The organism is Negativibacillus massiliensis (assembly GCF_900148495.1).
Lineage (GTDB): Bacteria > Bacillota > Clostridia > Oscillospirales > Ruminococcaceae > Negativibacillus > Negativibacillus massiliensis.
On sequence record NZ_FTRU01000007.1, the window covers coordinates 173,014 to 230,684 of the forward strand.

41 protein-coding genes, 1 pseudogene and 1 other annotated feature (1 of these 43 running past the window's edge) are annotated in these 57,671 nt (G+C 47.0%); of the genes and pseudogenes, 20 read left to right on the forward strand and 22 right to left on the reverse strand.

Annotated elements, in window-relative coordinates; translation table 11 throughout:
• The 3 genes and pseudogenes from BQ5375_RS03520 to BQ5375_RS03530 all read left to right on the forward strand — a co-directional run.
• Positions 1-56 carry the 3' end of a response regulator gene (locus BQ5375_RS03520; RefSeq protein ID WP_022131401.1) on the forward strand. 826 nt of this gene lie to the left of the window's left edge, so 56 of the gene's 882 nt are visible here — the last part of the coding sequence; the start codon falls outside the window, past its left edge; its stop codon occupies positions 54-56.
• 192 nt (positions 57-248) lie between these two features.
• Positions 249-683: pseudogene (gene tnpA, locus BQ5375_RS03525) on the forward strand (IS200/IS605 family transposase).
• Between the two features lie 627 nt (positions 684-1,310).
• Positions 1,311-2,369, forward strand: coding sequence for a PTS sugar transporter subunit IIC (locus BQ5375_RS03530; RefSeq protein WP_022132124.1), 1,059 nt, complete (start codon positions 1,311-1,313; stop codon positions 2,367-2,369).
• Positions 2,370-2,472: 103 nt separating this feature from the next.
• On the opposite strand, the gene BQ5375_RS03535 is transcribed toward BQ5375_RS03530, so the two are convergent.
• From BQ5375_RS03535 to BQ5375_RS03545, 3 genes are read right to left on the reverse strand one after another with little or no spacing between them, the layout of a single operon-like run.
• Positions 2,473-3,579, reverse strand: a complete 1,107-nt coding sequence (locus BQ5375_RS03535) for a glycoside hydrolase family 18 protein (RefSeq protein ID WP_022132123.1) — start codon at positions 3,577-3,579, stop codon at positions 2,473-2,475.
• Complete coding sequence (locus tag BQ5375_RS03540; RefSeq protein WP_022132122.1) at positions 3,576-4,493, reverse strand: DNA glycosylase; 918 nt, start codon at positions 4,491-4,493, stop codon at positions 3,576-3,578. The genes BQ5375_RS03535 and BQ5375_RS03540 overlap by 4 nt, the downstream gene beginning before the upstream one ends.
• A 33-nt stretch (positions 4,494-4,526) precedes the next feature.
• On the reverse strand, positions 4,527-6,398 hold the full coding sequence (locus BQ5375_RS03545) for a DEAD/DEAH box helicase (RefSeq protein ID WP_022132121.1): 1,872 nt from the start codon (positions 6,396-6,398) through the stop codon (positions 4,527-4,529).
• Positions 6,399-6,674: 276 nt separating this feature from the next.
• On the opposite strand from BQ5375_RS03545, the gene BQ5375_RS03550 reads away from it, so the two are divergent.
• Entirely contained in the window at positions 6,675-7,061 is a 387-nt protein-coding gene (locus tag BQ5375_RS03550; RefSeq protein WP_022132120.1) for a BlaI/MecI/CopY family transcriptional regulator, read from the forward strand.
• 120 nt (positions 7,062-7,181) lie between these two features.
• Here the strand turns inward: BQ5375_RS03550 and BQ5375_RS03555 are convergent, their stop codons facing one another.
• The 3 genes from BQ5375_RS03555 to BQ5375_RS03565 all read right to left on the reverse strand — a co-directional run bounded on the left by BQ5375_RS03555 (position 7,182) and on the right by BQ5375_RS03565 (position 11,431).
• Positions 7,182-10,130: a hypothetical protein gene (locus BQ5375_RS03555; protein WP_022132119.1), complete on the reverse strand. Its 2,949-nt coding sequence runs from the start codon at positions 10,128-10,130 to the stop codon at positions 7,182-7,184.
• A gap of 36 nt (positions 10,131-10,166) precedes the next feature.
• A complete protein-coding gene (gene rlmB, locus BQ5375_RS03560) occupies positions 10,167-10,949 on the reverse strand; it encodes a 23S rRNA (guanosine(2251)-2'-O)-methyltransferase RlmB (RefSeq protein WP_022132118.1) in 783 nt (260 codons plus the stop codon).
• A gap of 215 nt (positions 10,950-11,164) precedes the next feature.
• A complete protein-coding gene (locus BQ5375_RS03565) occupies positions 11,165-11,431 on the reverse strand; it encodes a hypothetical protein (protein WP_022132117.1) in 267 nt (88 codons plus the stop codon).
• Positions 11,432-12,002: 571 nt separating this feature from the next.
• Between BQ5375_RS03565 and htpG the strand changes: the two genes are divergently transcribed.
• From htpG to BQ5375_RS03595, 5 genes are all read left to right on the forward strand, one after another.
• Positions 12,003-13,901, forward strand: a complete 1,899-nt coding sequence (gene htpG / locus BQ5375_RS03570; protein WP_022132116.1) for a molecular chaperone HtpG — start codon at positions 12,003-12,005, stop codon at positions 13,899-13,901.
• A gap of 656 nt (positions 13,902-14,557) precedes the next feature.
• Complete coding sequence (locus BQ5375_RS03580) at positions 14,558-15,307, forward strand: NAD-dependent protein deacylase (protein WP_022131705.1); 750 nt, start codon at positions 14,558-14,560, stop codon at positions 15,305-15,307.
• 109 nt (positions 15,308-15,416) lie between these two features.
• A complete protein-coding gene (locus BQ5375_RS03585; protein WP_022131706.1) occupies positions 15,417-15,638 on the forward strand; it encodes a hypothetical protein in 222 nt (73 codons plus the stop codon).
• A gap of 321 nt (positions 15,639-15,959) precedes the next feature.
• Positions 15,960-18,707, forward strand: coding sequence for a preprotein translocase subunit SecA (gene secA / locus BQ5375_RS03590; RefSeq protein WP_022131707.1), 2,748 nt, complete (start codon positions 15,960-15,962; stop codon positions 18,705-18,707).
• A 92-nt stretch (positions 18,708-18,799) separates the two neighbouring features.
• Positions 18,800-20,698 (forward strand): fructose-bisphosphatase class III, encoded by a 1,899-nt coding sequence (locus BQ5375_RS03595; RefSeq protein ID WP_022131708.1) that lies wholly within the window; start codon positions 18,800-18,802, stop codon positions 20,696-20,698.
• 681 nt (positions 20,699-21,379) lie between these two features.
• On the opposite strand, the gene nspC is transcribed toward BQ5375_RS03595, so the two are convergent.
• The 9 genes from nspC to BQ5375_RS03640 form a co-directional block, all read right to left on the reverse strand.
• Positions 21,380-22,513, reverse strand: coding sequence for a carboxynorspermidine decarboxylase (nspC, locus tag BQ5375_RS03600; protein ID WP_076917415.1), 1,134 nt, complete (start codon positions 22,511-22,513; stop codon positions 21,380-21,382).
• Complete coding sequence (locus BQ5375_RS03605) at positions 22,513-23,715, reverse strand: saccharopine dehydrogenase family protein (protein WP_022132142.1); 1,203 nt, start codon at positions 23,713-23,715, stop codon at positions 22,513-22,515. Before BQ5375_RS03605 ends, nspC begins: the two co-directional genes overlap by 1 nt.
• A gap of 23 nt (positions 23,716-23,738) precedes the next feature.
• Complete coding sequence (speB, locus tag BQ5375_RS03610) at positions 23,739-24,593, reverse strand: agmatinase (RefSeq protein ID WP_022132143.1); 855 nt, start codon at positions 24,591-24,593, stop codon at positions 23,739-23,741.
• The gene (gene speE, locus BQ5375_RS03615) at positions 24,583-25,434 is read right to left on the reverse strand and encodes a polyamine aminopropyltransferase (RefSeq protein WP_022132144.1); all 852 of its coding nucleotides are present in this window, start codon (positions 25,432-25,434) and stop codon (positions 24,583-24,585) included. Before speE ends, speB begins: the two co-directional genes overlap by 11 nt.
• A 6-nt stretch (positions 25,435-25,440) precedes the next feature.
• Positions 25,441-26,898 (reverse strand): aminotransferase class I/II-fold pyridoxal phosphate-dependent enzyme, encoded by a 1,458-nt coding sequence (locus tag BQ5375_RS03620; RefSeq protein ID WP_076917416.1) that lies wholly within the window; start codon positions 26,896-26,898, stop codon positions 25,441-25,443.
• 613 nt (positions 26,899-27,511) lie between these two features.
• Positions 27,512-28,270, reverse strand: coding sequence for an adenosylmethionine decarboxylase (gene speD, locus BQ5375_RS03625; protein ID WP_022131879.1), 759 nt, complete (start codon positions 28,268-28,270; stop codon positions 27,512-27,514).
• Positions 28,271-28,853: 583 nt separating this feature from the next.
• Entirely contained in the window at positions 28,854-29,315 is a 462-nt protein-coding gene (locus BQ5375_RS03630) for an S-ribosylhomocysteine lyase (RefSeq protein ID WP_022131880.1), read from the reverse strand.
• A gap of 33 nt (positions 29,316-29,348) precedes the next feature.
• Positions 29,349-30,038, reverse strand: coding sequence for a 5'-methylthioadenosine/adenosylhomocysteine nucleosidase (locus tag BQ5375_RS03635; RefSeq protein WP_022131881.1), 690 nt, complete (start codon positions 30,036-30,038; stop codon positions 29,349-29,351).
• A 628-nt stretch (positions 30,039-30,666) separates the two neighbouring features.
• The gene (locus tag BQ5375_RS03640; RefSeq protein ID WP_022131882.1) at positions 30,667-31,554 is read right to left on the reverse strand and encodes a LysR family transcriptional regulator; all 888 of its coding nucleotides are present in this window, start codon (positions 31,552-31,554) and stop codon (positions 30,667-30,669) included.
• A gap of 241 nt (positions 31,555-31,795) precedes the next feature.
• Between BQ5375_RS03640 and BQ5375_RS03645 the strand changes: the two genes are divergently transcribed.
• The 9 genes from BQ5375_RS03645 to BQ5375_RS03685 all read left to right on the forward strand — a co-directional run bounded on the left by BQ5375_RS03645 (position 31,796) and on the right by BQ5375_RS03685 (position 40,807).
• Positions 31,796-32,986 (forward strand): coenzyme F420-0:L-glutamate ligase, encoded by a 1,191-nt coding sequence (locus BQ5375_RS03645; protein WP_022131883.1) that lies wholly within the window; start codon positions 31,796-31,798, stop codon positions 32,984-32,986.
• 113 nt (positions 32,987-33,099) lie between these two features.
• Entirely contained in the window at positions 33,100-33,657 is a 558-nt protein-coding gene (locus BQ5375_RS03650; protein ID WP_022131884.1) for a GNAT family N-acetyltransferase, read from the forward strand.
• On the forward strand, positions 33,633-34,763 hold the full coding sequence (locus BQ5375_RS03655; protein WP_022131885.1) for a GNAT family N-acetyltransferase: 1,131 nt from the start codon (positions 33,633-33,635) through the stop codon (positions 34,761-34,763). Before BQ5375_RS03650 ends, BQ5375_RS03655 begins: the two co-directional genes overlap by 25 nt.
• A gap of 1 nt (position 34,764) precedes the next feature.
• Entirely contained in the window at positions 34,765-35,424 is a 660-nt protein-coding gene (locus BQ5375_RS03660; protein WP_022131886.1) for an HAD family hydrolase, read from the forward strand.
• A 148-nt stretch (positions 35,425-35,572) separates the two neighbouring features.
• The gene (locus BQ5375_RS03665) at positions 35,573-36,805 is read left to right on the forward strand and encodes a cation:proton antiporter (protein ID WP_022131887.1); all 1,233 of its coding nucleotides are present in this window, start codon (positions 35,573-35,575) and stop codon (positions 36,803-36,805) included.
• A gap of 1 nt (position 36,806) precedes the next feature.
• Complete coding sequence (locus BQ5375_RS03670; protein WP_022131888.1) at positions 36,807-37,427, forward strand: TetR/AcrR family transcriptional regulator; 621 nt, start codon at positions 36,807-36,809, stop codon at positions 37,425-37,427.
• A 93-nt stretch (positions 37,428-37,520) separates the two neighbouring features.
• Positions 37,521-38,477 carry a M14 family metallopeptidase gene (locus BQ5375_RS03675; protein ID WP_022131889.1) on the forward strand — a complete coding sequence of 319 codons (957 nt, stop codon included), beginning with the start codon at positions 37,521-37,523 and terminating at the stop codon, positions 38,475-38,477.
• Between the two features lie 148 nt (positions 38,478-38,625).
• A complete protein-coding gene (locus tag BQ5375_RS03680) occupies positions 38,626-39,510 on the forward strand; it encodes a hypothetical protein (RefSeq protein WP_022131890.1) in 885 nt (294 codons plus the stop codon).
• 151 nt (positions 39,511-39,661) lie between these two features.
• Positions 39,662-40,807, forward strand: coding sequence for a ComEC/Rec2 family competence protein (locus BQ5375_RS03685; protein WP_022131891.1), 1,146 nt, complete (start codon positions 39,662-39,664; stop codon positions 40,805-40,807).
• A 38-nt stretch (positions 40,808-40,845) separates the two neighbouring features.
• On the opposite strand, the gene BQ5375_RS03690 is transcribed toward BQ5375_RS03685, so the two are convergent.
• Positions 40,846-42,051 carry an alanyl-tRNA editing protein gene (locus BQ5375_RS03690; protein ID WP_022131892.1) on the reverse strand — a complete coding sequence of 402 codons (1,206 nt, stop codon included), beginning with the start codon at positions 42,049-42,051 and terminating at the stop codon, positions 40,846-40,848.
• 15 nt (positions 42,052-42,066) lie between these two features.
• Positions 42,067-43,104: a tryptophan--tRNA ligase gene (trpS, locus tag BQ5375_RS03695; protein ID WP_022131893.1), complete on the reverse strand. Its 1,038-nt coding sequence runs from the start codon at positions 43,102-43,104 to the stop codon at positions 42,067-42,069.
• A 526-nt stretch (positions 43,105-43,630) separates the two neighbouring features.
• Positions 43,631-43,888, reverse strand: a binding site (T-box leader).
• A gap of 348 nt (positions 43,889-44,236) precedes the next feature.
• On the opposite strand from trpS, the gene BQ5375_RS03700 reads away from it, so the two are divergent.
• The gene (locus tag BQ5375_RS03700) at positions 44,237-46,645 is read left to right on the forward strand and encodes a SpoIIE family protein phosphatase (protein ID WP_022133094.1); all 2,409 of its coding nucleotides are present in this window, start codon (positions 44,237-44,239) and stop codon (positions 46,643-46,645) included.
• 1,147 nt (positions 46,646-47,792) lie between these two features.
• Here the strand turns inward: BQ5375_RS03700 and fusA are convergent.
• The gene (gene fusA, locus BQ5375_RS03715) at positions 47,793-49,868 is read right to left on the reverse strand and encodes an elongation factor G (protein WP_022131687.1); all 2,076 of its coding nucleotides are present in this window, start codon (positions 49,866-49,868) and stop codon (positions 47,793-47,795) included.
• Between the two features lie 787 nt (positions 49,869-50,655).
• Between fusA and BQ5375_RS03725 the strand changes: the two genes are divergently transcribed.
• Positions 50,656-51,171, forward strand: coding sequence for a transcription repressor NadR (locus tag BQ5375_RS03725; protein WP_022132469.1), 516 nt, complete (start codon positions 50,656-50,658; stop codon positions 51,169-51,171).
• A 61-nt stretch (positions 51,172-51,232) separates the two neighbouring features.
• Here the strand turns inward: BQ5375_RS03725 and BQ5375_RS03730 are convergent, their stop codons facing one another.
• The 4 genes from BQ5375_RS03730 to BQ5375_RS03745 form a co-directional block, all read right to left on the reverse strand.
• Positions 51,233-53,467, reverse strand: a complete 2,235-nt coding sequence (locus BQ5375_RS03730) for a M56 family metallopeptidase (protein WP_076917420.1) — start codon at positions 53,465-53,467, stop codon at positions 51,233-51,235.
• A gap of 37 nt (positions 53,468-53,504) precedes the next feature.
• Positions 53,505-53,867, reverse strand: a complete 363-nt coding sequence (locus BQ5375_RS03735; protein ID WP_076917421.1) for a BlaI/MecI/CopY family transcriptional regulator — start codon at positions 53,865-53,867, stop codon at positions 53,505-53,507.
• Positions 53,868-53,946: 79 nt separating this feature from the next.
• A complete protein-coding gene (locus BQ5375_RS03740; RefSeq protein ID WP_076917422.1) occupies positions 53,947-57,015 on the reverse strand; it encodes a M23/M56 family metallopeptidase in 3,069 nt (1,022 codons plus the stop codon).
• A 37-nt stretch (positions 57,016-57,052) separates the two neighbouring features.
• A complete protein-coding gene (locus tag BQ5375_RS03745; protein ID WP_076917421.1) occupies positions 57,053-57,415 on the reverse strand; it encodes a BlaI/MecI/CopY family transcriptional regulator in 363 nt (120 codons plus the stop codon).
• Positions 57,416-57,671: the final 256 nt, after the last annotated feature.

The following is a 57,671-nucleotide window of genomic DNA, read 5'->3' on the forward strand; positions in this document are numbered from 1 at the left end:
GCAAGGTTTCGCTCAAAAACTTTTTAAACTCTCTGATCTTTTACTGTACCAATTGATCGAAACAAAAACAGCGAAAAAGCGACCTGAATTTTCAGGTCGCTTTTTTTATTAGTGCTTTAGCAAAGAACTTTCGCCAATAAGCGAAAGTTCAACAACCGCCCGCTATGCGGGTGGATTAAGGCTTAAGCAAAGAAACATCCTTTCTGGTAAGATAGAGATTGTTCAAGCCTCTAAAAAACCAGGAAAGGATGTTTCTTATGGCAAATAGTTTAGCACATACCAAATGGGTATGCAAGTATCACATCGTTTTTACACCAAAGTACCGTCGGAAAATAATCTATAAAGAATTGAGAAAAGATATCCAGCAAATCATAAAAGATTTGTGTAAGTGGAAAGGTGTAGAAATTATAGAAGGGCATATGATGCCGGATCATGTACATATTCTGGTAAGTATACCGCCCAAATACAGTGTATCCCAATTCATGGGATACCTCAAAGGGAAAAGTGCGATGATGATATTTGAAAGGCATGCAAACCTAAAATACAAGTGATATTATGTAAGTACAGTAGGAATCAATACTGCGACAATACAAAAATATATCCGAGAGCAAGAAAAGCAAGATCAAATAGAAGATAGTTTAAGCAAGAAGGAGTATGTAGACCCTTTCAAGGGTAGCAAGTAATCATACCACCAGAGGCTTGAACAAAGTGAAAGCCAGCGTCATTTAGGCGCTGGCTTTTATCACGGCCTTATAGGCCGCTCGTCATGCCACCCCTCTTAGGGGTGGTCATGACTTGTTTAATAGAAACCCGGAGATGGGAAGGTGTAACTTTTTGAAATTCCTAATCAAATTCAACAGAAGATGTTTACAGAGATAGTAAAAGAGAAGAAAAAGGGAATCTTATTGTACGACAGGTACAATAAGATTCAAAGCGGATCAGGGAATAGATGTGATAAACGGGAATTATGGAAGGATTTTATGAGAAAAAAGCGGATTTTTCATGAAGGAACGATGAAATAGAAGAATTAAGTGTAGAGAAATGTGGAAAATATTTAGATATAATAACGAAACATAGATTTACAAGAGACAAGAAAACAACCTTTTTTGTTGTACATCACGTCAGAGATTGCACCGAATAACTAAACAAATTTAACAAAGTTGCGTTTTCGCGGTATTTTGACAAAATAATTTCTGTAACTTTTTGTAGTTTTATAAATCTTCCCTCTATAATCTAGGCATAGTCAATCACAGAGGTACACAAGATAAAATGTACCGAAAAAATGTAAGTTTCGTATGGAGGTTTCAAGTATGTTAACAATTCTTTCCGGAGTCGGTTTCCTGCTCCTCACACTGGCCGTTTTCTCCCTGTTCAGCTTAAAGTTTCCTAAGGGAAGCGAAGCAATGTCCGGTATGGCAAATGCAGCTGTTGCATCTTTCCTGGTAGAAGCAGTACACAAATACATCACTGGTGATCTTTTGGGTATTGCATTCCTCGGTGAAGTTGGCGCAACCGCAGGCAGCCTCGGCGGCGTTGCAGCAGGCGTTATGGTTCCAATCTGCATGGGTGCAAATCCAGTATTTGCAGTAGTAGGCGGTCTTGCCTGCGGCGGTTACGGAATCCTGCCAGGTTTCATTGCAGGTTACATTATCGGTCTTGTTTCCCCATACATTGAAAAATATCTGCCAACCGGTCTGGACCTGATCCTCGGTGCACTGACCGTTGCTCCTCTGGCAAGACTGGTTGCATTCGCAGTTGATCCAGCAGTTAACTCTGTTCTGACCATGATCGGCGGTACCATTTCCGCAGCAGCAGAACAGTCCCCACTGGTAATGGGCTTCCTGCTCGGCGGCATCATGAAGATGATCTGTACTTCCCCACTCAGCTCGATGGCTTTGACCGCAATGCTTGGTCTGACCGGTCTTCCTATGGGTATCGCTGCAATCGCATGTTTCGGTGGTTCCTTCACAAACGGTATGATCTTCCACAAAATGCACTACGGCGACAAGAGCAATGTTATCGCTGTTATGCTTGAGCCACTCACCCAGGCACACATCGTTACAAAACATCCAATTCCGATCTTTACTTCCAACTTCTTTGGCGGCGGTCTGGCAGGTCTGGCAGCAGCAGCTCTGGGCATCGTAAACAACGCTCCTGGTACTGCTTCCCCAATCCCTGGTATGATTGCTCCATTCGGATTCAACCCACCGCTCAAAGTGGTTCTCGCACTGGTACTGGCAGCAGCTGGCGGTCTGCTTGCAGGTTATGTTGGCGGCACAGTCTTCAGCCGTCTGGAAAACAGAAAAGCAGCACCTGTTGTTTATGGCGATCCACTTGCAGATGACGAAGAAGAAGCATTCAACGCTTAATTTCATTTTAGATAACTCATCTATATTTCATAATCCTCGTAACTTACACAAAGAGCCTAAAACCGTAATCGGTCTTAGGCTCTTTGTGTTTATATTTATATTTTTACTCGGTTTCTTGGGTGCTGAAAGCAGCGTTTGAAACAGCGCAGATCAGAGAATCCTCATCTGTTTTGTCACACAGCAAGTGGTAAATCATCACTCCACCAAGTTCCTGTTCTTTTGCGTATTGTGCTTTTTCGGCAGCAAGCTGCGGGGTATTAAAAAAGAAATCTCCGATTCGATTGGGGTCTTGCGGAGAAACCGCAGAAAGGTCGATATCGGAATAGAGCAGCCACTGTGCCGAAGCATCCAACGGTCTTCCATAGGCCGGGATTCCCAGCACAAGCTGCTCAGGAGAAAATCCCAGCGATAAAAAGTAATCGATGCTGTCTTTTGCAGTCTGCATGGTGCTGTGCAGCCCTTTACTGTCAAACTGGTCATACGCCATGATATGGACGCGGTCGATAGAATCAATTGCGGGCTGCTCTAGCAGGATATCCTGCGGATACAAAGCCAGTGAAAGATCAATATCAGAAGCGTCGAGTAAATCTTTCAAGGTGACCAGAAAAGCGGAAAAATCCTCCCATTCGTTTTCCAGAGGAAATTCCCAGTCAATGTCGATACCAGACAGCTTGTGTTCCTCTGCAAACTCGACGATATTCTGTGCCAGATTCTGACGTTCCTCATCGGTATCGATGGTGCTGCCGGCAATCTGAGAACGGATCAGTTCTCCTTGTGGATTGACGGTACACCAGAGCTCGATTTGACCATCCAGAGCCTGAACAGCCGAAGAAAAATGATCGGAGACGAGGAGTTCACCATTTTCGTCCCAATAGACACCGGTGTTTAAGACAAGGTAGTCGAGCAGGGCGATATTTTGGGCATAGGGAGAAAGATCATCCGGAGCAGAAGAGGTCGGAAGGTAAGCACAGAGAAGAAATGGACTTTCTTTGGAAGGATTTTGCTCGTCGGGAAAAATTTCCCGGGAAGTATTTTCTTGAGAATCGTTTTCCAAGCTATCTAATTGCGGTGTGGAAGATTCCGAGGGCTTTTCTTCCGAGGTCTCTGTTTGTTCCGTTGAGCCAAACAGTTCCATTTTTTCAGATTGAAAAGAGGAACAGCCGCAGAGCAGGAGAGAAAAGGTGAGGATCAGGCAGAGAATTTGTCTCATACACAGACCTCCTGCTTTTTGCGGGATGTTTTTTTCGGCTTTTCCTCAGCAGGAAAGACATCCGGACAGGTACGTGCGTAATGGAACAGATACTGCTGGGCAATGCCGATGTAATCTTTGGCGCAGGAGGGAAGCCCGTTTGGATAGAGATGGGAAAAAACACGCTTCATCCAGACGTCCATCGGGCAGCATTCCAGACGGTAAAATCCGTACAGCAGTGCACAGTCGGCGACTTTAGGACCGACACCGAAAATTTTCATCAGTTCTTCCTTGGCCTCTTCCAGAGGCATGGATGGGATGGCGGAAAGGTTTACCTCACCTGAGCTTACCTTCTGCGCGGCATCGATCAGATATTTGGCACGAAAGCCGCAACGTAGGGGTGCAAGATCTTCTACCGAAGCGGCGGCAAGTGTCTGTGGAGAAGGAAAGGAAAACAATCCATCGCCGATTGTGCTTCCAAAGCTCTCACACAGCCGCTCAACAATTCCTTTGATACGTTTGATGTTGTTGTTCTGACTGATGATAAAGCAGCACAGAGCTTCCCAGCCGTCCTGACGAAGGATACGGATTCCTGGAGCGTAGTGGATAGCATCGTGCAGAATAGCATCCTGAGAAAGAAGCTGTTTAATGTGGGTGTAGTCGGTATCCAGGTCAAAATAATGTTCCCAGAAGGAAGAAAATACTTCGGGAGTTGTGTTATGAAACAGCAGGGTACCGTTTTCCAACTGAGAAATAGTCAGCGGATGGTTTAACGCAAAGCCTTTCCAGGTTTCCAGAATGCCGTCCATGCAATCGGAAGCCGGAATGGGTGAGAAGGTAAAGCACTGACCGCAGTCCAGAATCTGGGGAAGGGAAAAATCGGTTACACCTTCTACAAGCAGCCCGCAGGGGTGCTGGGTCAAGGTAAGGGGCAAGAAGAACACCTCCTGAAGAAAGATCAAATGGGCCTATTTGTGTTTGGAATGGAATTTCCCGCGGGTTTTATTATGCTTTTTACCGCGGAATTTTTCGTTTTGGGAAGAGTTTTCCGGAGAGCTTTCGGTGTAGGAAGCAAAACGCTCGGAGTAGGAAGCTTTTTTGCGCTTGGAGTTGTTTTTGTTTTCGGAAAATCCGCGTTTGCGTGGATTTTGAAAGCTGGATTTTTCAAAGGAGGCTTTTTTGCCATCCTTTTTGAATTTCTCCTTTTGGTCTGCACCTTTGCGGCGTTTTTCAGTCGGGAGAACCGAGATTCGAACCTTTTTGCCGTTGATGCGGCAGTCCTGCATGGAGGATAGAACCTCTTCGGCCTGTTCCTGTGGAATCTCGACGGTGGTGTTGTCCTCAAAGATTTCGATTTTTCCGATATCTCGTCCGGAGAGTCCGGTGCGTTCTGCAATTGCGCCGACGATAAAGTTTGGAACCATCCGCGCGTTGTAGCCAGCGTCGATGATAAACTTGACGTAATCTTTTGGACTGCGGCGCTTCTTCTCACGGTTTAAACCAGTTGCATCCGGAAGGTCGGACTGTTGTGCTCCGTAAAGAAGTTCCAGTGCAGCGGCAGCAATCTGCTCTGCGGAGAAGGTGGGTACCTGTTCGTCTTCGGTATGCATCAGCGACAGCACCATATCAAGATATGGGAAGTCGGTTTTTCCAGTCAGAAAGGTTCGGAGTTTCTGCGCACCTTCCTCACGGCGCTTCTGTAAAATTTCGTCTGGCATTGGAACCGGTGCAAGTGTTGCCTGGGCTTTTGCAAAGCGAAGAATCTGCTCCATCTGGCGGAGCTGATTTCGTCCGCAGCATAGGGTATAAGCGCTGCCGCTTTTTCCGGCACGTCCGGTACGTCCAATGCGGTGAACATAGTATTCTGCATTTTGCGGAATGTCGTAGTTGAACACACAGTTGATGTCATCCACATCGATGCCGCGGGCAGCGACATCGGTCGCAACGAGGATAGAGGTTCTGCCTGCCTTGAAGGCATCCATAACAACGGTTCGCTGGGACTGCTTCATGTCTCCGTGCAGTCCTTCTGCTTTAAATCCGTGGTCAAGGAGCCAGCCTGTCAGGTCGTCCACCATCTTTTTGGTGTTGCAGAACACCATCGAGCGGGATGGTGCATAATAGTGCAGCAACAGTCCCAGAGCATCATTCTTGCGTCCGGTTGGGATATCGTAGTAAAACTGTTCGATACTGTTTAAAGCAACCTGAGACTTGTTGATCTCCACCAGAGTAGGATCTTTCTGATAGTTGTCGATCAGGTTCATGATTTCCTTTGGCATGGTTGCGGAAAAAAGGATGGTCTGGCGATTTTCCGGAGCCTGAGTCAGGATCGTTTCGATGTCCTCACGAAAGCCCATGCTCAGCATTTCGTCCGCCTCATCCAGAATAACCATGCGCAGCTCGGAAATCTTTAAGGTGCGGCGACGCAGGTGATCCATCACGCGGCCAGGAGTTCCAACAACAATATTGGCATCCTTGAGCTGAACGATCTGGCGTTCGATGGGTGCGCCTCCGTAAACGGCACAGACATGGACACCGCGGGTGTGGTGGGCAAGTTTTTTCAGTTCCTCGCAGGCCTGTACCGCTAGTTCTCTGGTCGGGCACAGCAGAAGGATCTGCGCCATGCGGCGATCAAGATTTGGGTCAACCATCTGGATAGCAGGAATACCGAATGCGGCTGTTTTACCGGTTCCGGTCTGGGAGCGGCCAACCACATCGCGCCCTTCCAGAATCAGTGGGATGCTCTGCGCCTGAATGGGGGTCGGTTCGGAAAAGCCCATTTCTCCGATAGCGCGCAGCAGTTCAGGAACGAGGGGAAGTTCTGCAAATAAGTTCTGATTCATAAAGTTCCTTTCTAATAAATACTTTACTATTTGTCCGTTCTTTTTTATCTCAAACAGTGTATCATCTGACCAAGACGAATGTCAATCGTATCGGGAATGCGAGAGATTTCTTTGTCAAATGGGGGGATAACTGACAAATAATTAGAAAAAATTTTGGTTAAAACTGAATAATTTCAAAAAATCCATTGACAATGACTGTTACATTGGTAATAATTATAAATGTGGATGAATCTAAAATTAGTCTGTAAAACCATACAGACGGAAGCGGGTGAACATATGTTTGACAAAATGAGAAGATTGCCGGATGCAGAACTGGAAGTTATGAAGGCAATCTGGGACAACACACCACCAATGTCGACCAATGATGTAATGAAGGTAATCAGCAACGAAAAGAACTGGAATATCTCCACTTTGCTGACCCTGCTTTCCCGACTGATCGACAGAGGTTTTCTCTCCTCGGAAAAACGCGGAAGAGAAAGAATCTACTATCCTCAGGTAGAGCGTGAGGAGTACATGGAGTACGAGACCAAGAACTTCATCAAAAAACTGCATAAAAATTCTTTTATGAGTTTGGTTAACACCCTGTACGACAACAATGATCTGACCGAACAGGATATCGACGAACTCTCCCAGTGGCTGGAAGAGAAAAAGAATAACGGATAATCTGCCCTAGGGGAATCCCCTAGGCACACAGGAGATTCCCTGACGGGACTTCTCCTGTGAACAATCTTAACCGCTTAAAAAAAGGAACCGAAGATTTTCTTCGGTTCCTTTTTTTATGTCTTAATATTTTTTGAGGTTTGGAATCAGGGTTCCGATCAAAGCAAAGATTCCCTGGAACAAAATCAGGTGCAGAATGCTCAGGTAGGAAAGATTTCCCATCAGCGAGAACAGGGTTACCAGTGCATATCCGACGACCAGAGCGATCATCTGAATCAGCACTGCCTGATCGATTGCGGTTTTTGCGGTCATACAGTCGAGGATGGCGGTTACCATCATGCGGGTGGAACCGATAAAACCGATCTTTGCAGGAGAGTGTTCCTTCTGTGCAGTCAGTTCTTCATAGGCTGCATGGAATTTTGCAGGCATGAGTTTGATCTGATCCAGCGGGAAGTCGTAAACAGCATGAATCTTTTCTGCTGTGATGTTCGGGTCGGAAGTGTTGATAATCAGGGACATTCCCTTTTCGTTCATACGATCCAGCTGTTCGCGGGTCTGGTTGTTTGGACGGTAGCTGATGACAAACATTGCCGAAAGCTGACCGGAGTTAGAAAGATAGATGATGTTTTTGCGATCCTTAACAAAACGCATCTCATAATCGTTGCTTGGAACCTCGATTCCGTGGTTTACCATCAGCTCACGGTTGCCGATCAGCACCCGTTTGCCATCTACCCAGGCAGAAAGTCCCATTGCATCTTCATAAGTAACGTTTTCTACCGGACGCAGCATTGCTTTGTTGGAACCGATGATCTTATTAAATACATCGGTGAGCATGCCGTCGGTGTTGCAGACAACACTTGCAGCATCTAGAATGACCGAGTCAATCTTGCTCTGATCAAATGGTTTGATTCCGTGCAGGATGATGTCGGAAGGACGGAACAGATCTTTTGCGTCCAGAATGACTGCTTCGGTGCGGGAGAAGGCATCAACTGCCGAATATCCCGAAACCATTGCGCCAGCAGGGATGAGCTTCTTGGACATTCGATAGAGTGGAAGGTTTGCTGCGATGGTGGAGGTGAGCGGAGCGCTGACACACATGATCGCAGTGAAGGTGGAAACTGCTTCTGCGATATTTTTGTTAAAGAGGTAAGCCAACACCGCCAGAACGATACCTGCAAGCAGACAGATTGGGGCAAGCACACGGCTCATTCGTTCTGCATGGTCCTCGGAATAGGAATTATCCAGGAAGTTTGCAAGGAATGGGCTGGTTTCTGGATAAGCGATGGTGTATTCTTCCATCGAAAGTCCTTTGGAGATGTCGCGCAGCAGGTTGCGGTCCTTTAAGAATACCGCAGCATGTTTGAGCTTTTCGGAAGATACGAGTTTGAAGTTATTCTGGATACGAAGGATAACCAGAATCTTTCCAAGCAGGTTAAACAGCAGGATGAACAGTGCGACCGGGAAGAACAGATACAGGTTGCTTCCAAAATCGGCTTTGTCAACGCTGAAGTATTCTGGCTTGATGATAAAACAGATTCCCTGAGCCAGGGTGCCAAGCAAAGCAAGCATCGGCAGGGTATCGGTGTTTGCTCTGAATTTTAATAGAGCGAGCAATCCGCCGCCAATCGTGTTGGAACAGATGACAGCGCCGATAGCACTGAGGATACAGGAAACCACCATATACGTTCTTAAGTGCAGCTCCGGCTGGATAAAGGTTGGCAGCGGGAGCAATTCATCACCGATCTGGATGTCTCGGGCAGCAAGTGCCAGATACAGAGACAGCGAGAACAGAACAACCATCAGAACAACGCGGATAAGCAGTCCTGTTTTGATGCTCTTCATGTCCCGCAGAATAGCTTCCTTATCCTTTGGAGAGGAATAATCCTCTAACTCTTCTTCCTCTTCGGAAATATCTTCCGGAACAGGGACTTCAGCAGAGGCGAGCCGTGATTTTGGTTCTTCTGCCGGGGCTTTTTTCTTGCCGAATATCCCGCCCTTTTTTTCCTGTTTTTGAGAAGGTTGCTGTTTTTCTGAGGGTACATCCTCTTCTTCCTCGGCATCTCCGGGAAGGTCGATGTGAAAGTGCTTCTGCGAAGATTTTGAAGATTTTGCGGAAGCACGGGAGGAGGAGTCTGCTTGGGATTTTGTTGCAGAAGAGAACATCTGCGCAGCAGCAAATTCTTCGGTAAGTCCGGTTGGGGTGGATGCGAAGATGTCTTCCTGTGTCGATTCCCCATCAAAGTTTAACGAAGAAGTATCAAACACAGCGTCTTCAGAAGAAGGCTGGGAAGTGTTTGGTTTTGTGTTTTGCTTAGGAGCTTCTTCCTGAGAAACAAAGAATTTCTGATATTCGGTTTTATCCTTCATCATCGAAGCTTCTTTCTGCTCCGGAGAAGGGGTGACCGGTTCAAAATCTCCAAATGGGGTGCTGCTTTGATTTTGCGGAAGGTCTGCAGGCTGCTGCTCTAAGAAGAAGGAATCGGTAATCTCATCGACTGGTTCTGCCTGCTTTTGGGAAGCCTGTTCCCGAGCGATACGAAGCTGCTCTTCTTCAAGGCGTTTTTTCTCTTCCAGCAATTCTCTGCGGCGGCGTTCCAGACGTTCCCGTTCTTCGTGCTCCTGCGTTTTTACCGTTTCCCGGTGGCTGGAGAGGGAACTGAAAAAGACGCCGGTACTGCTCATTGGATCAGGAGAAACAGGTTCTGGTCTGGAAAAGGAACTAGAACGGGAAGCAGGTTCCGGTGTCCTTTCTTCAGCAGGATGTTCCTGAACCGGACGTTCCGAAACAGGAATGGTCTGTACCGGTGTTTCTGGTTCTCTTGTTGGAGCAGCTTCCGAAACAGACTTAACGTCAGAATGGAAGGAAAGGACATTTTCTTCCTTTGGTTTTGCAGATTCTGCCGGTTTTGCAGGGGAAGGTTCGAACGAAAGATCCTCGATGTTTTCAGCAACCGGTCTGCGTGCCGGACGAGGTTCCGGTCGGTAAGAAGGACGTGCAGAGGCTTTGTTCTGCCGTGCTTTTTTGGCTTTAATCTCATTTAAGATGTCATCGACATTGTATTGATTGCTCATGGTGATTCTCCTTTTTTGCGTGTCCCTTGCAGGAGATTATTTTTTGTGGAAGGAAGGCAGGCCGTTTCTCTGGCGAACTGCTTCGTAAATGACAATGGCAGCGGCAACCGATGCGTTCAGGGAGTTGACCTGACCGTTCATCGGGAGGGATACCACAAAGTCACAGTGCTCTTTGGTCAGACGGCTGACGCCGCTGCCTTCGGCACCGACAACAATTCCGATTGGTCCGCCCATATCGGTGGAACACCATGGCTGACCGTCCATATCGGCGCAGAAAATCCAAAGGCCTTTCTGCTTGAGTTCCTCAATGGTGGAGACGATATTTGCTACGCGGACAACCGGCATATATTCCACTGCACCGGCAGAGGTTTTCGCTACGGTAGCGGTCAATCCTACGCCGCGGCGTTTTGGAATGATAACGCCGTGCGCGCCTGCAGCTTCTGCGGTACGGATGATAGCACCCAGATTGTGTGGGTCCTCAATGTTGTCGCAGATAATGATAAATGGCGGCTGATCGCCGGCTTTTGCAAAAATATCTTCCATCGTGGAAAAGTCATGGCAGGCAGCCATTGCAGCAACACCCTGATGAACAACCCCTTCACAAAGGGTATCCAGTTTCTGCTGGGCAGCGTCCTTAATCGGAATGCCGCGCTCTTTTGCCAGAGCAATGATTTTTCCCATACTGCCGCGCTCGATGCCTTTGAGGATGTAGATACAGTCGATTGGGCGGCCTTTTTTCAGCGCTTCGGTGACGGCGTTTCTGCCGGCAATAACCGAACTTTCCTGATTTGTTTTCTCAGATGCAAATTCTCTGGACACTGATAATTCCTCCGAAAATATGTCAAAAATTTATGATTCACGACAAAAATAAAATCATGATCTGTACCTTTCATTATAACATATTTTGGCAGGATTTCCATTAAAAAAAGGAGAAATCAAAAACTTTTGTTTTCTCAAAGAATCGAGTGCATGAATACCCAAAGATGATGTGTGAAACGTGCAGTTTTTGGATTAGACCAAAGCTGCATGTCAGCTTACCACAAAAACCACAGGGTCAGGGCACAGCCGGCAGCGGCAGAAAGCAGAAGTTTCCCGGCTGACCACAGGCGGCTAGTCAGACCCGAACGCAGGAATGCAGGTTTTGATGTCCGCAAATTCCCCAGAAAACTCTGGGCCTGTGTTTCCAGTGCTTTTTTGGAGGAATCCGCCTGATTGTCCTTGAGATAGAGCACGGCGCGTTCAAAATAAGGGTTTTGTGTGTCATTGATTTCGATGATGCGCTTGTTGATGCCTCGTACCATAATTGTTCATACCTTTCTTGAGTTAATTTTGAAGGATAAAAGTTGAAAATACTGTTAATAATGTTGAAAACTATAAAAATTCGGGTAATTATCCGAATTGTATAACAAAAATCGACGAAAAGTGCGTTCTCAAATGAGAATATGTTGAAAACCTAGTTTAAACTGTTTAAAATCCCTGTGATAAAACAAAAAAATAACAAAGATAAAAATGTTAATAATTTGAAAACTTCAATTACAAAAAGTAATATTAAGGAAATTAAGTGTTTTTTTATCCATAAAACGGGATGTTTACAAGCTTATTATGGATAAAAAATCAGGTTTTACACGACCTTATAAAAGAATGTTGGAAACTTTTTGTTGAAAAGTATGGCGAAAAAGAGAAAAACATTGTGATATAACTGACAAAATAAGGCTAAAATGCAAACTTTTTCCGTTAGATGTTGACATTTCAGAGTAAAAGAGTAAAATAAATTTGTAAAATTAATATAGTTTCGCAAAGTATATTATGGAATTAATCCTGCGACTTTTGGATGAATTTAAAAACACAGGATTTTGCTGGGAGGTTATTGCTATGAAACGTGAAGGACAAATCAGCGTTAACTCAAAGAATATGTTTCCAATCATCAAGAAATGGCTGTACTCGGACAAGGACATCTTTTTAAGAGAAATTGTTTCCAACGGCTGTGATGCAATTAAAAAACTGGAAAGCCTTCAGGGAATTGGAGAGGCACAGCTGGAAGACGGATACCAGCCAAAGGTGATTGTCACCATTGACAGCGAGAAAAAACAGCTGATCGTATCGGATAACGGTATTGGTATGACCGAGGATGAAGTAGAGCGCTATATCACCCAGATCGCTTTCTCGGGCGCAGAGGAATTTTTGGAAAAATACAAAGAAAAGAGCGAAGAAAGCGCCGGAATCATCGGACATTTTGGTCTGGGATTTTATTCTGCGTTCATGGTATCGGATACTGTAGAGATCGAGACCCTGTCCTACAAAGAAGGAGCAAAACCGGTACATTGGGTTTCCGCAGGGGAAGACAGCTATGAAATTGAGGATGGTACCCGCACCGAACACGGAACCACCATCATCATGAACATCACCGAAGAGGAACAGGAATTTTTGCAGGAAAGCAGAATCCGCGAGATCCTGCACAAATACTGCCAGTTCATGCCATATGAAATCTACCTCAATCCACATGACGAGGAACGTCCGGTTTATGACAAGGACGGCAACATCGAGAAAAACGAAGACGGCACCGAAAAGAAACGCATTGTAAAACCGCTGCCGATCAACGACATCCATCCTCTGTGGCTCAAAGCACCAAAGGACTGCACCGATGAGGACTACAAGGCATTTTACCAGAAAGTCTTTATGGACTTTAATGAACCACTGTTCTGGATTCACCTGAATGTAGATTACCCATTTAATTTAAAAGGTATTCTTTATTTCCCGAAGCAGCTTAACCGCATGGAAGTTATGCCAGGTCAGGTTAAACTGTACAGCAATCAGGTCTTTGTTGCGGACAACATCAAGGAGATTATTCCAGAATTCCTGCTTCTGTTAAAGGGTGTCATCGATTGTCCGGACATGCCGCTTAACGTTTCCAGAAGCTTTTTGCAGAATGACGGCGAAGTACAGAAGATTGCCCAGCACATCACCAAGAAGGTTTCGGACAAGCTGCATCAGATCTTTAAAAATGACCGTCCAAGCTATGAAAAATACTGGAATGATATTTCTGCATTTATCAAGTTTGGCTGCCTGAAAGATGAGAAATTCTATGACCGTATGAAGGATATTCTGCTGTTCAAGACCATCGATGGAGAGTACAAGACCCTGGAAGAATATCCAAAAGCAGAAGGTAACAAGATTTATTATGTAACCGATGAAAATCTGCAGGCACAGTACATCTCGATGTTTAAAGAAAATGGACTGACCGCTGCAGTACTGACCCATGCGATCGATCCTCACTTCATCAGCCTGCTGGAATACAAGAATCCAGAAGAGATGAAATTCCTGCGCATTGATGCGGACTTGGGAGAAGCACTGAAAGTTTCTCAGCCGGAAGCGGAATCGGAGGACGCAAAGAAAGCACAGGAAGAGGAAAACAACAAGCTGATTGAGTGCGTCAAAGCCTGCCTGCCGGATGAGAAGTTGGAATACAAGGTTGAGAGCCTCAAAGCGACCGAAACACCGGCAGTTATCCTGCTGTCCGAATATGCGCGCCGTATTCAGGATATGAACAAGGTATTGGGCGAAAGCTTTGCACCAGAAGGTCAGGTAACGCTGGTACTCAACAGCGAAAACGAGATTGTCAAGAAGATCCCATCCTTGACTGAGGAAAACCGCAAACTTGTCTGCGAACATATCTACGACCTTGCACTGATGGCACATAAGCCATTGAGCGCTGAGCAGATGTCCAAGTTTATTGCAAGGAATGTAAAACTGCTGGAGCTGTTGGCGGAGTAACCGAAGAATAAAAAGTTTCGATAGAGCGAAACAGAAGTTTTCGTCCACCTTTTTCAAAAGCAGGCTGAGCCTGCACCCTGTTCGCCTACGGCGCAAAGACGGGCGGCAAGTGGACAAAACAAAAGTTTTACTCAATTTTTTTCAAAAAATTGTGGGTTTCCCAAGGGTAAAGCCCTTGGGCGCTCGTCGCAACGAGCGAAAGGCTTATCGTCAGGCGCCTTTGCGGGTGAACTTTTCAATCCAAACTTTGGATTGAAAAAGAGGGGGCTTTTGTAAGAAAAAAGCCCCCTAAGGGACAAACGCTATGCACTTTCCAGAAAAACCTCCCAGTGGGAGATTTTTCTGCTGTCTGTACGGAAGGTATTAGTGATGGAAAAGTGTCTATCATGAAATTTGGTATTGGCGACGGAAATCTGTTCCGAATTACAGGCGCGCTGCTGTGAGCAGGCACACTTGCCGTGTGCCACGCACTGACGTGCGACAGCCACAGAAGAACACTCTGCCTCTATCGTTTTCTTTTTTATTGTTAAGTGTCACAGGGGCGTTGCCCCCGTACCCCCACAAACTTTTGTGTACGAAAAGTCAGTCGAAAACTTGTTTTCGACTACAAAAAAACTTTATTTTTTGCAGTGCCAAGCCCGGAAAGGAGTATCCTTATGACCGAAGAAATCAAACGCTTGTCCCAACTGATAAAGCAAAGCCAACGCATCGTCTTTTTTGGCGGAGCCGGTGTTTCCACTGAATCGCAGATCCCTGATTTTCGCAGCGATGATGGACTGTATGGCGACAAACAGGCAAAACGGTACCCCTATCCGCCTGAAACAATGCTCAGTCACTCCTTTTTTGAACAACATACCAAAGAATTTTTTGAGTATTATTTTGACAAGATGGTTTATCCGGATGCAAAGCCGAATCCGGCTCATATTGCCCTTGCAAAGCTTGAGCAGATGGGAAAACTCAGCGCGGTCATCACCCAGAATATTGATGGGCTGCATCAGATGGCTGGAAGCAGGAGAGTGTGCGAACTGCACGGCAGTGTCCATCGGAATTTCTGCATAAACTGTGGGAAAAAATATAACCTCAGTCAGATGTTAGAGCAAAAGGATGCAGGAGTGCCAAGATGCAGCTGCGGTGGTATTATCAAGCCGGATGTTGTGCTGTATGAAGAACCATTGGATAACGATGTGATGGCAGGAGCTATCAGCTATATCATGGCAGCAGATCTGATGATTGTGGGCGGAACCTCGCTGGCAGTTTATCCGGCAGCAGGACTCTTGCAGTACTATCAGGGAAAAGAACTTGTGCTCATCAACAAAACCCAGACACCGTATGACCGCAGAGCTTCCCTTGTCATTCGGGATAACATCGGTCAGGTGATGGAACAGGCACTCAGCCTTCTGGATTAACAGGGGATTCTGCTTGCAAAAGAGCAAAAATCTTTATTTTCCGCTTGACGATGCCCTTTTCAGATAGTAAAATGAAGGGGAACTCTAACAGAAGAAAGGAAATCCACAGATGAAAGCAAGAATTCCAAAACACAGAGAATTTGTTATCAACCTCGAAAAAACTGCTGAGGAAAAACGCGAAGAGTGCTGGGCAAAACTGGAAGCAATCCTGGAAGATTATAAAAAGGATGGCAAATCGGTTTATACCCCAAGCTTCATTGAGGACAATGAAGACAAGGTAAAAGCATTGCAGGCAGAGTACGGTTTTGAGTACACCATCGAATTGAAATAAGACCCAGGCGGCAGAAAGGCGGTGCCAAAAGGCGCGGTGTTTCTGCTGCTTTTTTGTTTTTCCGGCTGATTTTGATAGGGAAATGTTTTACGACCGTTTAAATTTTAAAAATAGACACAAATTATTTAAAGAAACCCCCGAGGAAGGTTTGACAAAACCGTACAGATAGAGTTACAATATCATAGATATGCTATGACTTATTTTCATATTAAAAGAAGCAGCCTTTTCCGATGGTTCTGCCGGTTTACCAATGACCGGTTTTCTGGCAAACGGGTGGACACAAGGCAGAGCCTTTAAAAATAAATGAGGTGTAAAAATACTATGGGATTAATGGATAAAATCTTCGGAACCTATTCCGAAAGAGAATTAAAGCGAATCTATCCAATTCGCGACAAGGTCCTGAGTCTGGAGGAACAGTACTCCAAGATGTCGGACAAAGAACTCAAAGACATGACTCCAAAGCTCAAAGAGCGTCTTGCAAACGGTGAAACACTCGACGACATCCTGCCGGACGCATTTGCTACCTGCCGTGAGGCTGCATGGAGAGTGCTTGGTATGAAGCACTTCCCGGTACAGATCATCGGTGGTATCGTTCTGCATCAGGGCCGTATCGCAGAGATGAAGACCGGTGAAGGTAAAACCCTGGTTGCAACTCTGCCAGTATACTTAAACGCTCTGACCGGAAAAGGTGTTCATGTTGTTACTGTCAACGATTACCTTGCAAAACGTGACTCGGAAGAGATGGGCAAGGTATACCGCTGGTTGGGACTCAAGGTAGGTCTGGTTATCCACGACATCGAGCCTGCACAGCGTCAGGAAGCATACAAAGCAGATATTACTTACGGCACCAACAACGAGTTTGGTTTTGACTATCTGCGTGACAACATGCAGATTTACAAAGAAAACCGTGTTCAGCGCGGACATTACTATGCAGTAGTCGACGAGGTTGACTCGATCCTCATCGATGAAGCAAGAACTCCTCTGATCATTTCTGGCCGCGGTGATAAATCCACCGACCTGTACAAGATTGCAGACCGCTTTGCAAGAAGCCTGCGCATGTACAAGGTAAAAGAGCTGGACGACAAGGAAGAACACGATGATGTTGTTGACGCAGACTACATCGTAGACGAGAAAGCAAAGACCGCAACCCTGACCAAAGCCGGCGTTAAGAAGGCAGAGGAGTTCTTTGGCCTGGAAAACCTGATGGACATGGAGAACTCCACAATCCAGCATCACATCAACCAGGCAATCAAAGCACACGGAACCATGCATCGTGACATCAACTACGTTGTAAAAGACGGTGAAGTCATGATCGTAGACGAATTTACCGGCCGTATCATGAATGGACGCCGTTACAGCGAAGGTCTGCATCAGGCAATCGAGGCAAAAGAAGGCGTTGAGGTAAAACGTGAGTCCAAGACTCTGGCTACCATCACTTACCAGAACCTGTTCCGTATGTATGAAAAGCTCTCCGGTATGACCGGTACTGCAATGACCGAGGAACAGGAGTTCCGTGAGATCTATGGTATGGACGTTATCGAGATCCCAACCAACAAGCCGGTAATCCGTAAAGATCTGCCGGACGTTGTATATAAAACCGAAAACGGAAAATTCAACGCAGTTGTTGAGCAGGTAAAAGAATGCCACGAAAAGGGACAGCCGGTTCTGGTTGGTACCGTTTCGATCGAAACTTCCGAACGTCTGAGCAACCTGCTCAAACGCCATGGCATCAAGCATCAGGTGCTCAACGCAAAATATCATGAAAAAGAAGCAGAAATCGTTGCACAGGCTGGTCAGTACGGTGCGGTAACCATCGCAACCAACATGGCTGGTCGTGGTACCGACATCATGCTGGGCGGTAACGCTGAATTCTTGGCAAAGAACCAGATGCGCAAAGAAGGCTACTATGAAGAGCTGATTGTAGAAGCAACTGGTTTCGGCGATACCGATAATGAAGAAATTATCGAAGCACGCAAACGCTTTACCGAGCTTTCCAAGGAGTTCAAAGAAAAACTCCGTCCAGAGGCAGACAAGGTTCGTGAAGCAGGCGGTCTGTTCATCGTTGGTACCGAGCGTCATGAATCCAGACGTATCGACAACCAGCTGCGCGGACGTTCCGGACGTCAGGGCGACCCTGGCTGCTCCCGTTTCTACCTCTCTCTGGAAGATGATCTGATGAGACTGTTCGGCGGTGACCGCATCACCAACATGATGGATTCTCTGAAGATCGACGAGAATATGCCAATTGAAAACAGAATCCTCACCAGCACCATCGAAAACGCACAGAGCAAGATCGAAGGACGCAACTTTGGTATTCGTAAGAACGTACTGCAGTTCGACGATGTTATGAACAAACAGCGTGAAATCATCTATGCACAGCGCAACAAGGTTCTGGATGGTGAAAACCTCAAGGATTCCATCCTGTCCATGATGGATGAAACTGTTGATTCTGCAATGCAGATGTACATGCCGGAAGGTGTGGAACCGGAACACTGGAATATGGAAGGTTTCCGCAACTACTTTATCGGTATGATTGCAGGCGATGTTCTGGAGATCTCCGGTGATGACCTCAAGAAGGTTAACAAAAAAGAGCTGGGCGACAAAGTTAAGGAAAAAGTCCATGCACTGTATGCAAAACGTGAGGAAGATCTGGGCGAAAGCATCACCCGTGAGCTGGAACGTGTTGTTCTGCTCAAAGAGGTTGATACCAAGTGGATGGATCACATCGACGCAATGGATGAGCTCAAGAAAGGTATCTCTCTGCGCTCCTACGGACAGAAGGACCCAGTTGTTGAGTACCGTATCGAAGGCTTTGACATGTTCGACGAGATGATCGCAAGCATCCGCGAGGAAACCGTCAAGATTCTGCTGCTGGCTCCATTCCGCAAACCAAACTCGGCACAGCCGCAGGAAGCTCCAAAGCGTGAGCAGGTAGCACAGCCAACTGCAACCAGCTCGGATGGCACCGTAACTCCGGCAACCATCAAACGTCAGGGCAAAAAGGTTGGAAGAAATGACCCATGTCCATGCGGAAGCGGCAAAAAATATAAAAACTGCTGTGGCAGATAAATAATGAACCAATACCGGAAGTGACAAGACCTGTCGAGTTTTGCTCGCTTCCGGTTATTTTATATCAAAATATCAGGAAATGAGGTGCCAAAATGAATATTACTGATGACCGGATCAAGTTCTTGCGTCTGTTGTCCGAGAAATATCGTTCCCGCCAGCAGGTTTGTACCGAGATCATCAACCTTCAGGCAATTTTGAACCTGCCAAAGGGGACCGAACATTTTATGAGTGACCTGCACGGAGAATATGAGGCTTTTTCTCACATCCTCAATAACTCTGCGGGAGTTATCCGTGAAAAGGTAGACATGTTGTTTGAGGGAACACTGACGCCAAGAGAACGGTCCAGTCTGTGTACTCTGATTTATTATCCGGAGGAAAAGCTTGAGAAGATCAATGAGGAAGGAAGAAATACCGAGGAGTGGTATCGGTTTGTGCTGCAGAACCTGATTGATCTTGCCAAGATGCTTTCTTCCAAATACACTCGTTCCAAGGTCAGAAAGGCAATGCCGTCCGAATACAGCTATATCCTCGATGAGCTGTTGCATGCTCAGGCAGATGAGGATAACAATCAGTTTGTTTACCATCAGAAGATTATCGATACCCTGTTAAAACTGGGAGAAGGCGACGATTTTATCATTGCGCTGTCCAGTCTGATCAAACGGCTTGCTGTCGATCATCTGCATATTGTGGGGGATATCTTTGACCGAGGAGAGCGACCGGATGCGATCCTTAACATGCTGATGCAGCATCACTCACTGGACATCGAGTGGGGCAACCACGACATTCTGTGGATGGGTGCAGCCTGCGGCAGTCAGGCATGTATTGCCGCAGTAGTACGCAACTGTCTTTCCTACAATAATATCTCGGTGCTGGAACAGGGCTACGGAATCAGTCTGCGTCCACTGGTTTTGTTTGCCGAAAAGATGTATGACGAAACAGACCCGAATAAGGCGGCGAAAAAGGCAATTTCCATCATTCTGTTTAAGCTGGAAGGTCAGATCATACGCCGCAATCCGGATTACGGAATGCAGGAACGTCTGCTGCTGGATAAGGTAAACTTTGACGATGCGACCATCGATATTGACGGCGTGGTGCATGAGCTCAAAGAAAAGCGTTTCCCTACCATCAACCGAATGGACCCGTATGCGCTCGACCCTGCTGAGCGGGAAATCATGGATGAGCTGGAAAAACTGTTTCGGGAGAGTGAACAGCTCCAGCGTCATGTGACCTTCCTGTATAATCATGGCAGCATGTACCGCAAATTTAATGGAAATTTGCTGTTCCATGGCTGTGTTCCGCTGGATGAGGACGGCAACCTGAAGGCATTGCATTTTGGTGGACGCATCTATCAGGGCAAGAGCTATATGGACTATGCGGATTCGATTGCGCGCCGGGCTTATTTTTCGGATGACCGCACCCAGAAAGAGCTCGATTTCATGTGGTATCTGTGGTGTGGAAGCAACTCGCCGTTGTCCGGAAGGGTGGTCAAGACCTTTGAACGAACCTTCTTAAGCGACGAGAGCACCTGGAAGGAACCGAAGAATCCATATTACCGCTATCAGGATTCCGAGCCTGTCTGCCGGATGCTGCTGCGGGAGTTTGGACTGTATTCGGAAAATTCGCATATTATTAATGGTCACACCCCGATTCACGTTATGGAGGGAGAAAATCCGCTCAAGGCAAATGGACGACTGATTGTAATTGACGGAGGATTCTGTAAGGCATACCAGAAAACAACTGGAATTGCAGGATATACTTTGATCTTTAATTCGCATGGAATGCGCTTAAAATCCCATCAGCCATTTTCCGGAATGGAAGCGGCACTTTCGGAAAATCTAGATATTGATTCCCAATCCCAACAGGTAGCAACACTGGATAAACGTCTGATGGTAGCGGATACCGATACCGGCGAGATGCTCAAGGAGCAGATTGCCGACTTAGAAGATCTGCTGACTGCCTATCGGGAAGGCCTGATTGCGGCAAAAGCATAATTTGGGTAAAACAAAACCACCGACCTAAATCAGGTCGGTGGTTTTTATGTTGTTTGTTGCCCGTATTTGCGCCCAAGGCGAACGAAAGTTTTTGGTCGAGCTTTTTACAAAAAGCTCGCAGATTCCAAAGGCAGAGCCGTTGGTCGCTCGTCGTAACGAGCGAAAATCTCGAGTTGAACTTGTTCAACTCATATCGTCAGACGCATTTTTGAAAGTGTGAAAACTTTTTGCAAGAGAAAAAGTTTTCACAAATTGCCGGATTGCAGAAACTATCCCCGAAAAGTTCCCAGTGGGAAGTTTTCGGCAGTAAAAACACTTGCTTTATAAATACAAAAACAATCAGGAAAAATAGCATCAATCTAATACGGGATTCCGTCGTCAAAAATCATCCACCGGATAATTTTTGAGATCGCACTCTACTTGCAATCGGTTTTCGAGGACTTTTTCTCTTGCAAAAAGTCCTCGAGCTCCCCAAAATACGCTTGAACGAGAAGGAGTTTCGCACTCTGCGGAGTGCGACCAAAGGCTCTGCCTTTGGAAACCACAATTTTTTGAAAAAAATTGAGTAAAACTTTTATTTTCTTCCAACGAGCGCAGTCGGAGACAAGCGACCTACGCGAGAGCGAGAGTCTCGGGTTTGCACTTAACCGACAACGCGAACAGTTCGCGGGTTCAACCCGCCTACAAACGGGAGAGAAAATCAGAATACCCAAACTGTCGGACAAGCCATCCCTGACCGTCTTTGTCCCGCCATACGATGGAAGGAAGTGGCATCCCGTTGAAGGTGTTGGTCTTGACCATCGTGTACAGTGCCATATCCTCGAATACCAGCTTGTCACCCTCTTTTAGTGGAACATCAAAGGAGTAATCTCCAATGATATCGCCGGCAAGGCAGGTTGGTCCGCCCAGACGATAGGTATATGCCTTTTCACCGGCTTCTCCACTGTCTTTCAGTGGTGGGCGATACGGCATTTCCAGCACATCCGGCATATGGCAGGCAGCGGAGGTGTCCAGGATGGCAATGTCCATGCCGTTGTGCAGGGTTTCCAGCACGCTTGTCACCATGAATCCTGCATGATATACCACCGCTTCCCCAGGTTCCAGATAAACCTGTACGCCGTAGGTGTCGCGGAAATGTTCGATTACCGAAACAAGAGTTTCGATATCGTAATCGGGGCGGGTAATGTGATGTCCGCCGCCGAAATTGATCCACTTTAATCCATGCAGATATTTTCCGAACTTTTCTTCAAATGCGGCTGCGGTAGTTTTCAGGTCATCCGAATTCTGTTCGCACAGAGTGTGGAAGTGCAGACCATCCAGCATCGGCAGAAGCGACTCGTCAAAATTTGCAAGGGTGGTTCCAAGTCGGGAGCCGGGTGCACATGGGTCGTAGATTGCATGGCCTTCCTGAGTCGAACATTCGGGGTTGACACGCAGTCCGACTGATTTTCCGGCATCTTTGGCACGCTGACCGTACTTTTTAAGCTGAGTTGGGGAATTGAATACAAAGTCATCGGCAACTTTCAGGAGTTCACAAAATTCCTGCTCACGATAGGCAGGGGAGAAAACGTGGGTTTCACCGCCAAAATAATCGTGACCGAGCTTTGCTTCGTAAAGGCCGCTGGCAGTAGTGCCCGCCAGATATTCCCGAATAATGGGGTAGGTCGAATACATCGAAAAGGCTTTCTGTGCCAGCAGAATTTTACAGCCGGTGCGCGAGCACACCGACTGTAATACTGCAAGATTATTGCGAAGCCTTTGTTCGTCTACCAGAAAATAGGGAGTAAGAAAGGAAGAAAGGCAGATTTTTTCCATTAGTCTACCAGCACCGGATCACGGTCTTCTTTCCAAGGCAGGCCCCATTTGTTGAGTGCATCCATGAACGGATCTGGATCGAACTCTTCCATGTTGTGAACGCCTGGTTTGTTCCATTTGCCGGTCATCACCATCATGGCACCGATCATGGCAGGAACACCGGTGGTGTAAGCAACAGCCTGGGAGCCAACTTCTTTGTAGCATTCTTCATGGTCACAGATGTTGTAGAGGTAGTAGGTTTTGTCCTTGCCGTCCTTTTTGCCGCGGAAGATGCAGCCGATGTTGGTTTTGCCCTTGGTGCGCGGACCTAAAGAGGATGGGTCTGGCAGAACTGCTTTTAAGAACTGGAGCGGGATGATCTCTTTGCCTTCGTACATGATTGGCTCGATGGAGGTCATACCGACATTTTCCAGACATTTGAGGTGGGTCAGGTAGCTCTGACCGAAGGTCATGAAGAAGCGGATGCGTTTGATGCCAGGAATGTTGAGAGCAAGGCTTTCGATCTCTTCGTGATGGAGCAGGTACATATCTTTCTGACCAACACCGTCAAAGTTGTATTCACGTTTGATTTCCATTGGTTCGGTCTCTACCCAGTGACCGTCTTCCCAGTAGGAACCTTTTGCGGAAACTTCACGGATGTTGATTTCAGGGTTAAAGTTGGTTGCGAACGGATAGCCGTGGTCGCCGCCGTTGCAGTCGAGGATGTCGATGTAGTTGATCTCGTCAAATTCATGTTTGAGAGCATAAGCGGAGAATACGCTGGTAACACCAGGGTCAAAGCCGCTGCCCAGCAGTGCAGTGATGCCAGCCTGTTCAAAGCGTTCACGGTAAGCCCACTGCCAGCTGTACTCAAATTTTGCAGTATCTTCTGGCTCATAGTTTGCGGTATCTACATAGTGGGTCTTGGTAGCAAGGCAGGCATCCATGATGGTCAGATCCTGATATGGCAGAGCGAGGTTTAACACAACATCCGGTTTTACCTCGTTGATCAGGGCAATCAGTTCGTCAACGTTGTTTGCATCAACCTGTGCGGTTGTGATTTTGGTTTTGGTAGTGCCCTCGAGTTTTTCCTTGAGCGCATCGCATTTGGATTTGGTGCGGCTTGCAATGCACATCTCCTCAAAAACTTCGCTGTTCTGGCAGCATTTGTGGATTGCTACGGAAGCAACGCCGCCGCAGCCGATGATTAAAACTTTTCCCATGATAAATGACCTCCTGATCAAGTTTATTTTTGAAATGCAAGCAGCATCTCTCTGACAATTTTACATGCAACGATGGTGGACACACCGCTCTGATCGTAGTGTGGGCTCAGTTCGTTGACATCGCAGCCCACGATGCGAAGCTTGGAACAAACTAGTGTAACAGCTCGTCGAAGCTCGTCGAAGCTGACACCGCCCGGTTCCGGTGTTCCGGTTCCAGGGAAGACCGATGGGTCCAGAACATCAAGGTCGAGGGTGAAGTAGACCGGTTTGTCTTTGAGCTGCTCCACAACCTCTTCCAGAGTGGAAAAGTCAAAGCGGTTTGTTTTGACGTGGGTTCTGCCCCAGGTAAATTCCTCGCGATCGCCCGAACGGATGCCAAACTGGAAGATCTTTCCGTTTCCGGTCAGTTCCCAACAGCGTCTGAGGACGCAGGCATGGGAGAGTTTGACACCGAGGTAGTCATCCCTCAGATCGGCGTGAGCGTCAAAGTGGATGATGTGGACGTCCGGGAATTTTTCAAACACAGCGCGAAAGGCGCCGAGAGTTACCAGGTGTTCGCCGCCCAGCATGAACGGGCGTTTGTGGGAGTGCAGGATGCGTCTGGTCTGATCGGTGATAGCATCCAGTGCAGCCTCGGAGCTGCCGAATGGCAGTTCGATGTCTCCGATATCGGTGACATCGCCGTCGAAAAGGTCAAGGTCCTGATAAGGGCTGTAGCTTTCAATGCCGTAGGACTCGTGGCGGATTGCACTGCTTCCAAAGCGGGTTCCAGGACGGTAAGAAGTGGTGCCGTCAAATGGTGCACCGAACAGTACGGTGGAAGCAAAGTGCCATCCGGTATCGCACCCCATAAAAACTTCTACATTTTTATTCAACATCTTTCAAAAGCTCCTCCACATAAGCGGGCAGATAAAACGCACCCTTATGTAATGTAGTCGTATAATATTTACAGGAAAGTCCTCTCAGGTTCCAGCGGGCTTCACCGAGGTCCTTGAGCGGATGATATTTCTTGGAAGCAAATCCAAACAGCCAGTGTCCGGATGGATAGGTTGGGATATGTGCCTGGTAGACGCGGCTGATCGGGAAGGATTCGACGATGCGTTTGTGCGCTCTCTGGCAGGCGGTAGCATCCTCGTCATAGAATGGGCTTTCATGCTGGTTAACCATGATGCCGTCCTCTTTGAGTGCTTTGTAGCAGTTGCCGTAAAATTCGCGGGTGAACAGTCCTTCGCCCGGACCGAATGGATCGGTGGAATCGACGATGATCAGGTCATATTCATCCTCGCAGGTGCGGACAAATTTTAGTCCGTCCTCATAGTGGATGTGTACCCTTGGATCATCGAAGCGGCAGGCAGTCTGTGGGAGATATTTTTTGCATACCTCAACGACCAGCTCGTCGATCTCAACCAGATCGATCTGTTCAATTTCCTGGTAGCGGGTCAATTCCCGGACAACGCCGCCGTCTCCGGCACCGATGACCAGCACCTTTTTGACGTTGGGATGAACCGCCATCGGAACGTGGGTAATCATTTCGTGATAGATAAACTCATCCTTCTCGGTTAGCATCATGTAGCCGTCAAGGGTGAGGAATCGTCCAAATTCAGGAGATTCAAAGACATCGATGCGCTGAAACTCACTTTTTCCGCTGTAAAGCTGACGATCCACACGAATGGAGAGTTTTACATTCGGTGTCTGCAATTCAGAAAACCAAAATTCCATCTTGTCTTAAACTCCTTTCAGAACATTCAGGCGCAGAATATCGGGATCTTCCGGTCCGGTCATTGAGCAGCCCTTTTCTTTTGCGTATTCGATATAGTCAAGGATTGGTCCGGTGATGCGTTCACCCGGAGCCAAAATCGGAATTCCCGGCGGATAACACATGACGAATTCGCTGCACACTCTGCCCTCGGTTTCCCGCAGCGGCAGGGATTCTTTGTCTGCATAAAATGCATCCTGTGGGGAAACGGCGACCTTGGGATCAATGTATTCCTGTTTCATCAGGTTTGCTTTGTCCTTCTTGCCAAAGCGGCGGCGAACCTCAGACAGTGCGCCTACCAGACGCTCGATGTCGCGCTGGCGGTCACCGATAGACAGATAAGCCAGCAGATTTCCCAGATCTCCAAATTCAATCTGGATGTCGTACTCGTCACGAAGCAGGTCATAGACCTCGATGCCGGCAAGGCCGATATCAAGTGTATTGACCGCGAGCTTTGTGACGTCAAAATCATAGATGCTGTCGCCGTTAATGAGTTCTCGAGAATAAGCATAGTAGCCGCCGATATTATTGATCTCGCGGCGGGCATATTCTGCCATTTCCACTACACCGGCAAAAGCTTCTTTGCCGCGCAAAGCAAGGTTGCGGCGGGAAATATCCAAACTGGAGAGCAGCAGATAGGAGCCGCTGGTGGTCTGGGTGAGATTGATGATCTGGCGGACATAGCCCTCATTCATGGCAGGACCAGTGAGCAGGACCGAGCTCTGGGTCAGGCTGCCGCCGGATTTGTGCATCGAAACCGCTGCCATATCTGCACCTGCTGCCATGGCGGAGATCGGAAGATTTTCGCCAAAGTAAAGGTGGGTGCCGTGTGCCTCATCGGCAAGGCAGAGCATTCCATGCTGGTGAGCAAGCTTTACGATGGAGCGCAGGTCGGAACAGATACCGTAATAGGTCGGGTTATTGACCAGAATCGCCTTCGCATCAGGGTTTGCTTTGATGGCTTTTTCCACTTCGGAAACCTTCATGCCAAGGGGGATTCCAAGTCGAGAGTCACATTCCGGATTTACATAAACTGGAACGGCACCGCACAGCACCATTGCTCCCATTACACTGCGGTGTACGTTGCGGGGAAGAATAATCTTATCGCCGCGTTTTGCTACCGAGAGGATCATAGCCTGCACCGCGGAGGTGGTTCCTCCAACCATCAGAAAAGCGTGAGCAGCGCCGAAGGCTTCAGCGGTCAGTTCTTCGGCTTCCCGGATAACCGAAATCGGATGACAGAGGTTATCCAGCGGTTTCATGGAGTTTACGTCCATGCCGACGCATTTTTCGCCGAGCAGCGCGACAAGTTCAGGGTTTCCGCGTCCCCGCTTATGACCGGGAACATCGAAGGGAACAACCCTCATTTTTCGAAAATTTTCGAGAGCCTCGTAGATCGGTGCGCGGCTCTGATCGAGATGGTTCATGATAGGACCTCCTTTGTGTAGTTATATAGTGTTGCCTGACGGCGAAGCCAAATGGGCAATGTTTTACTTTCTGCTTAAAGCACATTTTCGTTCATTGCCCCCGAGAATGGCGCTTTGAGCCATTCTCCGAAAGATTGCGGCGAAGCCAAAGAGAAGTTTTTGATCGAACTTTTTTCAAAAAGTTCGCGGTGTCCAGAGGCAGAGCCTTTGGGCGCACTCCGCAGAGTGCGAAATACTTGAGTTGAACTTGTTCAACTCTTATCGTTCAAGCGCATTTTCGGAAGTTTGAAACCCTTTTGCAAGTGAAAAGGGTTTCAAGAGCCGATTGTAAACACAAGCTGTCCTCAAAAATTATCCAGTGGATGATTTTTGATGGCAGAAACTCGTTTCGGTTTATATAAAAGTATTACTCATGTGTCAAAGCAGACAACTGCCTGTTTCCACAGGCAGAGTACTAACGTACTCCAGCATCTATTCTGCTTCCTGCCCCTATCTTTTTAAATATTTTTTCTTATCTGTCACAGGGGCGTTGCCCCCGTACCCCCACGAGCTTTTTGTAAAAAGCTCGACCCAAAACTTTTGTTTTCGCTCTTCCTCCGTCCGCCGGTTCAGCCTAGTAAATATTGCGGCCGCTGAAAATTTCGATCATCTCTTTGCGGAGGTTGTTCATGATGGCAAGCCTTGTTTTAGGCGGAAGCTCATAAACATCGGTCTTGAACAGGTAGTTCTGCAGGTCCACCTCTTTGAGCATCATCTTGGTGTGGAACAGGTTTGCTTCATAAACGTTGATGTCCACCGCATCATATCGTGCCAGTGTATCCGGTGCGATATAGTCCTGAATCGAGGTAATGTTGTGATCTAAAAACAGTTTGTGTCCGTTGACATCGCGGGTGAATCCCCGAACGCGGTAATCCATGGTGATGATGTCCGAATCAAACGAGCTAATGAGGTAATCGAGGGTGGAAAGCGGTGTAATGGCGCCGCAGGTTGCGACGTCGATGTCCACACGAAAGGTTGCAAGGCAGGTTTCCGGATGATATTCCGGGTAGGTATGGACGGTGACATGGCTTTTGTCCAGATGGGCAAGCTGGGTTTCCCCAACAGGGACCATCGTTTCCTCGGCAATCAGGATGGTGACCGAGGCTCCCTGCGGGTCATAATCCTGACGGGCAATGTTCAGAACCTTTGCGCCGATCATGTCGGTCAGGGTGGTCAGGATTTTAGTCAGTCGTTCGGAATTGTACTGTTCATCGATATAGGAGATGTAGTCCCGCTGTTCCCGCGGGGTTTTGGCGTAGCAGACATCATAGATGTTAAAGCTCAGTGCTTTGGTCAGGTTGTTAAAGCCGTACAGCTTTAATTTTTCGCCCATAGCCGCAATCCTCCTGCTTGAAATTTTTATATAAAACAAAAAACGCAAGTAACGTGCTTGCACATTACTTGCGTTAAATCCCATAATTTTGTTCGGGGCTATGCCCCGGTAAGAGCGTTCCTCACCGCAGCGCGGCAAAAGAACCCCCGTGGGATCACACAGTTTCAGAGTCTATATAGCAAATACTCACTTTTACTACTCTTATTGACCGTTTCACAAGTTGATGTACGTATTACGCACCGGTTATAAAGTAACCAACTTATAAAATTTGAGCTTCTAACTCAATCAATAACGGTGATATCACATCACCAATCGGCAGTTGACCCGGCTGTCCGTATGGCCTTTAACCCGCGCTCGGGTGGTCAGGAAATATTTGCATGGAACCTCTGATAAACTTTGTATCCCATGACGCATTTAATATAAATGATTTTGTCCCCGTTGTCAATTCCCTTTTTTGAATTTGTCGCTTTAGCAGAAAAAACTAAAATAACAGATAAAAATAAAAGGGAAATTTTGTCCTTTAGGAGAAAATCGGGGGAGAGGAAAAGTCTCTCGTTGTCTTATCAAACATTGCCTTTTAAAATTACAGCTGATAAACCATCTTGTCTTCGGTCCAGCCGACAAGTGTCTTGGAGAGATCTTCGGCATATTTTTTTGCCTTTGGCAGGCTGTGGTCCAGATAGTTTCCGCATTCGATACGACTAGAACCAGGAATCTCTCCTTCAAAGTTTTTGATAAACTCGCAGGTTTCCTGTACCAGTTCGATGGCACGGGCTTTGGAGATTTTGTCCCGGGTGATGAAGTAGAAACCGGTACGGCAGCCCATTGGTCCGACATAGAGAATGTTATCCGAGTCGGCGGTGTTGCGCACATAGGTTGCAAACAGGTGCTCAAAGGTGTGGATGCCGTCGTTTTCCAGATAGACACCAGCATTTGGAACAACCATGCGGACATCGTAGGTGATAGCGTCGCCGTCAATGCGGGAAACGTACATTCCTGGGGTGAGTTTATCGTGGTTAACACAGAAACTTTCGATTCGTTTCATGGAAAATCTTCCTTTCAGATCCAGAATCAGAGATTAGTCTTTGCAGCGGGAGAGCATCTCGAGAACGATATTAGCGGAATGTTCTGCTGCGAGTTCCTCAAAGTTATCATAGCTTTCAGTTGCGTTGTCATCTGCATTGTCGCTCATGGTGCGGATGATAACAAATGGGATATCGTTTACAGTGCAGGCATGACCGATTGCAGCACCTTCCATTTCAACGCACATCGGGTGATGTTCTTCCACGATTTTATTCTTTACTTCGGAGGATTCGATGAACTGGTCGCCGCTTGCAATTTTTCCGACAAAGCAGCAGGAGGAACCGTGGTCGATTGCTTCAAATGCTTCAACAGCGGCTTCGATCATCAGATCGCTTGCGCGGATGGAATCGATATATGGTGGATAGTCGCGTAAAAAGCGTGCATTGTAGTCGTGGTAGCACAGCTCACGGGAAACCACAACGTCCAGCACCTTGAGGTCATGGTGGATTGCACCGGCAATTCCGGTATTGATGATGCGCTGTGCGCCGAAGCGGTCGATCATCATCTGTGCGGTGATTGCTGCGTTTACCTTGCCGATACCGCAGGAGGAAACGACAACTTCCTGATTGCACAGGATGCCTTCCCAGAATACCTGACGTCCTACATTGACTTCGCAGATATCCTGCATTTGCTGTTTTAAGAGTGTAACTTCAGACGGCATAGCGCCGATAATACCCCATTTCATGGTGATAACTTCCTTTCTTTGGCGGATGTTTTTGAGCATATTATAGCATAAGTAAGGGAAGAACAAAAGTTTTTGGTCGAGCTTTTTTCAAAAAGCTCGTGGGGGTACGGGGGCAACGCCCCTGTGACACTTAACAATAAAATGAAAAAATCAATAGAGGCACAGAGCAGAATGGATGCTGGAGTACGTTAGTACTCTGCCTGTGGAAACAGGCAGTTGTCTGTTCTGGATTATGCGGCGCACATGTTGTGTGATACGCATAGAGTAATATCTCCATATAAACAAAAACAAGTTTTTGCCGTCAAAAATCATCCACCGGATAATTTTTGAGATCAGTTTGCGCGAAGAATCAGCTTTCGAGAACTTTTTCTCTTGCAAAAGTTCTCGAGCTTTCAAAAATGCGCCTGACGATAAGAGTTGAACTTGTTCAACTCTGGATTTCGCTCGTCGCGACGAGCGACCAAAGGCTTTGCCTCTGGACACCACGAACTTTTTGTAAAAAGTTCGATTAAAAACTTCTGTTTTTCTCTATCCAACCGCCTTTGCGTCGCAGGCGAACAGCGTGCAGGCTCAGCCTGCTTTTGAAAAAAGTTCGATCAAAAACTTCAATTTTTAAAGCTAACAGCCGCTATTCCAGCGACTGCAGCAATTCCAAAAACCTCGATGCTGCTGGAGGCAGACTTACCCCTTTTAAGCTGACCATTCCGATACTTCTTGCTGGAATCGGCTCTGCTAAGTTTACCTCAAACACCTTCTTTTGCCGGAGCTCTTCGGCACAGAACTCCCGTACCATGCAGGAAAGTCCCAGATTGATGCGGGCCAGTTCTCCCATCAGTTCATAGGATGCAAGCTCGATCTCGGGATTGAGCTCAATTCCCTTGCGCAGGAAAAACCGCTGGACATAAAGACGGCTGTTTGCCTTTTCTTCCAGCATAATCAGAGGCTGGGCGGCAAGCTCCCGCAGGGTAAGTGTCTTTTCTTTGAGAGAAGAAAACTTTTCGCCTGCAACGAAGATGTCATGGATAGGTCGCTCCCAGTGGATGGTGATGCGGTCATCTTCAATCGGGAGATTCAGAAAGGCAGCATCAATTCTTCCAGCCCGCAGAAGTTCCAAGCTGCCCATGCTGGTACGGTTAAAGATGCTCAGATGCACCTGTGGATAAAGCTGGTGAAAATGTTCCAGCGCGGGGAGAAGCAGATGCCGCGCAGTGATATCGCCGGCAGCAAGGCGGAGCTGACCGACCTTTAACTCATGCAGTCCACCCAGCTGGTGTTCTGCCGATTCCAGCAACCCCAGCGCAGAGCTTGCGTATTCATAGAGAAGTTTTCCTTCGGCGGTCAGTTCCACCTTTTTGGAGCTGCGCAGTAGAAGCTGGGTGCCCAGCTGTTCTTCCAGCTGGCGCACTGCCTGGCTGACCGCCGGCTGGGAAAGAAAGAGATCCTGTGCCGCTTTGGAGAAGCTTTTGTTCTGTACAACCTTGCAAAAAACGCGGTAATGTTCCAGTTTTCCGGTCATGCTGTGTTCCCTCCCTGATGAATGTTTGGAGAAAAAGGTGAATCTGCACAAGTTTTGCTAATTTCATTTTCAAAGATAAGCTGTGCTGATAGAATATATTGAATTTATTTATTTTACTTATACTTTTATTTCTATTATAATAAGAATATTGAGTGAAAGCAAGGGCATAGATGCAAGGGTATGTATCCCCCTCTGCTTTCCGGGAAAAGACTTTTGAATCAAAGAAAAAGAGGGATTTTTTATGGAAAGACTGGTAGGTACCGTATCCAGAGGCGTGCGTGCGCCAATCATCAGAGAAGGAGATAATTTAGTACAGATCGTAGTAGATTCTGTTCTGGCAGCAGGACAGAGCGAAGGATTTTCCTTCCATGACCGCGACGTTGTAGCAGTTACCGAGGCAGTTGTTGCCCGCGCACAGGGAAACTATGCACATATCAATGACATCGCAGCAGACGTAAAAGCAAAACTGGGTGGAGAGACCATCGGTGTCATCTTCCCAATTCTCAGCCGTAACCGTTTCTCTGTTTGCTTAAAAGGTATTGCAAGAGGTGCAAAGAAGGTTGTCCTGATGCTCAGCTTCCCTGCTGACGAAGTAGGCAACCATCTGATCGACGAAGATCTGCTGGATGAAAAGGGTGTAAACCCATGGAGCGACGTTCTGACTGAAGAGAAGTATCGTGAGCTGTTCGGCCGCGTTCTGCACCCATTCACCGGTGTGGACTACATCGAGTTCTATTCCGAACTTATCCGTGAGAGCGGCGCTGAGGTTGAGATCATCCTCTCTAACAATCCAAAGACTATCCTGGACTACACAGACAAGGTTCTCTGCTGTGACATTCACACCAGAAACCGCACCAAACGCATCCTGAAAAAAGCAGGTGCTTCGGTTGTTCTGGGATTGGACGACATCATGACCGAGTCGGTAAATGGCAGCGGCTTTAATCCAAACTACGGTCTGCTCGGTTCCAATAAGGCAACCGAAGAAACCGTAAAACTCTTCCCAAAAGACTGTGATGTTTTCGTTTCGGAAGTAGCAGCACTGATGAAGGAAAAAACCGGTAAGAACATCGAAGTTATGGTTTACGGTGACGGTGCGTTCAAAGATCCAGTCGGAAAGATCTGGGAACTGGCTGACCCGGTTGTTTCCCCAGCTTACACACTAGGTCTGGAAGGTACACCAAACGAGGTAAAACTCAAATATCTTGCAGACAATAACTTTGCTTCTTTAAGCGGTGATGCACTCAAGGAAGCAATCTCCGACTACATCCGCAACAAGGACGCTGACCTGAAAGGTCAGATGGTATCCCAGGGTACAACCCCAAGAAGACTGACCGACCTGATCGGCTCTCTGGCTGACCTGACTTCCGGTTCTGGCGACAAGGGCACTCCAATCATCCTGATTCAGGGATACTTTGATAACTACACCAAATAAGCTGTATGACAAAAAGGAGAGGGAATCTGGATTCCCCCGCCTTTTCTTGCATCCGCAGGGGGATTTGTAGTATACTGAAAAAAATTTATCCGGATAGAAATGGAGGGAAACAGATGAAGCAGCTGGAGACCCCGCACCTGATCTTGCGTGGGTTTGTAATGGAAGATCTGGACGATTTTTATTCTTATTGCAGTGACCCGGATGTGGGAATTCATGGCGGTAGAGAGTCACATCAAGACAGGGAGCAAAGTGCCGAAGAACTGAGAAAAAGAATCAGTGAGGACAAAACCTGGGCAATCTGCAAAAAGGAAAGCGGGAAAAATATCGGCATGGTCTGGCTGGAACCGGATTTTCGCAGGAAACGAAGTCTTGACCGATGCCGGGTACTGGGATACCTGCTGGCAAAACCGGAGTGGGGACAGGGGTTGATGACCGAGGCAGTACAGGAGGTACTGCGGTATGCTTTTGAGGAGCTTTCCCTTGAGCTTGTGAGTACCTACCGCTTTTCCTATAACCAGCGCAGCGGCAGAGTGATGGAAAAGATGGGATTTGTCTGGGAAGGAACGCTGCGCGATGCTACCGAACGGTTTGATGGTGCGCTTTTGGATGTGATGTGTTATTCGATCAGTAGGAAGGAGTATGAAGAATGGCAGAAGAAAAACAGCAACTGAAAACACTTTTGACCCGCAGGATGGAACTGCGTTCTTTTTGCATGGAAGATTTGGATGACTTCCATGCACTGTGCAGCCAGAAAGAGGTTATGCTTCCGGCAGGCTTTTCGGTGAGTAAAGATCTTGAGGAGAGTAAAAACACGCTGGAACAGTACAGCAAATGTTCGACGATGTGGGCTGTCTGTGACCGTACCACTCATCGGGTGATTGGAGCTGCATGGATGGACGGAGATCCACTGCGCCGCATGAAGATGAACGAAGCAAGGATGATTGGTTACCTCTTTTCCAAAGAATGCTGGGGGAAAGGTCTTGCTACCGAATTGGGAGAAGAACTGCTGCGCTACGGATTTGAGGAGCTTGGATTGCTGGTTATCAGCGCAGGATATTTTTCCACCAACCCAGCCAGCGGACGGGTTCTGCAAAAGCTTGGGTTTACCGAAGAGATTTTTATGCGGGGAGCGTATGAATCGAGTGATGGTACAGATAACGATACCATCGACTGTTCGATAACGCGGGAAGAATATTTCCAGAGAAAAGGTCAGGAAGAAAAGAAGACACTTTCCACCAATCGTCTGGTTCTGCGTGCCTTTACAATGGAGGATCTTGCAGACTTTTATGAATACTGCAAAGACCCCGATACTGGAATCCATGCAGGCTGGAAGCCGCACGAAAGCATGGAGGAAAGCCGCGATATTCTCCATCATTTTATCGAAGAGCGGGAAGTCTGGGCAATCTGCGAAAAGCAAAGCGGCAAGGTGATTGGTTCCATCGGTCTGCATCGTGACAGCAAGCGCCGCAGAAACTTTAACCAATGCCGTATGATGGGGTATGTTCTCTCCAAAGCATACTGGGGACAGGGATTGATGACCGAGGCGGCAAAAGAGGTGCTGCGCCATGCCTTTGAGGATTTAGGGCTTGAGATGGTAACGATCAGCCACTTTTCCTATAATCAGCGAAGTGCCAGAGTGATCGAAAAGCTGGGATTTCATCGGGAAGGTGTCCTGAGAAAAGCATTTCTGCGCTATGACGGAAGCCTTTTGGATGATGTTGGCTATTCGATGACAAAGGAAGAATATCAGAATTTGTATTGTGGGGAGACAAGATAACATGCGCTATCAATATTTGCTGTTTGATTTAGACGGTACCATCACCGATCCAAAAGTCGGGATTACCACCTGCGTTCAGTACGCGCTGGAGCATTTTGGCATCCATGAACCGAACAATGATAAGCTGGAACCGTTCATTGGTCCGCCGCTTCAGGACAGCTTTGAGCAGTTTTATCATATGGATGCTGAAACGGCAAAGCAGGCAGTTGCGAAATATCGGGAACGATTCCAGACAGTCGGATTGTATGAAAATGAAATCTATGACGGGATGGCAGACCTGCTGAAAACGCTCAAGGAAGGCAGTTGCCGTCTTGCCGTAGCGTCCAGCAAACCGACCGTATTTGTCAAAAAAATTCTGGAGCATTTTGATGTGGCACAGTATTTTGATGTGGTGGTCGGAAGTGAATTGGATGGAAGCCGTACCAAAAAAGAAGAGGTAGTGCAGGAAGCACTGCGGCAGCTGGACCCCAAAGGTCAAGCATCTTCCGGTCAGATGGTGATGATCGGGGACCGGTGTTTTGATGTGCAGGGAGCAAAAGCACACCACCTGGACAGCATCGGTGTCGCTTACGGCTATGCGGCAGAAGGAGAATTGCAGCAGGCCGGAGCCACCTTTGTGGTGGATACGGTGCAGCAGCTTAAAGAACTGTTGACAAGATAAAACAAGAGAAAAAAGGAAGGGCATTTGCTCTTCCTTTTTTGTTCGGTATCCAGCAAAGAATTTACAAAAAAGATATAGACGATATCGTCTAATATTGATATAATAAAAAGCAGACGAAATCGTCTATTATTGAAAAGGAGAAGATAATATGGTTATGCTGGATGTATTGCGCTTGTTGATAGCGGTTATTGTTGCATTTTTTGCAGGAAAACTGATTTCACGTCTGCGTCTCCCATCCATTTTGGGTTGGTTGATTACAGGAATGGTTTTAGGGCCGCACGCGCTGGGGCTTCTCAACAACAATGTGCTGGACAGCGGATGGTTTGATGTGCTGGAAAGTATTTTGGAATGTACCGTCGGTTTGATGATTGGAACCGAGCTGATTTGGAGCAAGCTCAAAAAAGCAGGCAAACAGATTATTGTGACAACTATTACCGAATCGGTAGGAACCTTTCTGGTAGTCAGTGTGGTGTTTGGTATCATTTTCTGGGTTTCCCAGATTCCGGTATATCTTGCGTTTTTGTTTGGAGGAATTGCGCTTGCGACCGCACCTGCGCCGTCCCTCTCCATTGTCAGTGATATGAAGACTTCGGGACCGGTTACACGAACCTTGATTCCAATGGCAGCGTTGGATGACCTGGTTGGAGCGCTTATCTTTTTCTGTGTCATCGCAATAGTAGCGGCGAATATCTCAACCAAAGAGATCCCGATTTTTGCCATGATGTTTTTGGTTTTCCTTCCGGTACTGATTGGAATGGCGACCGGATTTGTTACAGGAAAAATGCTGCAAAAGGCGCAGACACAAAAAGCATCTTTGCTTATTCTGATCGGGATGATTCTGGTTTCGTCGGGAATCGGGCTGGTCTTAAATGAGATGGTGCTGCCGACTCCTGTTTTAAACTTCATGCTGCTGGGAATGGGATTTTCCACTATTTTTGCCAATATGATTTCGCAGGAACAGCTGGGCGAAATCATGAAAACAATGCATTCGATTATCGGGGTTTCGCTCATTGTCGTAATTCTGAATCTGGGTGCACCGCTGGATTACCACTTGATTTTTAACGCAGGAATTTATACACTTATTTATATCGTATTTCGTGCGATTGGAAAATATTGCGGTGCTTATTTTGGGGCAAGTATCACCCATGCACCCAAGACAGTCAAAAAATATCTGGGCTTTACCCTGCTTCCACATTCCGGTGTATCTCTTGTCTTTACCGGAATTGCTGTTTCAGTTCTGAGCACACCGGCACCGGAATGTGCGCAGATTATTCAGGGAACCATTGCAGCAGCGGCGGTTATCAACGAAATCATCGCTGTGTTTATAGCAAAGAAAGGCTTTGAATGGGCAGGGGAGCTGAACAAGGCAGAGAAGGAATAATATGAAACAACAGGAACGCCAGAAAAAGAGCAAGGAAAAAATTTTGCAGGCAGCGATTACCGAATTTTCCGCGTCTGGATATGACAAGGTGACAATGGAAAATATCTGCACCAGACATGGAATTTCCAAGGGAATGATGTACCATTATTATAGTGGCAAGGACGACCTGTTTTTGCTGTGTGTGCAGAACATGTACCAGATGATGCAGCAGTATCTGGAAGAAAACATGGCAGAGTTGGAGAAAAAGGACGCACTGCATGCCCTCAAGGAATTTTGGATGCTGCGGGAAAGCTTTTTCGGAGAACATCCTCCGTTTAAAAACATCTTTGAAAATGCGCTGCTACGTACACCGCCACACCTTTTTGAAAAGATCGAGGAGATCCGTGGACCGATTGAAGCACTCAACCGCCAGTTTCTCCACCGCACCATCGGGAAGATAGAGCTGAGAGAAAATCTGAAGAAAGAAAATGTTTCGATTTATCTGGAAGCAATGGAATCGGTATTCTGGAAACTGGTGGAACAGTACCGAAGAGAACAGCGGATTTCGGACGTTCATTCGCTGATGGAGGCAGCCGGAGAATTGTGGGATATGGTGCTGTTGGGGGTTGTGCGGCAAAATTAATGTTAGCTAAAACTAACTGACAGAGCACTTCCTTGCTTGACATCAGGTCTTAAAGTCGATAAACTGGACGCAAAAGACTTTAAGGAGGATGTTATGCAGCCAGATATGACATTTGGAACCCTTTCTGCAAAAAGGGGCGAAAAGGTCTGTACCGAGTGGCAGATCGAACAGGCGGGATTTTCGATTCCAGCAACGCTGATTTGTGGAAGTCGTCCCGGCAAGACAGTACTGATTACCGGAGGAATCCACAGTTGTGAGTATGTTGGAATACAGGCAGCAATCGAGCTCTCCCAGAAGCTAAAGCCGGAACAGGTCTGTGGAACCGTCTTGCTCCTGCACCCGGTTAATCGCTTTGGATTTGAAGCAAGAACTCCTTCAATAGTTCCGCAGGATGGGTGCAATCTCAATCGGGAGTTTCCTGGAAAACCGGATGGAAGCCTGACACAGAGACTGGCATACTTTTTGACACAGCAGCTTTATCCCAAACTGGACGCTTATATCGACCTGCACTGCGGGGAGATGTTTGAGAGCCTGACTCCATATGTTTACTATGCCGGTGCCGGAACAGAGCAGACAACACAACATTCCCGCAGGATGGCAGAGCTGGTGAGTGTTCCTTATATGGTACAGTCCCAAGCGGTTAGCGGCGCATATAACTGTGCCGGTCTGATGGGGATTCCATCGATTTTGATTGAACGTGGCTGTCAGGGAATGTGGACACAACAGCAGGTTCAGGAGGATGTAGACGATGTACTACGGATTCTGGCACATCTGGGAGTTGTAGATTCTGCCCCCGAACAAAAAGAGCATCCAAATGAGGTCACCGACCTGATTTATCAGATGCCGCAGTCGGAAGGACTTTGGTATCCGCAAGTCAGAGAAGGAGAATTTGTAAAAGCTGGACAGCAGATTGGTGTTATCCGAGATTACTGGGGAAATGAGCTTTCCTGCTACCATGCGCCCTATGATGGAGTTGTGCTCTATTTAACGCATACATTATGGGTGGATGGCAAGGTTGAAATCTATACTATTGCCCGAAAACCAGATTGATTGATCCGGGTAGAATCCGAATAAAGTACAAAAGCTTCTGCGCGGTCTGAAAGACCGCTGTCAGAAGCTTTTTCTTTTGTAGAAGAAAGGATTGACAAAAAGAAATAAAAGGAGAAATAATAAAGTTAGACAAAAAGGAGGGAAAAAGATGAGAAAGATCCTTTTGATTTTGGTTGTCTGTCTGTGCTTTTGCAGCTGTGCAGAGAAGGGTAAGATGACAAAAGAACAGGCAGTATCTTCCGAAGTTTTGCAGGAACAACAGGCAGAGGTGTTTGAATCGGTCACCAAGGATTTTGATGGGAATGGGACAGAAGAAACCTTTCAGCTTCGTCGAGAAGGAAAAATGTTAAAACTCTGGTTTGTCGGAGATGGAGAAGAAATCCCTCTGGTTCAGGAGGAAAATTTTGTCGAGTATGGTCCAGCACAGCAGAATCTGTGGGCATATGAGCTCTCGGACAGGGCTTTCTGTGTAGCGGGGGAATCGGACACAGCCCGGAGCGTAGTTTATATAGTTTGTGACGGTGTAGCAATTGAGCAGGAAATTGGTAAAGTATCGGATTTCTCTCAGCAGGAGGACGGCAGTTTTGTCGGGACGGCAAGTGCTCTGGATGTTGGCTATTCTGTAGCGGAGCAGAAAACAGTATGGGGAGGACGCACGATAAAACCGTACTGGTTTTACTGGGATGGAATGCAGTTTGTAGAATACAGTGCACAGAAATTGTGCTGGGAACAGCTTGCCGATTTTGACGGACTGCAAAAGCAGGTGGAGCAAAGGTTGGCCCAATGGAATCAGCAACAATTTCCACAGGGATTTGTTCAGATTGATGGGGAAGAGATTCCGGCTCACTGGAAGGTGTATGATATCTGGCTGAGAGAAAACGGAATCATTAACATTAATTATGGATATGACTACCTTTCCAGCAATGGAAATGGCGGAGGTGGGCGGCGGTACGATACCTTTTTGATTGAGCAGGAGACGGCACGTCTTATGGACTCAGGTGAAGGAATTTACAGGGTATCGGCACATGAGTAACATTCGTATTGGAAAATAAAACACCACGGTCTGTTATTCTTTGACAGATAAAAAAGTGGAAATAAATGGAAATTTATTCTTGACTTTTTGTCCTTTTCCGATAGAATAGAATCGTAGAATGTAATCTCATGTTAAGAAAGGAAGTTGAACAATGAGGAAAAGGACATTTGGAAAACGTATGGCATCATGGTTTCTTTCCCTGCTGTTTGTTGTTACATTGACAAATATAAACGCAGTGGCAGCCCAGACCAAGCCAGGATTTTCCATTCAGTTTCTTGATGTTGGTCAGGCAGATGCAGCCTTAGTGCAGTGTGATGGCAAATATATGCTGATTGATGGCGGCAAAAAGTCTGAAGCAGATGAAATTTATGCGGCATTAAAAGAAGAGAAGGTTCCAAAGCTGGATATGGTGGTTGCGACCCATGCGCATGAAGATAACGTTGGCGGACTAGTGGGCGCTTATCAGTACACAACGGCAGACAAAACACTTTGTCCGGTAACTTCCTTTAATACACAGGCATTCCAGAATTTTGCAGCTTCTGCGAAAAAACGGGGCGGCGGCATTACTGTCCCGAAGGCTGGTTCTGAATATTCGCTTGGAAGTGCCGATGTTACAATCTTAGGTCTTAACAGCGGCAAGGAAGTAAACGATACTTCCATCGTGCTGCGCATCGATTATGGAAAAACATCCTTCCTGTTTACCGGTGATGCGACAACAACATCTGAACAGGCTTTGTTAAAAGCAGGAGAGGATCTTTCAGCGGATGTTTTGAAGGTTGCCTGCCATGGCAGTGCCGACAGCACCAGCAAGGAATTTCTCAGTGAAGTTTCACCTTCGTATGCCGTAATATCGGTAGGAGAAAATACCGACGGACACCCAACCAAAGAACTGTTGGATCGCCTGAAAGCACAAAAGGTAAAATTGTTCCGCACAGATTGGCAGGGCGATATTCGCTGCACTTCGGATGGAAACAAAGTTTCCTTTACGATTAGCAAAAATGCAGATGCAGATGTATTTAACCCTGCAAGACCTTCTTCAAAAAGCAACAGTTCAGCAGCAAAATCGACAAGCAGCAGTGCAGCCAAGACAAGTAAACCGGCAAGCAGTGCAAACCAAGCAGCATCGACAGCAAGCGCAGCAGACACAACAGATACACAGGGTTCCATGGTATGGATTCCGCAGTCCGGCAGCAAATATCACAGCAATTCCGGATGCAGCAATATGAAAAATCCATCACAGGTTCCACTGGAACGGGCAATTGCAAACGGCTATACAGCGTGCAAAAAGTGCTATTAATAAAAAAGAGAGCCTTTTAAGGCTCTCTTTTTTATTGCTTACAGAAGAAATTCTGTTATTGTTTGATGGATTTTTTCCTCAGAATATACCGGCAGTTTACCGCAGCAAAGTTCTTGATTGCCGCCGCCTTTGCCGTTTAAGGATTTGTTCAGGTGCTGGCTTAAGGCACGAAGATCGCAGTCAGCATCCTTTGCGCGGCACAGTGCGTAGGAGATAGTGTCGTTTTGCTGGGAAAACAGCGTGCCGACCGTCTTTTCATTTGCTGCAATCTGAGCAGCAAAGGCTTTGAGATCGTCGGCAGAAAGGGTGTTGTCCATTAAAAATACCAGCTTGTCCGAACCAAACGCTTCGGCATTTTCACACAGCTGTTTTGCAAGGAGAGAGAACAGCTGACGGTTTTTGGCTGCAAGTGCCTGTTTCTTTTCAGCAAGCTCTGCCTTTAATTTTTCTACGTTAGAAAAAGCTTCCTGTGGCTTGCAGGAGAGGGAGACACAGATGTTCTTAAGGTTCTGGCATTTGTCTGAACAGTCGGCAAGTGCTGCCGCGCCACACAGGAAAGTAACCCTTGTGCCGCCTTTGTAGCGCTGAACATCCAGAATTTTTAGCAGCCCGATCTCTCCGGTATGAGCAACGTGGGTGCCGCAGCAGCCGCACCAGTCACAGTCTTGAACCTCAACGACGCGAAGCTTTTCCACCTCCGGTTTTTTGCGGAGAGGAATGGTCGGCAAGGTTTCCTTGTCAGGATAGCTGACAAAGACCGGGCGATTTTCGCAGATGATTGCGTTTACCTTTGCTTCCAGTTCGCGTGCCTGTTGTGGTGTGATTTCACCGTCAAGGTCGATGGTGTTAAACTCGTGTCCCATGTGGAATCCTACGTTGTGCAGCCCCATCTCTTTTAAGATGACACCAGAAAGGATGTGTTCGCCGCTGTGGATCTGCATATTGGCAAATCGGGGAGCAAAGTCGATAGCAGCATGAACCTGAATGCCAACCTCCAGTGTTTTGTCACACAGGTGGAAGATGTCTTCTCCCTGTTCATAGGTATAAAGCACGCGCACAGATTCATTTCCTGCGGTGATGGTTCCAACATCTGCCGGTTGACCGCCCCCTTCCGGGAAGAAGCAGGTCTGGGAAAGGGAAACTGCAAAGCCTTCGATTCCATTCTTTTTTGCCTTTTCGCAGGAGAGAACCTTAGCATCACATTCTGTTACATAGCTGTTTAGATCATATAATTTCTCAGTCATGGTGTCTCCCTCTGCCTATTTTGCTGCCGGCAAGAAGCCAATCTTCTTGTAAACTTTGTCGAGGGTGCGCTGAGAAATCATCAATGCTTTTTCTGCACCTTCTTTGTAGCATGCTTCCAGATATGCTTTGTCGTTCATCAGGCGGTTGTATTCTTCCTGAATCGGGCGCAGTTCGTCAGCAACAGCTTCACCGACTGCAAGTTTAAAGTCACCGTAGCCTTTGCCAGCAAAGTCGTTCTGAATTTCTTCGAAGCTCTTGCCGGTAACCGAGCTGTAGATGGACATCAGGTTGTTGATGCCGTCTTTGCCTTCACGGTAAACGACCTCAGCCTCGGAGTCGGTAACAGCGCTCTTGAACTTTTTGATGATGGTTTCCGGTGGGTCGAGCAGGAAGATGGTTGCTTTGACATTTTCATCGGATTTGGACATCTTCTTGGTTGGGTCAGCCAAAGACATGATTCTTGCGGAAGTCTTTGGAATGTATGCTTCTGGAATGCGGAATACGTTGCCGTACAGACCATTAAAGCGGTTTGCAATGTCGCGGGTCAGTTCCAGATGCTGTTTCTGGTCAGCGCCAACAGGAACAAGATCGGTCTGATACAGCAGGATATCTGCTGCCATCAGGGAAGGATAGGTGAACAATCCAGCATTGATATTGTCAGCGTGTTTCGCGGATTTGTCCTTAAACTGGGTCATACGGGAAAGTTCGCCGAACTGAGTGTAGCAGTTTAAAACCCAAGCCAGTTCTGCATGGGTCTTAACGTGGCTCTGGATGAAAGCGATGCTCTTTTTCGGATCAATGCCACAGGCAAGCATCAGAGCGTAAGCAGAGAGGGTATTTTTCTTGAGGGCCTGTGGGTCCTGACGGATGGTGATTGCGTGCTGGTTTACGATACAGTAAGCGCAGTTATATTCGTCCTGAAGTTTGCCCCAGTTTTTGACTGCTCCGAGGTAGTTGCCGAGGGTGAAGGCACCGCTGGTTGGCTGGATACCGGAGAAGATGACCGGTTTACGTTCTGGTTTTGGGGTAGTATTTGGATTTGTGTTTTCCATGATTGTGACCTCCTGATTGTATCAAATGAATCAAAGTTTTTCGTGAATTGATGGTTGCACCGAAGGTGAATAAAAGTTTTTGGTCGAGCTTTTTACAAAAAGCTCGTGGGGGTACGGGGGCAACGCCCCTGTGACACTTAACAATAAAAAATATAAAATTCGTTCGGGGCACAAAGTAAAATCAGCGATTTGGTACGGCAGTACCCTGTCTGCGGATGCAGGCAGATTTAGTCAGAAGCAAGTTTCTACTGTCAAAAATCATCCACTGGATAATTTTTGAGGACAGTCTGTGATTGCAATTGGCTCTTGAAACCCTTTTCACTTGCAAAAGGGTTTCAAACTTCTGAAAATGCGCTTACACGGATAAAGTTCCGCACTCTGCGGAGTGCGTCAAAGGGCTTTGCCCTTTTGAAACCCACCACCTTTTGGAAAAGGTGGACGAAAACTTTTGTTTGCTTTCGGTGTGAAGCCTTTGGTTTTCGTGCAAACAAAAAATCCCCGTCTTCCGGACAGTATTCTGTCGGAAAACAGGGACAAGAGCTTTCTCCTGTGGTGCCACCCAAATTGGTTTTGTTAAACCCACTTTAAGGATCAGGAACAAGGTTCCGAATCTTCTCTGCTGTGATAACGGTGCAGGTTCCGTCGACGCCTACTAAAATAAAGGTTTGTTCGGGCCGCCCTCATAAGTCCATTCAAAACAGCCACTGACACTGCACTTTCACCTGCGGCAGCTCTCTGACAGACAGCTTTTGCTGTTTTTACTCTTCTTATTCATCGGTTTGTCTATGAAATTGTCTTTATGATACTCCATGCCGGATAAATTGTCAATACTTCCCGCAGCCGATCGACTGCTGAAAATTGAGGGCAGAAATGACTGGGAAATCGCAAACAATCAGGGAAAAAACAAAGGATTGCAGGCTTTTCCAAAACACTGTAGCCAAGAGGAAAAGCTTGTCCGAAGAATCCACAAACAGGCATGATTCGATTGGATTACGCCAGTACAAACGACAATCTATTCCTATGCGCTGTGATATCCTTTTATTCATCGTAAGGGAAAATTTCCCAAAAGGAATCTGTCAGTCGTATTTATCTGCCAAAACGGCAATAAAAAGCAATTAAGGAGGATGTCATCATGAAAAACAGAACAGACTTTGTAAGAGTGGGATGGAAAGAACAGCTTTGGCAGGCTGTGTGCAATCAGATGGAAGCAGCAAAGGCTGTTTTGTGGGTGCTGTTCGGATTTGTGGTGGGACTGGGCAACATGATGATGGAGATCTCGCCTTTTGGTGCTGCTTTGTGCGCGGCAGTTCCGCAAAGCCACCTGCTTCCGACTGCATTTGGTGCAGCAGCGGGCAGCCTTCTGCTCTCCAATCTTTCCCAGCTTGGTGGAACCCACACCTTTACCATAAAATATGCTGCAGCGGTGGTGATTATTACGGCAGTGCGCCGGGTATTTCAGCCGTCGAAGGAAGAAGGAGGAAGGCTGTCTCTGCTGATGCCTTATAAGCCAGCTGCAGCGCCCCTTCTGGCTTTTGCCGGAATGCTTCTTCCGTCACTTGCGGTGCTGCTGGCATCTCCGTTTGATCTGTACAGCGTGGTGATGTCCTTCTCTGAGGCGATTCTTGCCGGAGCTTGTGCATACTTTTTGACCAGAAGTCTGCACGCTTTCTCGTTGGGACAGGGGATGTTTACCTTAAAGCGCGCAGATTTTATCAGCGTGGTGCTGACCAGTTCCATGCTGATTGTTTCGTTGAGCAACATTACCTTTGGGGGAATCTCATTTGGAAGATTGCTCGCGTCGATAGCGGTGCTGTTGTGTGCGCTGGTCGGCGGGGAGCGCTGGGGAGCGGTAGCGGGCATCGTATACGGAACGGCGGTGAGCGTTGCACTGTTCCCCAAAATGCAGCTGCTGGGGATTTATGCGCTGGCAGGACTTGCAGCAGGAGTATTTTCCGGACTGGGGAGATGGGTCTGCGCAGGAGGTTACGCCGTAACCTTTGGAGCACTCAGTGTTATTACGGCATCTCCGCCAGTCATGCCGCTTTTATATGAGGCGTTCATCACAGCGGTGAGCGTTGCGCTATTGCCGGAAAATGTGATGACCGCGCTGAAAACCCGCGTTTTTCGTCAGCCAATGGAGAACAGCGGCAGAGGGGTGCGTCAGCTGATGCTCGAACGTCTGGATGATGCTTCTCAGGCTTTGCGGGAGATCGCAGCAACCACCCAGGCAGTTTCGCAGAAGCTGGACCGTGCAAGATCGGGAAGTCTGGAACAGGTGTACGACGAAGCAGTGGACAACGTCTGCTTAAAGTGCGGCCTGAAGACCCGCTGCTGGCAGCAGGAGTACGGGGATACAGTCAATGTATTTAACCATTTGACACCTGTTCTGCGCCAGAATGGAAGCGTGTGTGCGGAGGATTTTATCTATCCGCTTTCAGCGCGCTGCACCAAGCGCGAACAGCTCAGCCGACAGATCAATGCAGGATATCAGGAGCTGACCGCCAAAGAGGGCATGAGCCGCAAGGTGGCGCGGGTACGCTCGGTGGTGACCGATCAGTTTGAAGGCCTTGCCCAGCTTCTGGGAGGGCTCAGCGAGGAACTGTGCGGAATCTCAAGCTATGAGGAACAGATGGTGGTGCAGGTAAAAGACTATCTGGAGGAGAGCCGTTACCGTTTCAAACGGGTGGACTGCTATCGGGATGAGGAGGACCGCATCTTTTTGCAGATGGACTTTGAACCGTTCCGGGCTGCCCGTCTGGATCTGGAGCGGATGACACAGGAAATTTCTAGAGTGTGTGACTGCGAGTTTGACCTGCCGCAGAAAACGCAGATGAACATAAAGCTTAAGTCCGGGGAGGAAGAAACGGTGATCCGTCTGTGCTTTCAGGAGAAGGCACAGTTTGAGGCAGAATTTGCAGCCAGCCAGCATATCTGTCAAGGATACCGGATGTGTGGAGATGCTTACCAAAGCTTTACCGACCGGCGCTCGGTGGCGCATATCATTTTGTCGGATGGAATGGGAAGCGGTACTGCTGCTGCGGTGGATTCCAACATGACGGTATCGCTGCTGCAAAAGCTGATCGATGCCGGAGTGGGATATCAGGCTGCGCTTAAAATCGTAAATTCTGCGTTGCTGGTAAAATCCGGCGAGGAATCGCTCTCCACCATCGACATCACCGCGGTGAACCTCTACACCGGTCAGGCGTGGTTTTATAAGGCAGGGGCAGCGCCGACCTTCCTGCGCCGCTCAAAGCGATGCGGATTGGTGGAATCGACCTCGCTTCCTGCCGGAATTTTGACAGCGGTGGATTTTGAAAAGAGCAGTGTGCGGTTAGGTGACGGGGATATGGTTGTGATGGTATCGGATGGAGCAACTGCCTGCGGTACAGACTGGATCAGCTCGGTGGTGGAGCATTTCCCGCTAGATGGAAACTTACAGGCACTGTGCGATGATATCGCTTCGACCGCACGCCTGCGCCGCAACGATAACCATGATGACGATATTACGGTTTGTGCGTGCCGTATCAGGAAGGTGATATGATATAAAAATATGATAAAGTTTTCGTCCACCTTTTTCAAAAGGTGGTGGGGGTACGGGGGCAACGCCCCTGTGACAAATAACAAACAAAAAAATAAATGGACAGTGGCACAATCCCTTGCCAGCGCTGCCGCACGGGAGTGCGGCAAAGACAAAGTCTTTGGTTGTTCGGCAGGCTGAGCCTGCACCAGCTTGAAGCTGGACACTGTATCGCGCTTAGGTTTGTGCGAAGTAGAAGTTTCAGCACACAGCAATCGCTCGTGTTAGCACACTTGCTCGTTAGAGCGAAAGCAAAAGTTTTCGTCGGGGCAAATTTTAAATTTGCTCTCTTTTTACCAAAAGGTGGTGGGGGTAAACAGCACAATATGTGCTGTGAGCAACGCCCCTGTGCCACTCAAAAACAAAAATCCCCGCGCCAATCTTTGGCGCGGGGTAAGTACATTATTTATAATGTTGGACAAAGAAAGTAAGGAAATTTAAAGGGCAGAGAATAAAATGACCTACTTGCATCAACTTGTCAAAGGAAGAAAGATGAATTTTAGGTTTTTTTCTCCATTCCCAAATATCCTCTATGCAGGAACCTAAAAAACCAATCCCAGCAAATAAAAAGATAAAGTATGAAGGCAAATAATTGGTCTTCATTATTAGTAGAATAATGCATAATATTAAAATCCACAGTAAGAAAATCAGCATATGAATCACTTTCTTTCGCAATATAAAAATACTTAAAGTATTAAAAATATTATAGCAATTTATTCTGAATAAAGCGATAGAAAAGATACACAATGTAGGCATGAAATTATCATGGTATGTACACAATTAGGGAAAAAACAGTATCCAGCTTCAAGCTGGTGCTGTCAAAAATCATCCACCGGATAATTTTTGAGGTCGCACTCTACCCTCAATCGGTTTTCGAGAACCTTTTCTCTTGCAAAAAGGTTCTCGAGCTCTCCAAATGAGCGCCTGAACGATAAAGAGTTTCGCCTTCTGCGGAAGGCGACCAAAGGCGTTGCCTCTGGACACCACGAGCTTTTTGTAAAAAGCTCGAGTAAAAACTTCTGTTTTTTTCCAAACAATGCAGCAAGGGGTCTCCATCCCCTTTCGGAAACGGAAACCCCTTAACTTTAAGAAGGATTCGATTGTGTCAAAATTACTCTTCGCTTGCAAATTTCTTTGCTTCTTCGATAACCTTTGCTTCGAGGTTGGAAGGAAGCTGTTCATAGCGAGCGAAATCAAAGGTGAAGTAGCCGCGTCCCTGAGTCATCGAACGGATTGCGGTTGCAAAGTCGCTCATTTCGCTCATTGGAACGTCTGCTTCGATTTCCTGCAGGCCGTCTGCGGATGGGTTCATACCAAGAACTCTGCCGCGGCGTTTGTTCAGGTCGCCGATAATATCACCGGTGTTGGAATCCGGAACATAAACTTTCAGGTTGCCGATTGGCTCGAGCAGAACCGGAGAAGCTTCCGGCATACCATTCTTGTATGCGATGGATGCTGCCATCTTGAAGGACATTTCGGAGGAGTCTACCGGATGGTAGGAACCGTCAACCAGAGTAGCTTTCAGTCCAACAACTGGATATCCTGCCAGAACACCGTGTTTTACGCAGTCCTGAAGACCTTTTTCAACTGCTGGGAAGAAGGATTTCGGAACAGCACCGCCGAATACCTTTTCTTCGAATACAAGGCCGTCGCCAACGGTTGGCTCAAATTCGATCCATACATCACCGAACTGACCATGACCACCGGACTGTTTCTTGTGTTTGCCCTGTACTTTAACTTTCTTGCGGATGGTTTCGCGGTAAGCAACTCTTGGAACTTCCAGAGAAACCGATACGCCGAATTTATTTTTCAGTTTGGAAACCAGAACATCCAGATGCTGTTCACCTAAACCGGATACCAGCTGCTGGTGGGTTTCTGCGTTGTTTTCATAAGCGATGGTTGGGTCTTCTTCCATCAGACGCTGCAAACCGGAAGCAATCTTGGATTCGTCGCCTTTTGCTTCGGTCTTAATTGCCATCTGCAGGCATGGTTTCGGGAAGTTGATCGGATCAAAGTTCAGAACTTTCTTTGGATCGCACAGTGCATCACCGGTTTCGGTAGCAGCCAGTTTGGTAACTGCGCCGATATCACCAGCGGTGATGTAAGCGGTGTCTTCCTGTTTCTTGCCGCGGACATAGATGATCTTGCCCAGACGTTCCGGCTGACCGGTTCTGGAGTTGATTGGTGTCATATCTGCGGAAAGTTTACCGGAGATAACCTTGATGTAGGAAAGTTTGCCGATGAATGGGTCAGCAATGGTCTTGAATACATAAGCTGCCAGAGGAGCTTCGTCGGTGCAGACAACTTCAACTGGTTCGCCGTCAGCATCAACAGCAACCTCTCCGCCTTTTTCCCATGGGGATGGCAACAGGTCAACGATGCCGTCGAGCAGCATATCGATTGCCTGGAGATTTGTAGTGCAGCCGCACAGAACTGGAGAGATGGAACCATTGGTTACACCGGTATGTACGCCGCGGATGATTTCATCACGGGTAAACTGTTCACCGGAGAAGTATTTTTCAAACAGAGCTTCATCTGTTTCAGCAACTGCTTCAGAAACAGCTGCGGTAAGACCGTCCAGACGATGGCCAAAGTCAGGCATCTCAACCTCATGAGGCTCACCCTTTTCATCGTAGGTGTAAGCTTTCATGTCGATGAGGTTGATGTAGGATTTTACTTCACGGTCTTCTACATATGGAACAACGATCGGACATACTGTCGGACCGAAGGTAGCTTTCAATTCTTCAAAAACTTTATAGAAATCAGCATGGTCAGCGTCGAGCTTGCTGACAAAGAACATGGTAGCTTTGGAAGCGTCTTTTGCCATCTTGTACGCTTTTTCTGTGCCGACATCCACACCGGATTTGCCCGATACACAGATCAGCAGGCTTTCTGCAGCGCGTACGCCCTGTACAGTTTCGCCGGCAAAGTCAAACAATCCTGGGGTGTCGATCAGGTTGATCTTGGTGCTGCCCCATGCAAAAGGAGCAATCGAAGTGGAAACAGATACTTGTCTCTTAATTTCTTCCGGATCATAGTCGCTAACTGTGTTTCCGTCTGCTACTTTTCCCAATCTATCAGTCGCGCCTGCTTTAAACAGCAGAGCCTCGGTAAGCGAAGTTTTTCCCGAACCGCTGTGTCCGGTCAATGCAATGTTTCGAATCCTTCCTGCCAGATATTGTCTCATAAAGTATCGCCCCTTTCAAGTTCACCGTTTTACGGCATTCCGCCCTATGGCGGGGCCCTGTCTTATGCAGGGTTCTCATCAGATGAGAGCTTTGTCATCGGATGAGTCATTACACAACGAGTTTCGTTTTGTAACGAGTCCCATTTATCAATGGGGTACTATTCAAGTATAACAATTTCATTCCCGATTTTCAATATAAAAATGTAGATTTTATACGATGACGGTGTAGAATTCTCCGAAAGATACCTGTACAGATTAAACAAAAAACTACTTTTATTTGCAGAAAATCTTGACAGGAAAGCGGATGCCTGCCGACAAAATGGTATCCTATCCTATGCAAAATAACGGGAGTTTAGACGAGGAGACTTTCTTTTTTGGCACAAGGTTCCGCACACTGCGGTGTGCTCCAAGAGCTTTGCCCTTTGGAAACCCACAAACTTTTGTGTACAACAGTTTGACAAAAAACTTCTGTTCTGCACTGTGGGCAGACTGCTTTTGTACTTTCTCAGAAAGTACAAAGCGCGAAATTGTCCGCGGGTTTACCACGCCAAAAAAGCACAGCATGGCGCTGTGCTTTTTTGGCGTGGTGAATCTATAAAAAAGGGAAGTGGCAAAAGAAATGTGTTTTTTCTTTCTGAACATATAACGCTTGAAAAGGCTAAAAAGCAACACTTAAATTGCAAAGTTCAAAATTTTTTCACAAATTTACGAAAAGTCCTTCTCTGGAAGAATTGGTTCGGTTGTGTTATGATAGAAAATATCAGATCAATCGAAAGGGGAAATGGGCATGAATTCAGCGCAGAGAAGGGAAAAGCTGCTCAACATGCTGTGGGAAGAAAGCCGGCCGCTGAGTGCAACCGCAATTGCAAAAGAATTTGGTGTCAGCCGCCAGATTATCGTCGGGGATGTGGCACTTCTGCGGGCAGCAGGAGAGAACATCGCGGCGACTCCACGGGGATATGTTTTACAAAAAGAACGCAGCAGCCACACCAAAACGATTGCTTGCCGCCACAATGACGACAACCTCCTCAAGGAGCTTTATATTGTAGTGGATAACGGCTGTGCGGTGTTGGATGTCACAGTAGAACATCCGGTATACGGGCAGATTCTGGGCCAGCTGCAGATTTTCTCGCGGTATGATGCCGACCAGTTTGCAAAAAAACTGGGAGAAAATTCAGCTCCGCCGCTGTGTGCCCTGACCAACGGTGTCCACCTGCACACCATTCAGTACCAGCATGAGGATGATTTTCATCGGGTGATGGAGCAGCTGGAAAAAGAGGGAATTTTGTTTGTCGAAAGCTGATTGATATTTTATTTAGAGAGAAGCGCACTCCCAAAACAGAGTGCGCTTCTCTTTTTTTGGTTTACTCAGCCAGCAATTGAGAGATATCAAGCATCTCTTCATTGGAAACAGCGTCCAGACCAAGATAAAAATCGGTAGCAGAATCACTGTGTCCAACGGTGCCAATCTTGTCGCCTACAGAAACGTTTTGTCCATATTTAACGGAAGTTTCTTTGAGGTGAGAGTAGGTCCAGATAATGCCCTGTGGATCAGCAATCTGAACACAGTAACCGTATCCATCCTTCCATCCGGCATAAAAGACAGTTCCTGAAATGGAGCAGGTGACTTCGCTGCCTTCCGGTGCATAGTAAAGACGACGACCTTCGATATCTTCTATCTTTACTGTTTCCTTGACAGGAGAAGCAAAGGTATCTGGTTTTAGGAGCTCCATAGCTAACTTCTTAGCTTCTTCGATGGTAATTTCTTCTAAAGGTTGGAGAAGACCATCCTGATAGGTAGCGCGGATATTAGTTTCACCTTCTGGATTAATGGATTTTGCAAAATTGCCGTCAATCACCCAGTGAATTGTTTTGCCGTGATAGGTCCAGGACTGTTTTGTCTCATCATAGACGATACCTTCATCATTGAAAGAAAACAGGTTTGGGAGGATGCCGCCGCCTGACATCTGAAAGACGCTTCCATCATAGGCGATAGACCAGTTACCGCTGGTGTCCTGAGAACGGAAAACAAAGCAAGGATTCTCTCGGTAATCGTAGAAGGTGGAAACGAGGGTCCCGTCGCGCATGTAAAGATTTCCTGAATTGCTGTCAGCAGGGGAAGGCTGGAAGATAAGTTGATGTCGACCAAAAGACTCAAAGTATTCTGTCAGATCCTGACACTCACTGATGCGAAGCGGTCCATCTGGGTATGGATAAAGGTTAAGGGTGTCTTCGGTTGTTGTGTTAAGTTTTTTTAGTGTACCATCTTCGTTATAGGTGATATACAAGGTCAGATTACTGCCCTCGGTTTCAGAAAAAAAGGTAAAGTTTCCACTTGGATTTGGGTCAGCAAAGTATTTGACCAGTTCTCCGTTGTAGTAGAGGTCACCTTTGGTGGAGTCCGTTTCGGATGGGACAAACATGACACCGTATTTTTCTAACTCGGCAAAGCGTTCAGCAGGTGAAAAGGTCTTTTTAGAAGTCTTGACAGAAACTTCTTGTTTCATTTGGTCATCGTCCGTCAATATTTTGTCTGATACAGTTTCTGATTCACTGCTGGGAAGTTCAGTGTCTATGGGGTTATTTTTTGCGGAGGTGGCAAACAGAATGCTGACACAGGCAACTACGACCACCGCTGCAAGGATAGTGATGAGGGATGCTTTTTTCATCTTCATAATAGCACGAATCCTTTCTTCAATAGCGTTCCTGCCAAAACCACTGGCAAATGAGGCAAAGCCACCTTTTTGCTCCTCCATGTCGATGAGGGCAAGCGCATAATCTGAGCGCCTGTTTCGTCCCAGAAGATGCAGAACGGTTTCGTCGCAGGAAAGTTCGATGTCACGGTTAAACAACAGGTACATCACCCAAACCAGAGGGTTCATCCAATGGATGCACAGCGTTGCGGTTAATAGAATTTTGGTCACACAGTCAAACCGGCGGATATGAACCCACTCATGGGTAAGGATGAAATTTAAGGTGGATGGGGATTGCTCCAGACTTTCTTTTGGGAGCAGGATGACCGGACGGAAGATACCGTAGGTCAGCGGTGTGTGGATGCAGTCATATTGGCGGATTGTGATATTCCGGTGCAGCTGATGAGAAGAAAGCCACTCATTTACAAACTCATTCTCCACCGGCAGCGACATCCGAAATTCCCGAATTCCCTTCCAGTAATTGATGCCAAAGAAAGCAGCAATTACACCGATTCCGATACCCCAGATTGCTGGGAGCGCATCAAAAAAGATTTCGGAAAAGGATTTACTTGGCTTTACTTCGACATATTCAATATCTGTATCAGGAATCGGCGCCATTTCAAATTGGGTTGAATTTTCCATCGTTTCCGATGAATCGTCCAAAACAGGTTCAAAGGTGGATTCCATTGCAGATGACTGTTCAACAACAGCCGGAAGATTGGGGTCGAACCATGAATAAAAGCTCATGACCGATGGAATCGAAAACGGGATCAACAATCGCAGCAGAGCAATCCACCACAGCACCAGAAAGGTCTTTTTGGGGAATCGTTCAATGGTCAAAGCGCGCAGAATGATGATGGCGACAATCATCAGCGCAGCTGACAGGCTCATTTGGACAAGGCTCATACAAGCGCCTCCTTATGCAGCAAATTTTTGAGGTAAATTAGTCGTCGAGTTCTCCCACGATATCGCGCAGTTTTTTGATCTGTTCAGAGGAAAGCTTTTTCCTTCCAAGCAGGGCAGCGAACAGCTTGTCCGCCGAACCATCGTAAATTTTGTCGATCAGCTCGTTAGTCTGTTCTTCCTGGATTTCTTCCTTTTTGACCAGAGCGTGGCACATGAAGTTTGGTTCCGAGCGTTCGATAGCGCCTTTTTTGATACATCGTTTTATAAGGGTATAGGTAGTATTCATGTTCCAGCCAATGTCTTCTTTGAGTACATCTGAGATATGTTTAGCAGTACAGTCGCCTTCGTTCCAGAGGACACCCATTACCTTCAGTTCCGAGTCAAATAATTTTCCGTCCATATTTTTCCTCCTATTTGCGGATTTTATGTTTGTCTTTGGAAAAGGTTGCCTTTTTCCAAAAGGCAGGGCTTTACAACCTTTATACCAAATTGTTGAGGTTGATCGGCTGACCGCCGTACCACAGTTCCAGTTCAAGCTGGATTTGCTCAGCCCATCCGGTATATCCAACAACACCAATTTTGTCTCCAGTAGAAACGACATCACCGGCATTGACGTCCAGAGAATCCATGTGGCTGTAAACCCAGACCATATCGTTTTCATCTATGATCTGTACGCTGTATCCGCGGCTGGTGTTCCAGCCTGCACTGACGACAACACCGTCAGATACGGCGCTGACAGAGCAGTCGGAAGAAGCGTAATAGATGCGGGACGTACCACTGTAACCTGCTTCCTGATGGGTAGAGCTGATAACAGGGGATTGATAGTTTGGAATGAGAATGCTGTCTTGCTGTTGCTGGAACAGTTTCTGTGCTTCTTCGTTGGAAATCTGTTCCACACCAATGATATGATTACCTTTATCACGGGTGGTTTTCAGGCTGAACTTGCCTTCGCTGAGGTTGGATGCAAAGCAGTAGTTGGTGCCGCCGCGAGGATCAATGAAAAACTGCACCGGCTCACCGTTATAATATACACTTCCGATACCTGTCATAATATCCGATGCTTTATAGGAAACACCAAAACTAGCAAGCGGATCAAATAACTGTTCAAGTCGTGCATATTTTTGCTGACGCTGTTTTACGATATCGGATGTAGCCCAGTTGCTCTGGGAAGGAAGTTTTCGGAGCTCAACAGCTTCCTCAATTAGATTTTGTGCATCAAAAAGTTCGATGCGGTCAAACTTTCCAATAGGAAGTACCATTCCGTCTTCTCTTTCCCAGGAAGAGTAGACAGTGCGGATATCGACAACGCCGCAGTTATTGATATAGAAGATATCCTCTGCGTCGGTTGTGTCTCCTTGTGCAGTATCTGCCCAGCAGCGGATCAGCTCACCGTTAAAGTAAAGCCGATTGTCCGGACCGAGGGTGATATTGTAAGGAGCAAATTCGTTGGCAATTATCTGAAGTTCTTCATTCCCAAAACCGCCGGCAAGAGGTTTTCTCTGGATTGTTTTAAAAGCCCATCCTGCTGTTTGTTCTGGCTCAAATGCCTGAATATCAAGAAGTGTATCTTGTTTTCGAACGGAATAAATATCAATGACACCGTTCGGATTATAGTACTCATAGCTATAGCCTCTGATTTTTTTCAGGTACTCGTCAAGATCACCAGAAAAGTTATCGGAAAAATAACTGTTTGATCCGTCAATAAAGTAGCGGACCAACTGGTCATCGTACAGGAAATTGCCATTTTCATCAAATGAGAGATGGCGGTTTGACAGATACTCTTCCCGAAGCCAGGAAGCAGGTTCCCCGTAATTGAGGACTTCTTTTGTTTTAAGCTTGTCTTCAGAAAACAGATATTCAGGAGCATATTCGGACAGTTCCTGTCTAACTTCTTCATCACACAGTGTTTCCAGTGACTGAGCTTCGCCGTACTCGTTCCGGACAACGTTTAGATTCACTTCCCCGTTTTCGGAGAAATAAACCATTCCGGTAGCGCGGTCCATCAGGGTGCGGATTGGCTTTTTCAGATAAGTCCAGACATCGGTATCCTTTTGCTGAATCATACTGTGCAGAGGATAATCGGAAGCCACTTTTCTTGGATCATCGACCGTTGCAACCTCAGCTGCAGTCGGTTCTGGAATTTCTCTTGCGGCAAATTCCTCTTCGGTCGCTTTTTGCAGTCCGGTCAGTTGATCATTGCTGTCACGGACTGCTTTGATATCGACCGTACCATGAGTTTCGTAGTATCCGATACCTTTGGTATTTAAATTGTCACCCTTCCACTGGTCATCAAAACAGCGTACCAGTTTGCCTTCAAAATAGAGTTTACTGTTTTCCAAATCGAATTTCAGACCATAAGGTTCATAGTCCTTATAAAGATTTGGGTCGTAGATATTCTGAACAACGGTGTCTGAGGAAGATTCCTTAGAAGCAGAAGAGGATTCGGTTGGGTTGTTTTTTGCGGAGGTGGCAAACAGGATGCTGACACAGACAACTACGACCACCGCGGCAAGGATGGTGATAATGGATGCTTTTTTCATCTTCATAATAGCACGAATCCTTTCTTCAATGGCGTTCCTGCCAAAACCACTGGCAAATGAAGCAAAGCCGCTTTTCTGCTCCTCCATATCGATGAGGGCAAGCGCATAATCTGAGCGTTTGTTTCGTCCCAGAAGGTGCAGAACGGTTTCGTCACAGGAAAGTTCGATGTCACGGTTAAACAACAGGTACATCACCCAAACCAGAGGGTTCATCCAATGGATGCACAGCGCTGCAGTCAGCAAGATTTTGGTTACACAGTCAAACCGGCGGATATGTACCCATTCATGGGTAAGGATAAAGTTTAAGGTGGATGGGGACTGTTTCAAGCTTTCTTTTGGGAGCAGGATGACCGGACGGAAGATACCGTAGGTCAATGGTGTATGGATACAGTCATATTGGCGGATTGTGATGTTCCGGCGCAGTTGATGGGAAGAAAGCCATTCGTCCACAAATTCGTTCTCCACCGGCAGCGACATCCGAAACTCTCGAATACCTCTCCAGTAATTGATGCCGAAGAAAGCAGCGATCACACCAATTCCGATACCCCAGATTACTGGGAGCATATCGAAAAAGCTTTCGGAAAAGGATTTACTTGGCTTTACTTCGACATATTCAATATCTGTATCAGGAATCGGCGTCATTTCAAATTGGGTTAAATTTTCCACCACTTCCGAGCGGGTTTGCTCAGGCACAGCCGAAACAGCATCTTCTTGTGGAGAAGCATTCTGCAAGACTTCGGATGGAATTTCCAGAACAGGTTCTGATGTGGATTGAGACTCCGTTATCTCCTGTACTTCCTGGTGGACAGCCTTGGGAACATCAGGGCTAATCCATGAGTAGATGCTCATGACAGATGGAATCGAAAACGGGATCAACAATCGCAGCAGAGCGATCCACCACAGAACCAGAAAGGTCTTTTTGGGGAATCGTTCAATGGTCAAAGCGCGCAGAATGATGATGGCAACAATCATCAGCGCAGCTGACAGGCTCATTTGGACAAGGCTCATACAAGCGCCTCCTTATGCAGCAAATTTTTGAGGGAAATTAGTCGTCGAGTTCTCCCACGATATCGCGCAGTTTTTTGATCTGTTCGGAGGAAAGTTTTTTCCTTCCAAGCAGGGCAGCAAACAGCTTGTCCGCCGAACCGTCATAAATTTTGTCGATCAGCTCGTTAGTCTGTTCTTCCTGAATTTCTTCCTTTTTGACCAGAGCATGGCACATGAAATTTGGTTCCGAGCGTTCGATAGCGCCTTTTTTGATGCAGCGCTTGATGAGGGTATAGGTGGTGTTCATGTTCCAGCCGATGTCTTCTTTGAGTACATCCGAGATATGTTTGGCGGTACAGTCGCCTTCGTTCCAGAGGACACCCATTACCTTCAGTTCCGAGTCAAATAATTTTCCGTCCATAACCTTTCTCCTTTTCTGAATCTTTTCGTTAGAGCGAAAATCAAAGTTTTTTGGCAAACTTTTGTACACAAAAGTTTGCGAGGTTGAGGGTACATAAATGTACCCTAGGCGAGTAGCTCCAATAAAACAACAAAACAATAAAAAAATCGTTCGGGTCAGGATGCCGTTTTGGTGCTGTCGCACGTCAGTGTGCAAAGGCGGAGCCTTTGACTGTTTCGATGCTGCGATGCAAAACATTCGTGGCAGGATGCCGTTT

Excerpts from the sequence above, each read along its gene's own strand:
- BQ5375_RS03530 (WP_022132124.1), top strand. The coding sequence starts at position 1,311 with ATGTTAACAATTCTTTCCGGAGTCGGTTTCCTGCTCCTCACACTGGCC.
- BQ5375_RS03535 (WP_022132123.1), bottom strand. The coding sequence starts at position 3,579 with ATGAGACAAATTCTCTGCCTGATCCTCACCTTTTCTCTCCTGCTCTGC.
- BQ5375_RS03545 (WP_022132121.1), bottom strand. The coding sequence starts at position 6,398 with ATGAATCAGAACTTATTTGCAGAACTTCCCCTCGTTCCTGAACTGCTG.
- BQ5375_RS03550 (WP_022132120.1), top strand. The coding sequence starts at position 6,675 with ATGTTTGACAAAATGAGAAGATTGCCGGATGCAGAACTGGAAGTTATG.
- BQ5375_RS03555 (WP_022132119.1), bottom strand. The coding sequence starts at position 10,130 with ATGAGCAATCAATACAATGTCGATGACATCTTAAATGAGATTAAAGCC.
- BQ5375_RS03565 (WP_022132117.1), bottom strand. The coding sequence starts at position 11,431 with ATGGTACGAGGCATCAACAAGCGCATCATCGAAATCAATGACACACAA.
- htpG (WP_022132116.1), top strand. The coding sequence starts at position 12,003 with ATGAAACGTGAAGGACAAATCAGCGTTAACTCAAAGAATATGTTTCCA.
- BQ5375_RS03580 (WP_022131705.1), top strand. The coding sequence starts at position 14,558 with ATGACCGAAGAAATCAAACGCTTGTCCCAACTGATAAAGCAAAGCCAA.
- BQ5375_RS03585 (WP_022131706.1), top strand. The coding sequence starts at position 15,417 with ATGAAAGCAAGAATTCCAAAACACAGAGAATTTGTTATCAACCTCGAA.
- secA (WP_022131707.1), top strand. The coding sequence starts at position 15,960 with ATGGGATTAATGGATAAAATCTTCGGAACCTATTCCGAAAGAGAATTA.
- BQ5375_RS03595 (WP_022131708.1), top strand. The coding sequence starts at position 18,800 with ATGAATATTACTGATGACCGGATCAAGTTCTTGCGTCTGTTGTCCGAG.
- nspC (WP_076917415.1), bottom strand. The coding sequence starts at position 22,513 with ATGGAAAAAATCTGCCTTTCTTCCTTTCTTACTCCCTATTTTCTGGTA.
- BQ5375_RS03605 (WP_022132142.1), bottom strand. The coding sequence starts at position 23,715 with ATGGGAAAAGTTTTAATCATCGGCTGCGGCGGCGTTGCTTCCGTAGCA.
- speB (WP_022132143.1), bottom strand. The coding sequence starts at position 24,593 with ATGTTGAATAAAAATGTAGAAGTTTTTATGGGGTGCGATACCGGATGG.
- speE (WP_022132144.1), bottom strand. The coding sequence starts at position 25,434 with ATGGAATTTTGGTTTTCTGAATTGCAGACACCGAATGTAAAACTCTCC.
- BQ5375_RS03620 (WP_076917416.1), bottom strand. The coding sequence starts at position 26,898 with ATGAACCATCTCGATCAGAGCCGCGCACCGATCTACGAGGCTCTCGAA.
- speD (WP_022131879.1), bottom strand. The coding sequence starts at position 28,270 with ATGGGCGAAAAATTAAAGCTGTACGGCTTTAACAACCTGACCAAAGCA.
- BQ5375_RS03630 (WP_022131880.1), bottom strand. The coding sequence starts at position 29,315 with ATGAAACGAATCGAAAGTTTCTGTGTTAACCACGATAAACTCACCCCA.
- BQ5375_RS03635 (WP_022131881.1), bottom strand. The coding sequence starts at position 30,038 with ATGAAATGGGGTATTATCGGCGCTATGCCGTCTGAAGTTACACTCTTA.
- BQ5375_RS03640 (WP_022131882.1), bottom strand. The coding sequence starts at position 31,554 with ATGACCGGAAAACTGGAACATTACCGCGTTTTTTGCAAGGTTGTACAG.
- BQ5375_RS03645 (WP_022131883.1), top strand. The coding sequence starts at position 31,796 with ATGGAAAGACTGGTAGGTACCGTATCCAGAGGCGTGCGTGCGCCAATC.
- BQ5375_RS03650 (WP_022131884.1), top strand. The coding sequence starts at position 33,100 with ATGAAGCAGCTGGAGACCCCGCACCTGATCTTGCGTGGGTTTGTAATG.
- BQ5375_RS03655 (WP_022131885.1), top strand. The coding sequence starts at position 33,633 with ATGGCAGAAGAAAAACAGCAACTGAAAACACTTTTGACCCGCAGGATG.
- BQ5375_RS03660 (WP_022131886.1), top strand. The coding sequence starts at position 34,765 with ATGCGCTATCAATATTTGCTGTTTGATTTAGACGGTACCATCACCGAT.
- BQ5375_RS03665 (WP_022131887.1), top strand. The coding sequence starts at position 35,573 with ATGGTTATGCTGGATGTATTGCGCTTGTTGATAGCGGTTATTGTTGCA.
- BQ5375_RS03670 (WP_022131888.1), top strand. The coding sequence starts at position 36,807 with ATGAAACAACAGGAACGCCAGAAAAAGAGCAAGGAAAAAATTTTGCAG.
- BQ5375_RS03675 (WP_022131889.1), top strand. The coding sequence starts at position 37,521 with ATGCAGCCAGATATGACATTTGGAACCCTTTCTGCAAAAAGGGGCGAA.
- BQ5375_RS03680 (WP_022131890.1), top strand. The coding sequence starts at position 38,626 with ATGAGAAAGATCCTTTTGATTTTGGTTGTCTGTCTGTGCTTTTGCAGC.
- BQ5375_RS03685 (WP_022131891.1), top strand. The coding sequence starts at position 39,662 with ATGAGGAAAAGGACATTTGGAAAACGTATGGCATCATGGTTTCTTTCC.
- BQ5375_RS03690 (WP_022131892.1), bottom strand. The coding sequence starts at position 42,051 with ATGACTGAGAAATTATATGATCTAAACAGCTATGTAACAGAATGTGAT.
- trpS (WP_022131893.1), bottom strand. The coding sequence starts at position 43,104 with ATGGAAAACACAAATCCAAATACTACCCCAAAACCAGAACGTAAACCG.
- BQ5375_RS03700 (WP_022133094.1), top strand. The coding sequence starts at position 44,237 with ATGAAAAACAGAACAGACTTTGTAAGAGTGGGATGGAAAGAACAGCTT.
- fusA (WP_022131687.1), bottom strand. The coding sequence starts at position 49,868 with ATGAGACAATATCTGGCAGGAAGGATTCGAAACATTGCATTGACCGGA.
- BQ5375_RS03725 (WP_022132469.1), top strand. The coding sequence starts at position 50,656 with ATGAATTCAGCGCAGAGAAGGGAAAAGCTGCTCAACATGCTGTGGGAA.
- BQ5375_RS03730 (WP_076917420.1), bottom strand. The coding sequence starts at position 53,467 with ATGAGCCTTGTCCAAATGAGCCTGTCAGCTGCGCTGATGATTGTCGCC.
- BQ5375_RS03735 (WP_076917421.1), bottom strand. The coding sequence starts at position 53,867 with ATGGACGGAAAATTATTTGACTCGGAACTGAAGGTAATGGGTGTCCTC.
- BQ5375_RS03740 (WP_076917422.1), bottom strand. The coding sequence starts at position 57,015 with ATGAGCCTTGTCCAAATGAGCCTGTCAGCTGCGCTGATGATTGTTGCC.
- BQ5375_RS03745 (WP_076917421.1), bottom strand. The coding sequence starts at position 57,415 with ATGGACGGAAAATTATTTGACTCGGAACTGAAGGTAATGGGTGTCCTC.